The 49130-nt window shown below is 69.3% G+C and carries 49 protein-coding genes; 16 read left to right on the forward strand and 33 right to left on the reverse strand.

Features of this window, described 5'->3' with window-relative positions; genetic code table 11:
* The 3 genes from M1M07_RS22545 to M1M07_RS22555 form a co-directional block, all read right to left on the reverse strand.
* A partial coding sequence (locus tag M1M07_RS22545; protein ID WP_248675578.1) for an SDR family oxidoreductase occupies nt 1-1165 on the reverse strand: 1165 nt, incomplete at its 3' end.
* The gene (locus tag M1M07_RS22550) at nt 1162-2526 is read right to left on the reverse strand and encodes a TIGR01777 family oxidoreductase (RefSeq protein ID WP_248675579.1); all 1365 of its coding nucleotides are present in this window, start codon (nt 2524-2526) and stop codon (nt 1162-1164) included. The genes M1M07_RS22545 and M1M07_RS22550, both read right to left, overlap by 4 nt.
* 67 nt (nt 2527-2593) lie before the next feature.
* Complete coding sequence (locus M1M07_RS22555; protein ID WP_197254747.1) at nt 2594-3964, reverse strand: deoxyribodipyrimidine photo-lyase; 1371 nt, start codon at nt 3962-3964, stop codon at nt 2594-2596.
* Between the two features lie 178 nt (nt 3965-4142).
* Here M1M07_RS22555 and M1M07_RS22560 point away from each other — a divergent pair, with 178 nt between their 5' ends.
* Nucleotides 4143-4367, forward strand: coding sequence for an RNA-binding S4 domain-containing protein (locus M1M07_RS22560; RefSeq protein WP_248675580.1), 225 nt, complete (start codon nt 4143-4145; stop codon nt 4365-4367).
* Here M1M07_RS22560 and M1M07_RS22565 read toward each other — a convergent pair whose 3' ends face one another.
* Entirely contained in the window at nt 4368-6632 is a 2265-nt protein-coding gene (locus M1M07_RS22565; RefSeq protein ID WP_248675605.1) for a LuxR C-terminal-related transcriptional regulator, read from the reverse strand.
* Between the two features lie 219 nt (nt 6633-6851).
* Between M1M07_RS22565 and M1M07_RS22570 the strand changes: the two genes are divergently transcribed.
* Together M1M07_RS22570 and M1M07_RS22575 are read left to right on the forward strand one after the other, a co-directional pair.
* Complete coding sequence (locus M1M07_RS22570; protein WP_248675581.1) at nt 6852-8498, forward strand: NAD(P)/FAD-dependent oxidoreductase; 1647 nt, start codon at nt 6852-6854, stop codon at nt 8496-8498.
* 50 nt (nt 8499-8548) lie between these two features.
* Nucleotides 8549-9523, forward strand: coding sequence for an alpha/beta hydrolase (locus tag M1M07_RS22575; RefSeq protein WP_248675582.1), 975 nt, complete (start codon nt 8549-8551; stop codon nt 9521-9523).
* On the opposite strand, the gene rraA is transcribed toward M1M07_RS22575, so the two are convergent.
* Entirely contained in the window at nt 9481-9975 is a 495-nt protein-coding gene (gene rraA / locus M1M07_RS22580) for a ribonuclease E activity regulator RraA (RefSeq protein ID WP_248675583.1), read from the reverse strand. The genes M1M07_RS22575 and rraA overlap by 43 nt on opposite strands.
* Nucleotides 9976-10100: 125 nt before the next feature.
* On the opposite strand from rraA, the gene M1M07_RS22585 reads away from it, so the two are divergent.
* Complete coding sequence (locus M1M07_RS22585; protein WP_197254739.1) at nt 10101-10853, forward strand: FadR/GntR family transcriptional regulator; 753 nt, start codon at nt 10101-10103, stop codon at nt 10851-10853.
* 18 nt (nt 10854-10871) lie between these two features.
* Here M1M07_RS22585 and M1M07_RS22590 read toward each other — a convergent pair whose 3' ends face one another.
* The 5 genes from M1M07_RS22590 to M1M07_RS22610 all read right to left on the reverse strand — a co-directional run bounded on the left by M1M07_RS22590 (nt 10872) and on the right by M1M07_RS22610 (nt 16337).
* Nucleotides 10872-12101, reverse strand: coding sequence for an Nramp family divalent metal transporter (locus M1M07_RS22590; RefSeq protein WP_248675584.1), 1230 nt, complete (start codon nt 12099-12101; stop codon nt 10872-10874).
* A complete protein-coding gene (locus tag M1M07_RS22595) occupies nt 12098-12472 on the reverse strand; it encodes a DUF5313 family protein (protein WP_197254737.1) in 375 nt (124 codons plus the stop codon). The genes M1M07_RS22590 and M1M07_RS22595 overlap by 4 nt, the downstream gene beginning before the upstream one ends.
* 18 nt (nt 12473-12490) lie before the next feature.
* Nucleotides 12491-14332, reverse strand: a complete 1842-nt coding sequence (locus M1M07_RS22600; RefSeq protein ID WP_248675585.1) for a long-chain fatty acid--CoA ligase — start codon at nt 14330-14332, stop codon at nt 12491-12493.
* 88 nt (nt 14333-14420) lie between these two features.
* Nucleotides 14421-15743: an MFS transporter gene (locus tag M1M07_RS22605; protein WP_248675586.1), complete on the reverse strand. Its 1323-nt coding sequence runs from the start codon at nt 15741-15743 to the stop codon at nt 14421-14423.
* Between the two features lie 123 nt (nt 15744-15866).
* Nucleotides 15867-16337 carry a MaoC family dehydratase gene (locus tag M1M07_RS22610; protein ID WP_248675587.1) on the reverse strand — a complete coding sequence of 157 codons (471 nt, stop codon included), beginning with the start codon at nt 16335-16337 and terminating at the stop codon, nt 15867-15869.
* Nucleotides 16338-16591: 254 nt separating this feature from the next.
* Between M1M07_RS22610 and M1M07_RS22615 the strand changes: the two genes are divergently transcribed.
* Nucleotides 16592-17086 (forward strand): hypothetical protein, encoded by a 495-nt coding sequence (locus M1M07_RS22615; RefSeq protein WP_197254731.1) that lies wholly within the window; start codon nt 16592-16594, stop codon nt 17084-17086.
* Nucleotides 17087-17120: 34 nt separating this feature from the next.
* Here the strand turns inward: M1M07_RS22615 and M1M07_RS22620 are convergent, their stop codons facing one another.
* From M1M07_RS22620 to M1M07_RS22640, 5 genes are all read right to left on the reverse strand, one after another.
* Entirely contained in the window at nt 17121-17996 is an 876-nt protein-coding gene (locus M1M07_RS22620) for a hypothetical protein (RefSeq protein ID WP_248675588.1), read from the reverse strand.
* An 85-nt stretch (nt 17997-18081) separates the two neighbouring features.
* Complete coding sequence (locus tag M1M07_RS22625; RefSeq protein WP_248675589.1) at nt 18082-18804, reverse strand: ABC transporter ATP-binding protein; 723 nt, start codon at nt 18802-18804, stop codon at nt 18082-18084.
* Nucleotides 18780-19670: an ABC transporter permease gene (locus M1M07_RS22630; RefSeq protein WP_248675590.1), complete on the reverse strand. Its 891-nt coding sequence runs from the start codon at nt 19668-19670 to the stop codon at nt 18780-18782. Before M1M07_RS22630 ends, M1M07_RS22625 begins: the two co-directional genes overlap by 25 nt.
* 31 nt (nt 19671-19701) lie before the next feature.
* Nucleotides 19702-21051 (reverse strand): LLM class flavin-dependent oxidoreductase, encoded by a 1350-nt coding sequence (locus M1M07_RS22635; protein WP_248675591.1) that lies wholly within the window; start codon nt 21049-21051, stop codon nt 19702-19704.
* 21 nt (nt 21052-21072) lie between these two features.
* Nucleotides 21073-22080, reverse strand: a complete 1008-nt coding sequence (locus tag M1M07_RS22640) for an ABC transporter substrate-binding protein (protein ID WP_231611203.1) — start codon at nt 22078-22080, stop codon at nt 21073-21075.
* Between the two features lie 395 nt (nt 22081-22475).
* Here M1M07_RS22640 and M1M07_RS22645 point away from each other — a divergent pair, with 395 nt between their 5' ends.
* On the forward strand, nt 22476-24029 hold the full coding sequence (locus M1M07_RS22645) for a succinic semialdehyde dehydrogenase (RefSeq protein ID WP_248675592.1): 1554 nt from the start codon (nt 22476-22478) through the stop codon (nt 24027-24029).
* Nucleotides 24030-24054: 25 nt separating this feature from the next.
* Here M1M07_RS22645 and M1M07_RS22650 read toward each other — a convergent pair whose 3' ends face one another.
* Complete coding sequence (locus tag M1M07_RS22650) at nt 24055-25602, reverse strand: MDR family MFS transporter (protein ID WP_248675593.1); 1548 nt, start codon at nt 25600-25602, stop codon at nt 24055-24057.
* Between the two features lie 100 nt (nt 25603-25702).
* Here M1M07_RS22650 and M1M07_RS22655 point away from each other — a divergent pair, with 100 nt between their 5' ends.
* Nucleotides 25703-26455, forward strand: coding sequence for an ABC transporter permease (locus M1M07_RS22655; protein WP_248675594.1), 753 nt, complete (start codon nt 25703-25705; stop codon nt 26453-26455).
* A gap of 6 nt (nt 26456-26461) precedes the next feature.
* Here M1M07_RS22655 and M1M07_RS22660 read toward each other — a convergent pair whose 3' ends face one another.
* A complete protein-coding gene (locus M1M07_RS22660; protein WP_197250645.1) occupies nt 26462-27106 on the reverse strand; it encodes a TetR family transcriptional regulator in 645 nt (214 codons plus the stop codon).
* Nucleotides 27107-27172: 66 nt separating this feature from the next.
* Entirely contained in the window at nt 27173-28234 is a 1062-nt protein-coding gene (locus tag M1M07_RS22665; protein WP_197250646.1) for a YbhN family protein, read from the reverse strand.
* Nucleotides 28235-28362: 128 nt separating this feature from the next.
* Between M1M07_RS22665 and M1M07_RS22670 the strand changes: the two genes are divergently transcribed.
* Nucleotides 28363-29007, forward strand: a complete 645-nt coding sequence (locus M1M07_RS22670; protein WP_248675595.1) for a UdgX family uracil-DNA binding protein — start codon at nt 28363-28365, stop codon at nt 29005-29007.
* Between the two features lie 11 nt (nt 29008-29018).
* On the opposite strand, the gene M1M07_RS22675 is transcribed toward M1M07_RS22670, so the two are convergent.
* From M1M07_RS22675 to M1M07_RS22695, 5 genes are read right to left on the reverse strand one after another with little or no spacing between them, the layout of a single operon-like run.
* Complete coding sequence (locus M1M07_RS22675) at nt 29019-29948, reverse strand: CopD family protein (protein WP_248675606.1); 930 nt, start codon at nt 29946-29948, stop codon at nt 29019-29021.
* A gap of 5 nt (nt 29949-29953) precedes the next feature.
* The gene (locus M1M07_RS22680; RefSeq protein ID WP_248675596.1) at nt 29954-30493 is read right to left on the reverse strand and encodes a copper resistance CopC family protein; all 540 of its coding nucleotides are present in this window, start codon (nt 30491-30493) and stop codon (nt 29954-29956) included.
* Nucleotides 30490-31149 carry a YcnI family protein gene (locus tag M1M07_RS22685; RefSeq protein WP_248675597.1) on the reverse strand — a complete coding sequence of 220 codons (660 nt, stop codon included), beginning with the start codon at nt 31147-31149 and terminating at the stop codon, nt 30490-30492. The genes M1M07_RS22680 and M1M07_RS22685 overlap by 4 nt, the downstream gene beginning before the upstream one ends.
* 39 nt (nt 31150-31188) lie before the next feature.
* Entirely contained in the window at nt 31189-31677 is a 489-nt protein-coding gene (locus M1M07_RS22690) for a hypothetical protein (protein WP_197252972.1), read from the reverse strand.
* 7 nt (nt 31678-31684) lie between these two features.
* Nucleotides 31685-32338, reverse strand: coding sequence for a DUF6474 family protein (locus tag M1M07_RS22695; protein WP_248675598.1), 654 nt, complete (start codon nt 32336-32338; stop codon nt 31685-31687).
* Nucleotides 32339-32461: 123 nt separating this feature from the next.
* Here M1M07_RS22695 and M1M07_RS22700 point away from each other — a divergent pair, with 123 nt between their 5' ends.
* On the forward strand, nt 32462-34033 hold the full coding sequence (locus M1M07_RS22700) for a TM0106 family RecB-like putative nuclease (RefSeq protein ID WP_248675607.1): 1572 nt from the start codon (nt 32462-32464) through the stop codon (nt 34031-34033).
* Nucleotides 34034-34036: 3 nt separating this feature from the next.
* On the opposite strand, the gene M1M07_RS22705 is transcribed toward M1M07_RS22700, so the two are convergent.
* The 7 genes from M1M07_RS22705 to M1M07_RS22735 all read right to left on the reverse strand — a co-directional run bounded on the left by M1M07_RS22705 (nt 34037) and on the right by M1M07_RS22735 (nt 40081).
* On the reverse strand, nt 34037-34870 hold the full coding sequence (locus M1M07_RS22705; RefSeq protein ID WP_248675599.1) for an alpha/beta hydrolase: 834 nt from the start codon (nt 34868-34870) through the stop codon (nt 34037-34039).
* A 206-nt stretch (nt 34871-35076) separates the two neighbouring features.
* On the reverse strand, nt 35077-35844 hold the full coding sequence (locus M1M07_RS22710) for an SDR family NAD(P)-dependent oxidoreductase (RefSeq protein WP_197252970.1): 768 nt from the start codon (nt 35842-35844) through the stop codon (nt 35077-35079).
* Nucleotides 35845-35951: 107 nt separating this feature from the next.
* Complete coding sequence (locus M1M07_RS22715; protein ID WP_248675600.1) at nt 35952-37214, reverse strand: MFS transporter; 1263 nt, start codon at nt 37212-37214, stop codon at nt 35952-35954.
* Nucleotides 37211-37678, reverse strand: coding sequence for a MarR family transcriptional regulator (locus M1M07_RS22720; protein ID WP_248675601.1), 468 nt, complete (start codon nt 37676-37678; stop codon nt 37211-37213). The genes M1M07_RS22715 and M1M07_RS22720 overlap by 4 nt, the downstream gene beginning before the upstream one ends.
* Nucleotides 37679-37779: 101 nt before the next feature.
* Complete coding sequence (locus tag M1M07_RS22725) at nt 37780-38472, reverse strand: TMEM165/GDT1 family protein (RefSeq protein ID WP_197252967.1); 693 nt, start codon at nt 38470-38472, stop codon at nt 37780-37782.
* Between the two features lie 266 nt (nt 38473-38738).
* Nucleotides 38739-39266 (reverse strand): peptidase, encoded by a 528-nt coding sequence (locus M1M07_RS22730; RefSeq protein WP_197252966.1) that lies wholly within the window; start codon nt 39264-39266, stop codon nt 38739-38741.
* A 191-nt stretch (nt 39267-39457) separates the two neighbouring features.
* Nucleotides 39458-40081 carry a superoxide dismutase gene (locus tag M1M07_RS22735; protein WP_068164327.1) on the reverse strand — a complete coding sequence of 208 codons (624 nt, stop codon included), beginning with the start codon at nt 40079-40081 and terminating at the stop codon, nt 39458-39460.
* Between the two features lie 234 nt (nt 40082-40315).
* Here M1M07_RS22735 and M1M07_RS22740 point away from each other — a divergent pair, with 234 nt between their 5' ends.
* The 3 genes from M1M07_RS22740 (at nt 40316) to M1M07_RS22750 (ending at nt 42880) form a co-directional block, all read left to right on the forward strand.
* Entirely contained in the window at nt 40316-41470 is a 1155-nt protein-coding gene (locus M1M07_RS22740) for an acyltransferase (protein ID WP_197252964.1), read from the forward strand.
* Nucleotides 41471-41480: 10 nt separating this feature from the next.
* The gene (gene msrA / locus M1M07_RS22745; protein ID WP_197252963.1) at nt 41481-42149 is read left to right on the forward strand and encodes a peptide-methionine (S)-S-oxide reductase MsrA; all 669 of its coding nucleotides are present in this window, start codon (nt 41481-41483) and stop codon (nt 42147-42149) included.
* Nucleotides 42150-42349: 200 nt separating this feature from the next.
* The gene (locus M1M07_RS22750) at nt 42350-42880 is read left to right on the forward strand and encodes a hypothetical protein (RefSeq protein ID WP_248675602.1); all 531 of its coding nucleotides are present in this window, start codon (nt 42350-42352) and stop codon (nt 42878-42880) included.
* Between the two features lie 75 nt (nt 42881-42955).
* Here the strand turns inward: M1M07_RS22750 and M1M07_RS22755 are convergent, their stop codons facing one another.
* Entirely contained in the window at nt 42956-43885 is a 930-nt protein-coding gene (locus M1M07_RS22755; RefSeq protein ID WP_197252961.1) for an LLM class F420-dependent oxidoreductase, read from the reverse strand.
* A 355-nt stretch (nt 43886-44240) separates the two neighbouring features.
* On the opposite strand from M1M07_RS22755, the gene M1M07_RS22760 reads away from it, so the two are divergent.
* From M1M07_RS22760 to M1M07_RS22775, 4 genes are read left to right on the forward strand one after another with little or no spacing between them, the layout of a single operon-like run.
* On the forward strand, nt 44241-44582 hold the full coding sequence (locus tag M1M07_RS22760) for a rhodanese-like domain-containing protein (protein ID WP_197252960.1): 342 nt from the start codon (nt 44241-44243) through the stop codon (nt 44580-44582).
* Nucleotides 44582-45658, forward strand: coding sequence for a DUF4328 domain-containing protein (locus M1M07_RS22765; protein ID WP_248675603.1), 1077 nt, complete (start codon nt 44582-44584; stop codon nt 45656-45658). The genes M1M07_RS22760 and M1M07_RS22765 overlap by 1 nt, the downstream gene beginning before the upstream one ends.
* A complete protein-coding gene (locus M1M07_RS22770) occupies nt 45655-46428 on the forward strand; it encodes a glycerophosphodiester phosphodiesterase family protein (RefSeq protein ID WP_197250022.1) in 774 nt (257 codons plus the stop codon). The genes M1M07_RS22765 and M1M07_RS22770 overlap by 4 nt, the downstream gene beginning before the upstream one ends.
* Before the next feature lie 9 nt (nt 46429-46437).
* Nucleotides 46438-47358, forward strand: a complete 921-nt coding sequence (locus M1M07_RS22775) for a DUF5926 family protein (RefSeq protein ID WP_197250021.1) — start codon at nt 46438-46440, stop codon at nt 47356-47358.
* Nucleotides 47359-47471: 113 nt separating this feature from the next.
* Here the strand turns inward: M1M07_RS22775 and M1M07_RS22780 are convergent, their stop codons facing one another.
* Both M1M07_RS22780 and M1M07_RS22785 read right to left on the reverse strand, forming a co-directional pair.
* Nucleotides 47472-48026 carry a ferritin gene (locus M1M07_RS22780; RefSeq protein ID WP_197250020.1) on the reverse strand — a complete coding sequence of 185 codons (555 nt, stop codon included), beginning with the start codon at nt 48024-48026 and terminating at the stop codon, nt 47472-47474.
* A 121-nt stretch (nt 48027-48147) separates the two neighbouring features.
* A partial coding sequence (locus M1M07_RS22785) for an LCP family protein (protein WP_248675604.1) occupies nt 48148-49130 on the reverse strand: 983 nt, incomplete at its 5' end.

A 49130-nucleotide genomic window follows, 5' to 3' on the forward strand; every position in this document is an offset into this window, starting at 1 on the left:
GGCCCACCCCACCCGCGAACCGATCCAGCCAGCCCCGGATCGTCCACGCCAACGGGAAGGAATACCAGCCGTTCTCGCCGCCGATGCTCTCGACGACCGGCCACACTTCCCGCGCGGGGCAGTCGCAGTCCAGACTGCGTTCGTCGGTGAACACCACTTCCCCGGCCCAGTCGGGATCGGACGGCAGCGGGTCGGCGGGTGCGCCGACCGGTGAGGCGTTCGCCCACGTGGTTTCCACCTCGCCGCGATCGATGCGGCGCAACGCCAGCGCGACCGCGTCCCGGTATCCGGTCGTGCCGCCCGGTGGGGGAGGGATCACCGCGTCGATGTCGTGCTCCGAGACGACCGCATCGGTGCTCAACGATTCGATCAGTGCACGCCCCAGCGACGGGGGTATGGGGGTGACCAGGCCGATCCACAGGCCGGCCAGTCTCGGGGTGAGGACCGGGAGCACCACGATGTGGCGCCGCCGCAGTCCCGCGACCTCCGCGTAGACCTGCAGCATCTCTCCGTAGCGCAGCACGTCGGGGCCACCGATGTCGAAGGTGCGACTGCGCGGCAGCGGTGCGTCGGCGGCCGCGACGAGATAGTGCAGCACGTCGCGCACCGCGATCGGCTGGATCCGGTTGTTCACCCAGCGCGGTGTGGTCATCACCGGCAGACGGTTGCCGAGGTGGCGGATCATCTCGAACGACGCCGAACCCGACCCGATGACGACGCCCGCCTGCAGCACCAGCGTAGGTACCCCGGAGTCGAGGAGGATCCGGCCGACCTGTTCCCGCGACCGCAGGTGCGGCGAGAGCCGGTCGGAATTCGGATGCAGGCCACCGAGATACACGATCCGGCCGACACCGGTATGCTGCGCCGCCGCGGCGACGTGCTCGGCGGATCGCTGTTCGGCCTCCTCGAATTCGCCTCGCCCGCCCATGGAGTGGACGAGGTAGTAGACGACGTCGATGTCGCGGCACGCGGTCTCCACCGAGTCCGGATCGTCGAGATCGCCCTGCATCACGTCGACGTCACCGGCCCACGGGACGTCACGCAACTTGTCGGGGGTGCGGGCCAGCACCCGCACCCGATGCCCGGCGGCGACGAGGCGAGGGGCGAGCCGTCCGCCGATGTATCCGGTGGCGCCGGTGACCAGGATGCGCAGCGGGGCAGTCATGCCTGTTCGAGGATGTGCCCGAGTTGATGCCGCAGGCTGTCCTCGATGTGGGGACGCCGGAAGGTGTGCCCGGCCTCGAGCAACCGGCGCGGCACGACGTGCTGGTCGGCGAGGGCGAGTTCACGGGCACCCTGGTCGCCGAGAAGCAGTTTCGGACCGAACGACGGCACCGGCAGCAGCGCCGGCCGGTGCAGCACGCTCGCCAGGATCCGCGTGTAGTCCTCGTTGCGGACCGGTTCCGGTGCAACGGCATTCACGGGTCCGGACAGCGACGGGTCCGCGAGCGCCCGGTGGTAGACGTCGTTCAGATCGTCGATGTCGATCCACGACAGCCACTGCCGACCGTCGCCGAGCCGGCCGCCGAGCCCGGCCGCGAACAGCGGACGCAGGATCTGCAGGGTGCCGCCGCGTGGAGTCTGCACGATGCCGGTGCGCACGTGGACCACACGCAGGCCACCGGCTTCGGCGGGTTTCGTCGCGGCCTCCCAGTCGGCGACCAGGTCGGCGAGGAATCCCGAACCGCGGGAAGCGTTCTCGTCGAGCATCTCGTCGCCGCGGTAGTAGCCGTACAGGCCGATCGCGGACGCGCACACGAACGAGGCCGGTCCGTTCGCGGTGTTCGCCGCGCATTCGGCGAGCAGCCGGGTGGGTTCGATCCGGCTGTCGCGGGCCGCGGCCTTGTGCTCGTCGGTGAATCGTCCACCGATGGACGCACCCGCCAGGTGCACGACGGCGTCCACGCCTTCGAGCAGATCCTCGGCCGGTTCCTGCGGATTCCATTGCCGCTCGTGGTGGTCCCGGGGTGCTCGGCGCACGAGCCGGATCACCCGGTATCCGCCGCTGGTCAGAAACGCGGTCAGTGCGGTGCCGACCAGCCCGGAGGTCCCGGTGACCGCGACCGTCACCGGTCGCACACCCTGCGACTGGGCCCAGCGGTGTGCGTCCAGGTCGTCGGCGATCTGCCGGTGCCGGTAGCGGAAGGTCTGCAGCAGAAGCTTTTCCGGGATCGGGGTGTCCACCCGGTCGACGATGCGGGTGCGGCCGCGGCCGACCGCCTCGAAGATGTGCTCGTGCCGCCACGATGCGACGAGACCGGCGGGCAGCGAGGTGAGACCGTCGCGGCCCAGTTCGTCGACGAAGCGCGCGGGCGGATCGTAGTCTTCGGGCCGGTGGTCGGCGATCCACCGCAGGCCTCCGGGAAGGCCCAGCACCGCGCGGCCGTCGGCGAGCGAATCCGCCTCCGCGATCACCCGCATCGGCTGCCACGGCGGCATCAGCCGCTGGATCGCACCCGGCCGGGCGTGCCAGGCGAAGACCTCGTCGCGCGGCACGTCGACGATGCTCGAATACTCGATGCCCATGGTCCCCTCCGTATCAGCTTCGTCGTATCCGGTGGTTCGGGGCGGCGGTGTCCCCGGATGGGTGGATCTACCGTCTCGCGATCTCGCCGTACCGGGCCAGCGCGACCTGCCGTTCGTGTGTGTGGTCGACGATCGGGTCCGGATAGCCCGGGGACGATCCGTTCGGTGACGTGCCGGTCGGCGGCCGGTGCACCCCCTTGCCGGGAATGCCGCGCAGTTCGGGTACCCAACGGCGTACGTAGTCACCCGTCGGGTCGAACTTCTCGCCCTGGGTGGTCGGGTTGAACACCCGGAAGTAGGGTGCCGCGTCGGTGCCGCACCCGGCCGTCCACTGCCATCCGTGCTGGTTGGAGGCCAGATCGCCGTCGACGAGGTGATCCATGAAGTGCCGGGCGCCCCACCACCACGGCAGGTGCAGATCCTTCGTGAGGAACGAGGCGACGATCATCCGCACCCGGTTGTGCATCCAGCCCTCCGCGAGCAGCTGGCGCATGCCGGCGTCCACGATCGGGAATCCGGTGCGACCCTGCTTCCACGCGGTGAACGCGCGGTCCGCTTCCGGGCCGGTGTCGTAGCGGATGTTGTCGAACCGGTCGTTGTAGTTGCGGCGGGCGGTGTCCGGGCGGTGGTGCAGCACGTCGGCGTAGAAGTCGCGCCAGCACAGTTCGCTGCGCAGTGTCGTCGCGCCGGGATCGGAACGGTCGCGCAGGTCGTGCAGCAGGGTGCGCGGATGCACGCACCCGAACTTCAGGTACGGAGACAGCCGGCTGGTGCCGTCCAGGTCCGGGCGGTCCCGGTCGCTGTCGTACCGGTCCAGCGCGTCGTCGCGGAACTGCTGCCAGCGTTTCCGTGCCGCTGCCTCTCCGGCGGGCGGCAACGCGACCCCGAGGCTGTCGTCGTCGGCCGGTATCGACGTTCTGCCGTCGACGCCGTCCGGGTCGATCCACGCCACCGTCGACGCGCCGGTACGGGCCGGTGCCCGCCACCCGTGCTCGAGCCATGCCTTCCGGAACGGCGTGAAGACCCGGTACGGGCTGCCGTCGCCCTTGAGGATCCTGCCCGGTGAGACCGCGTAGGGCGATCCCGTCCGCACGAGCGGCACGTCGCCGAGGGCATCCTCGACGGCCCGGTCCCGGCGCGACCCGTACGGGGCGTAATCGGCGCTGAGGTGGACCGATGCCGCGTCGAGGTCGCGGGCGAGCCGAGGGATCACCGTCACCGGATCCCCGCGGACGACGAGCAGGCGTCCGTCGAGGTCGTCGTCGAAAGCGCGCAGGCACCGCAGCAGGAAGGCGGTGCGCGGGCAGGGCCGCAGCAGCCGGTCGTCGAGCACGAACACCGCGGCCGCGCTGTCTGCCGTGTCGGCGGCAGACAGCAGGGTGGGCAGGTCCTGCAGCCGCAGGTCGCGGCGGAACCAGACCAGTGCGGGGCTACTCACCCGTCCAGTGTGCCCGGATCGCATCGTGACGACACACGACTTCGGCGGCCCCGTAGATCCCGCAGACGAGGTAGACAGCCGCGCGCTGGCGGCAGCGCGCCGCTGTCTTTCCGATCTGCGGCTACTCCGCGGGGCCCGCGAATCGTCGAAGCCTCCCGCCTCGGAGAGAATGGGAGTCATGTCCGACGCCTACGAAGTACCCATCCGCGACGAGTCGATCCGGCTCGGCCAATTCCTGAAGCTCGCGAACCTCATCGAATCCGGGGCCGAGGCGAAGGAGGTCATCGCGGACGGACTGGTCTCCGTCAACGGCGAGGCGGAGTTCCGGCGCGGGCGGCAGCTGCACGTCGGCGACATCGTGGAGATCGCAGGGGCCAGCGCACGCGTCACCCGCGAGGCGTAGCTACGCCGCGCGCGCCGCGACCCACGCGGCGATCTGCGTGCGCGACCCGAAACCGAGTTTCGCGAGGATCCGTTCGACGTGACCGTCGACCGTCCGCGGTGAGATCACCAGATGCTCGGCGACCGCGCGGTTGCTCAGGCCCTCCGCAATGAGCGCGGCGATCTCGAGTTCCCGTTTCGTCAGGGGCGAAACACTCGTCGGTGCGGTGGCCTCGGCGGCGGCTTCCCCGAGCGCGAAGACCACCGCTTCGTCGATCGTGGTCCCCGCATACGCGGAGGCGAGCTTGCCGAATTCGGCTTCGCCGAGCGCGTCGACGGCGCGCTGCCGCGCGGTACGCGAATCGTCGGTGACATGGGGGCCGAACGCCGAGATGTCGGTGCCCAGCCGTGTCCACACCGCGTCGGCCGCGCCGAACAGGCGCGCCGACATCCGGGGATCGGATCCCGCACATGTCCACGCCAGCACCTCGATCGACAGCGCGGTGCAGATCTTGTCCTTGTAGGACCGCTGGATACGCAGGGCGGCCCGGGCCGCGTCCACCCCCGCGCCGGGTGCCCCCTGATGCAGATGCACCAGGCTCGAAACCCACAGCGAATAGGCACGATTCCAGTTCTCGCCGTGGCGCTCGGACAGGTCGAGGACCGTCTTGCAGGTGGCGAGCGCGTCGTCGGCATGCCCGTCGTAGATCTGCGCCATGGCGAGCTGGAACGACGCGGTCAGCACCGCGGCGGTGTCCTCGTGGGAGCGGAGCACCGCGATCGCCGACTCGTACAGGCCGATCGCCTCGGTGGTGCGGCCGCGGAAGAGCAGGTGCAGGGCCGCCCAGTGGTCGGCGTGTGCACCCAGGTGATCGTCACCGAGAGTTCCCGCGAGAGAACGGCATTCGGTCAGGTGCCGCTCGGCCGCATCGTGATCTCCCTGGATCAGTGCGATCCAGGCGGCCACCCACAGGGCATCGCCGCGGGCGCGGACCGGATCGGTGACGTGCTGCAGGATGCGCTCGAGGCGGGTGCGGCCGTCGGCGAGGTTGCCGCCTGCGATCCAGTGATAACGCAACGCCACCGCGAACTCGGCGGTGGTCGGCGACGACGATTCCTCGCGCAGCGACCAGTCCAGCGCCGCAATGTGATTCGGATGGTCGATACGCAGGTTCGTGAGGATGTCCCGCTGTGTCGATCCGCACCAGTCCTGCGCGGCGCGTGCGGCCCGCGCGGCATAGTGGTCGCGATGCCGGCGATACAGTTCCGCAGTCTCGCCGCACCTCTCGGCAAGCTCGGCTCCGTATTCGCGCACGGTCATGAGCTGGGTGTACCGGAGCTCTTCGGCGGCGCGCTCGGTGCCGACGAGGGACTTGGCGACGAGCCGGTCGAGCAGGTCGACGATCCCGTCCACGGGAAGCGCACCGAACCCGCACACCGCCTCTGCCGCTTCGAGATCGAACGAACCGGGGAAGACGGAAAGGCGTGCCCACAGCAGCCGCTCGTCCTCCGAGCACAGGTCGTAGCTCCAGTCGATCAGAGCGCGGAGGGTCTGCTGCCGCGGCAGGGCGCTGCGGTTACCGCCGGTGAGCAGCGCGAACCGGCGGTCGATCCGCTCGACGAGTTGTGAGGGCGACAGCGACCGCAGCCGGGTCGCGGCGAGTTCGACGGCCAGCGGGATGCCGTCGAGGGACCGGCACAGCTGGGCGATCGCGTCGGCGTTCGCGTCGGTGAGCTCGAAGTCGGAGACGGTGTTGTGGGCGCGTTCGACGAGCAGCGTCACCGCCTCGAACGGCGCGATGTCCACCGCCCGGTATCCGGTGCCCGGCGGGGGAGTGCCCAGCGGCGGCAGCAGGTAGGTCTGTTCCCCGGCGATGCCGAGCGGTTCGCGGCTGGTGGTGACCACCCGGATCTCCGGTGCTGCGGCCAGCAACGACGTGACCAGCGTGATCACCGCGGAGAGCAGGTGCTCGCAGTTGTCGACGACGATCAGCATGTGCCGGTTGCGGGTGTGCTCGGCGAGCTTGTCGAGCACGGGACGATTGGACTGGTCGGTCACGCCGAGGGCCGCGGCGGCCGCGGACGGCACCGTGTCCGGGTCCCGGACGGCCGCCAGATCGATCCACCGGACCGAATCGCGGAACGCGCGCGCCGAGCGCACCGCCAGCTCCTCCGCGAGCCGGGTCTTGCCCACCCCGCCGGGTCCGACCAGCGACACCAGACGGGCCTGCTGCAGGCACGCGCGGGCCGCGTCGAGTTCACGGCGACGCCCGATGAAGCTGGTCAGAGACCTGTGCGGGGCGGTGGTGGCGGACAGCGCCGGACTCCCTTCCGAGATGCCGAAGGATCGAGGCCGAAGATACCCGATCGGGCTGTGACCCCCAACACAGGTAGCTACGGGGGTGTTCTCCCCCATGTGGGGTGGGTGTGATCCACGTCATGGTGGTCGTGTCCGGATCGGCACCCCCCGAGTGCCTTCCCCCGTGATCCACGAGGAGTCAGCATCATGTCCTTCGATCCTTCTTCCGCCTCTCCCGACGTCGACGCGGTCGTGGTAGGAGCCGGGTTCACCGGCCTGTACGCGCTGTACAAGATGCGCGACGAAATGGGCCTGACGGTCCGGGTTTTCGACGCCGCCGACGATGTGGGCGGCACCTGGTACTGGAACCGGTATCCCGGCGCGCGTGTCGACATCGAGTCGGTCCACTACTCGTACTCGTTCTCGAAGGAACTGCAGCAGGAGTGGCAGTGGAGCGAGCGGTTCGCCGCGCAACCGGAGATCCTCGACTACCTGCGGCACGTCGCCGACCGCTTCGACCTGCGCAAGGACATCACGTTCGGTACCCGCATCACCTCCGCGGTGTGGGACGAGGACCGCCGCGTGTGGACGGTGGGCACCGAGTCCGGCGACTCGGTCACCGCGACCTACCTGATCTCCGGTGCGGGCAACCTGTCGGTGCCGAAGAAGCCCGAGTTCCCGGGCATCGAGAACTTCGCCGGCGAGGTGTACCTGACCGGCAACTGGCCGCACGAACCGGTCGATTTCACCGGCAAACGCGTCGGGATCATCGGCACCGGGTCCAGCGGCATCCAGGCGATCACCGAGATCGCGAAGCAGGCCGGGCACCTGTCGGTGTTCCAGCGCACCCCGAACTATGCGACGCCGATCGGCAACACCCCGGTCACCGACGAGGAGATCGCGCACGTCAAGGCGCACTACGACGAGATTCGCGCTGCCTCCCGCAACCACTTCCTCGGCGTCCCGTACGACCAGGTGCAGGACTCCGCGCTCGCGGTCTCCGCCGAGGAACGCCGACGTGTGTTCGACGAGCGTTGGGACGCAGGCGGATTCCGATTGTTCATCGACAGCTTCCGGGACATCCTGTTCGACAGGGAAGCCAACGACACGGTCGCCGAATACATCCGCGAGCGCATCTACGAGCGGGTGAACGATCCCGAGGTCGCGAAGCTGCTCGCGCCGACGAACTACCCCTACGCGACCAAGCGTCCGCCGCTCGAGACGAACTACTACGAAACCTACAACCGCGACAACGTCACCCTCGTCGACGTCGCGAGCGCGCCGATCCGGGAGATCACCGCGACCGGTGTCCGTACCACGGCCGCCGACCACGAACTCGACGTGATCGTCCTGGCCACCGGATTCGACGCGATGACCGGGCCGCTGCTGGCGATGGGCATCGTCGGCCGCGACGGCGAGCGGCTCGAGGACAAGTTCGCGGGCGGACCGCGCACCTATCTGGGGCTGATGATGCACAAGTTCCCGAATCTGTTCCTGGTCACCGGCCCGCAGTCCCCGTCGGTGCTCTACAATATGCCGCTCGCGATCGAGGACCACGTCGACTTCGCCACCGACGCCATCGCCCATCTGCGAGAGCGCGGTCTCGACACGATCGAGCCGACCCTCGAGGCAGAGGACGCGTGGGTCGAGCACTGCGCCGAACTGGCTGCGGCAACGCTGATGCCGAACACCGACTCGTGGTACATGGGCGCGAACATCCCGGGCAAGCCGCGGGTCTGCATGGTCTACCTCGGCGGAGCGCCCGCGTACCGGGCCAAGTGCGCCGAGGTCGTCGAACGCGGCTACGAAGGCTTCGAGCTCGGCGGTGGCGAGCAACTCGCCCGCGCCTCCTGACGACGCTCCGATCACTCAGCAGCACAACACTTTCGAAAGAAGGCAGACAGATGGCACTGGACGAGCACGTCGCGCAGTTGATCGCGGGACTGCAGGCACAGGGACTGAAGTCGTTCGAGCAGATGTCGGTGGACGAAGCGCGCGCAGTCGTCGCGACGTTCACCGGGCTGCAGGCGCCGGCCGAACCGGTCGCGCGGGTTCACGAGGCGCGGTACAGCAGCGCCGGCCGGGAGCAGGACCTGCGGATCCATGTCCCGGAGGGCGAGGGGCCGCATCCGGTGGTGCTGTACTTCCACGGCGGCGGATTCGTGGCGGGGAGCCTGGACGTCGTCGAGGAGCCGGCTCGCGGAATCGCCAACGCCACGGGCGCCATCGTGGTGACCGCCGCGTACCGGCTCGCGCCCGAGCACCGGTTCCCGGCTGCGCCGGACGACGCGTGGGCCGCACTGAAGTGGGTCGCCGCCCACATCGCGGACTACGACGGCGACCCTGACAACATCGTGATCATGGGCGACAGCGCCGGCGGCAACCTGGCGGCCGTCACGGCGCTGCGGGCCCGTGACCAGGGCGGACCCCGGCTGCGCGGGCAGGTGCTCGTGTACCCGGTCGTCGATCCGGAGGCGCAACTGCCGTCGCGGAGAGAATTCGCCGAGGGGTACGTGATCACCGCGGCGGGGCTGGACTGGTTCTGGGGGCAGTACCTGTCCGAGCCCGGCGATGCGCAGAATCCCTATGCGGTGCCCACCCGCGCGGACAGCCTGGCGGGTCTGCCGCCGACGCTGATCCTCACGACGGAGAACGAGGTGGCGCGCGACGAGGCCGAGGAATACGGCGCCCGCCTCCACCGGGACGGTGTCGACGTGACCACCGTGCGATTCGACGGCCTCGTGCACGGGGTGTTCTGGATGTCCGGTGCGGTGCCGCGCAGTCGTGAACTACGCAGTGCGGTAGCCGAATTCGTCGGCACCGTCACCGCATCCGATCAGGCCTCGGCGCGGACGACGACGCCGTCGCTGTCGCTGTAGACGATCTCACCCGGGTTGAACGTGACCCCGCCGATCTCGACGGGCGCGTTCTTCTCCCCGGAGCCGGTCTGGGTGCTCTTGCGCGGGTTCGTGCCCAGCGCCTTGATGCCGATCTCGAGCGTGCGCAGGATCGCCGAGTCGCGGACCGCGCCGTTGACGATGACCCCGGCCCAGCCGTTGTCGACGCCGCGGCCGGCGATGATGTCGCCGACGAGCGCGGTGTGGATGCTGCCGCCACCGTCGACCACGAGGACACCGCCGTTGCCCGGCTCGCTCAGGGTCTGCTTGACGAGCAGGTTGTCCTGGAAGCAACGGATCGTGGTGATCGGCCCGCAGAACTCGGTGTGCTTGCCGAACTGGATGAACTGCGTGTCGCAGCTGCGGATGTCCGGGCCGATCTCGTCGGCCAGGTCGGCGGTGGCGGTGAACTCGGGCTTGGTTGCTTCGCTCATGTAGCAGAGGATAAGTCCCAGCTCATACGGTCAGATGATCGTACTCATAACCGGTCAAAGCGGTAGATTCTTGTATTCTTACCGGACAGCGCTTGGGCTGTGCGACGGGACTACAGGACGGTGAAATGCCACTCGACGGACGCTCGACGGTTGTTCGCGTGCCGAAGGCCGGCGAACTGATCGCGGCGAGCCTGCGCAGGCAGATCATCACCGGTGAGCTCGAGCCCGGCGAGCCGCTGCCGAACGAAGCGGCCCTGATGGAACGGTTCGGGGTGTCCCGGCCGACGCTGCGCGAGGCGTTCCGCATCCTCGAATCCGAAGGCATCATCACCGTACTGCGCGGCGCCCACGGCGGCGCCCGCGTGCAGGCGCCGGACCGCTCCACCGCGGCCCGCTCGACCGGTCTGCTGCTGCAGTACCGGGGCGTGCCCCTCGCCGATGTCTACCGGGCCCGCACCGAACTCGAGGTCGCGGCGGTCGGTCTGATCGCCGCGAACCCGGAAGATCGCGTCGACACCCTCGCCGAACTGGTCGAACGCGGCGCGGAACTGACCGGTGACCCGATCGGGTTCGCGCGGTACGACACCGAGGTGCACCGCATGGTGATGGAACTCGGCGGCAACCAGACGATGGCGGTACTCGCGGGCATGCTGCTCGACATCATGGACGCCCACAACGCCCTCTACATCTCGACGCGCAGCGACGTCTCCGACCGCCCCGGCGCGTCGGTCGCGCTGCGCGCGAACCGCAAGCTCGTCGAATTGTTGCGCAACGGGGAACCCGGTGCCGCCGAAGCCTTTTGGCGCAAGCATCTCGACAGTGTCGAACGGGTCATGACCGGGGATTCGGCGACGACGCTCGTCGAGGTGCTGTCCTAGCGGGCGACGCGGCAGCGGTCAGGCGGTGAAGGTCAGCCACAGCAGCGTCGCATTCAACGCGACGATCAGACCCACCGTCAGCCAGGCCGCCGCACTCGTCGCCGGAAGATTGCGCTGCGCGCCCATCAACACCGGATCGGAACTGATCCGCACGAGCGGCACCAGCGCGAACGGAATGCACATGCTCAGCACGACCTGACTGAGCACCAGGGCGAACGTCGGATCGACACCCGCCGCGAGCAGGATCAGCGCGGGCACCATCACGATCACGCGTCGCACGATCGGCCGGAGCCGGATGTGCAGCAGACCCGCCATGATCTCGGCGCCGGCCGCGGATCCCACCGCCGTCGACGCGAGGCCGGACGCGAGCAGGCCGACCGCGAAGACCACGCCGATCGTCGGGCCGAGGGAATCGGTGATCGCGGCGTGCGCACCCTCGATGCTGTCGGTGCCCTCCCGTCCGCGCAGCGCCGACGCGGCGAGCAGCAACATGCCGATGTTCACGCTGCCCGCCACGACCAGGCCACCGGCGACGTCCCAGCGGGTCGCCCGCATCACCCGGTCCAGGCGGGGGCCGGGTTCGACCCGGCCGTGCCGGGCGCGGGCGAGCGCCGAATGCAGGTAGATCGCGTGGGGCATCACCGTCGCGCCGAGCATCGACGCCGCCAGCAGGACCGTGTCGGTTCCCTCGAAGCGGGGCACCAGCCCGGCCGCGGCGTCGGTGAACGACACATCTGTGAACGCCAGGCCGGTCAGGAACCCGACGGTGATGATCGCCAGCAGCGCGACCACCACGAACTCGAAGGAACGCTGTCCGCGACGGTCCTGCACCGACAGGATCGCGACGGACACGGCACCGGTGATCAGCCCACCGACGAACAGGGGCAACCCGAACAGCAGGTGCAGGGCGAGGGCACCGCCGATCACCTCCGCGACGTCGGTGGCGATCGCCATCACCTCGGCCTGGAGCCAGAAAGCGCGGCGCGACGGGGTGCGCAGGCGCATACCCAGCAGCTCCGGCAGGGAACGCCCCGTCACCACACCGATCTTCGCGGACAGGTACTGCACGAGGATCGCCATGATGTTGGCGACCACCAGCACCCACAGCAACAGATATCCGTAGCGGGCACCGGCGGTCAGATTGGCGGCGACGTTACCGGGATCGACGTACGCGACGGCCGCCACGAAGGCGGGCCCGAGCAGGAGGAAGAGACGCGACTGGTGCGTCCGAGTGTCGATAGAGGTCACCGACCGAATCGGCGTTCGTACTCCGCGCGCTCGCGGTCCGCCCGCTCCCGCTCCTTCGCGCCGAGCAGGGCCGGGTCCAGGCCGTGCTGCTGCAGCCGGTGCCGCTGCCAGATCGGCCGCAGCGCGACCGAGAAGTAGATCCAGGGAAGCAGCAACAGCAGCATCATCGCGATCGGAATCCACACCGGGCCCGGAATCAGCAGGAACAGCAGAAGGAACGGGATGATCGGGGTGATCCAGCGCACCAGGTAGCGTCGCGTGCTGCCGGGGCCGAGAACGTCGTTGCGCACCCAGTCCTGCATTTCTGTCGGCAGCCGACGACCGAAGACGTAGCCGATGAGCTGGATTGGATTCGGTCGTGCACTACTCATATGGACCAGGATAGTGGCCTACCCGTAGAGGCCGGAGATGCTGTCGGCGAATCGGTCGACCACCACCTTGCGCCGAAGCTTCATGCTCGGGGTCAGATCACCGGCCTCGATGCTGAGTTCCCGGTCCAGGATCGTGAACTTCTTGACCTGCTCCCACCGGTTGAGCTGGGCGTTGAGCTCGTCGATGTAGGCGGCGATCAGCGACTCGGTCTTCTCGTGCCGCGCGATCTCCGCGAACGACAGCCCCTCCAGTCCGTTCTTCTTGGCCCACTCACCGATGGCCTCGGCGTCGAGCGCGACCAGCGCCACGCAGTACGGCTTGCCCTCGCCGTGCACGACGATCTCGGCGGCGTACGGGCAGATGCCCTTGAACGTCGCCGCGACCGCGGACGGTGCGACGTACTTGCCCTGCGACGTCTTGAACATGTCCTTCTTGCGGTCGGTGATGCGCAGGAAGCCCTCGTCGTCGATCGAACCGATGTCGCCGGTGTGGAACCAGCCGTCGGCGTCGAACGCCTCGGCGTCCGCATCGGGACGGTCGTGGTAGCCGCTCATCACGCCGGGGCCCTTGATCAGGATTTCCCCGTCCTCGGCGATCTCGACGTCGGTGCCGGGGAACGGCCAGCCGACGGTGCCGAACCGGTACGCGCTCGGGCGGTTGAGGAACGACGCGGCGGACGTCTCCGACAGGCCGTACCCTTCGAGCACCTTGATGCCGACCGCGTCGAACCACTGCGCGACCTCGGCGTCGAGCGGGGCGGAACCGGAAACGAAGAAGCGGAGCCGGCCACCGAAGCGTTCCCGGATGGTCGAGAAGACGAGCTTGTCGGCGATCTTGTACTGCACCGTGTCCAGTGCGGACGGGGATCGTCCCTCCTGGCGGGCCTTCGACGTGCGCAACCCGACCCCGATCGCCCAGTCGAAGATCTTCTTCTTGACGCCGCCTTCCTCCTCCATCATTCCTTCGATGCGGGCGTGCGCCTTCTCGAAGATGCGGGGAGCGGCACCCATGAACGTCGGGCGAACCACCGCGAGATTTTCGACGATCTTGTCGACGCGACCGTCCACGACCGTCGGGAAACCTATCTGGATCGGCACGCTCAGCAGCACCTTGCCGAACACATGGGACAGGGGCAGCCATAGATACTGCAGGTCGTCGGGGTGCAGGATGCCCAGCGAATCGACCGCGGCCGCGGTGTACGTCCACGCCGAATGCGGCAGCCGCACACCCTTCGGCTTGCCGGTGGTCCCGGACGTGTAGATCAGCGTCGCCAGATGCTCGGGCTTGATGCCGTGGATGCGATCGAGCACGACGCTGTGCTGCTCCGCGAGCAGCTTGCGGCCGAGGTCCTCGAGTTCGGACAGGCCGATCACCCAGTCGCCGTCGCCGGTGCCGTCGATGACCACGACCTTGCGCACGTCGGGCAGTTCGCTGCGGTGGGCGGCGAGTTTGCCGACCTGTTCCTGATCCTCCGCGATGACCACGCGGCTGCCGGAGTTCGAGACGATGAACGCGACGTCGGCGGCGTTCGTCGTCGGGTACACGGTGGTGGTGGCGCCGCCGGCGCACATCGTGCCGAAGTCGGCGAGGATCCATTCGTACCGGGTCGACGACGCGAGTGCGACACGATCCTCCGGTTCGATCCCCAGGGCGATCAGGCCGCCGGCGATGAGACGCACGCGGTCGACGGTCTGCTCCCACGTGACACTCGCCCAACCGCCCTGGCCGTCCGGGAAGCGGAACGCCTCGTCGTCCGGGTTGCTGGTGACGCGGTCGATGAGCATTCGCGCGAGCGACGGCGACCGCTGTTCGATCTTCGAGAAGTCGACGGGCTCGTCGGATTTGCGAAGGACGGTCATGCGCCCAAGTCTAGGAAGCCTGGTCGGCTCCGTCTCCGCTTCCGACAACCTCGATGCGCACAGTGGGGAGGCACGCCCGCGCGGCGGGTTACGCGCGGGTGTCTTGTGGGGCGGCGGATGGTGGTGAGGCGGCTGTGGCCGGTTCCCGGCCGATGGCGAGTGCCATGAGCGCGGCGATCGCGCACAGGGCCCCGGCGACATAGAACGCGGCGTCGTACCCGCCGAGACGGTCGCGGACCAGACCCGCCAGGAACGCGACCAGTCCCGCACCGACCTGGTGCGACGCGAGCACCCAGCCGAACACGATCGGGGCGTCCGGACCGAAGTGCCGGCGGCACAGCGCGACCGTGGGCGGGACGGTCGCGACCCAGTCGAGGCCGTAGAAGACGACGAACGCGATCATCGGCGGGTGCACGGTGTTCGCGAACAGCAACGGCAGCACGAGCAGCGAGATGCCGCGCAGCAGGTAGTAGATGCCGAGCAGGCGGCGTGCGTCGAACCGGTCGGTGAACCAGCCGGAGGCGATGGTCCCGACGACGTCGAAGATCCCGATCACCGCGAGCAGGCTCGCCGCGGCCGTCAGGGGCATGCCGTGGTCGTGGGCCGCGGGCACGAAGTGCGTGCCGACGAGGCCGTTGGTGCTGGCACCACAGATCGCGAATGTGCCTGCGAGAAGCCAGAAGACGCGGGTGCGCGCGGCGGTCGCCAGGACCTGCAGGGCGCGCAGCCCGGCGTTGCCGGTGCTCGGCTCGACACGCACGTAGTCGGGGCCGGCGCCGTAGGGGACGGTGCCCACGTCCTCGGGCCGCTCGCGCAGGAACAGCACGACGAGCGGCACGACGGCGAGCGCCGCGAACGCCACCGTCAGCGCGACCGCCTGCCAGTTGTACTTCTCGGCGAGCAGCGCCAGGACCGGAAGGAACACGAGCTGACCCGCCGCGCTCGCGGCGGTGAGGATGCCGGTGACCAGACCGCGGCGCGCGACGAACCAGCGATCGGTGACGGTCGCGACGAATGCCAGCGCCATCGACCCGGTGCCGAGCCCGACCAGCACGCCCCACAGCAGGATCAGCTGCCAGGTGGCGGTCATGAAGACCGTCAGTCCGCTGCCGGCGGCGACGAGCCCGAGGGCGGCGGTGACGACCGCGCGCATCCCGAAGCGTTCCATCAGGGCCGCGGCGAACGGCGCGGTGAGGCCGTAGAGGACCAGATTGATCGATACGGCCGCCGAGATGCTCGCCCGGGACCAGCCGAAATCCGCGTGCAGCGGTTCGATGAGCACGGACGGCGCCGCACGGAACGCGGCGGCGCCGACCAGTGCCAGGAACGCAACGGTCGCGACCACCCAGGCGAAATGGATCCGGTGGGTGGTCGGGGGAGGAGCGGCGGTCTCGATCGTCACGGCGATCATTGTCTCCGGTAACGACCGCTCGGTGCCAGTGGCAGAAATGCCAGACGTCGTCCGAATTCTGCCACCGGCCGACCCGAGTTGCGACGGGCGGCGTGATTCCGCCGCTCGCTCACGCCTGCTCGATCACTCCTCGAAGTAGCGGAGGATCACCTCGACGACGACAGCGGGACGCTCGCTGCCTTCCAGTTCGATCCGTCCGTCGACGGTGAGCTGCACGCCGCCCTTGGGAAGTTTCTCGAAATCCTTCAGGCTTGCGTCGAGGCGGACCTTGCTTCCCGCCGGCACAGGGTTGGTGAAGCGCACCTTGTTCAGGCCGTAGTTCACGGCCATGGTGGCGCTGTCCACCTTCAGGATCTGCTCCCACATGGGGATGAGAAGCGAGAGGGTGAGGAAGCCGTGCGCGATCGGGCCGCCGAAGGGGCTCTCGGCCTTAGCGCGCTCGAGATCGATGTGGATCCACTGGTGGTCGTCGGTGGCGTCGGCGAAGGTGTTGATCCGGTCCTGTTCGACTGCCATCCAGTCGCTGGTGCCGAGGGATTTGCCGACGAGGGGCTCGAGGTCGGCGAGGGTGGCGACGTGCGTGCCGTTTGCCATGTGTTTCCTCCTGCTCGTCCTGCTCGTCGAGTCCGAGGACTCGGAAGGCCTCCGAGTCCGATGACTCGGAAAGCATTCTGTGCGAAGACTTGCTTCGCCCACACAACTTTCGAGCGGTCGAAGGGTCACAGATGGGGCACGGTGGGGAGGGGCGGACGGCGGTGCTGGACAGACGCCACCGATGCGACCGTCCGCCGCCGAAAAGTTATGGAAGAAGGCAGGTGTGAATTGCTCGGTGCGGGGCATTCTCCGGTATGGAACCGAATCGACGACGCGCGGGCCCCGAGGCGATCCTCGGGGGCCGATTGCTTGCCTTCGCCGGTGACGGCGACATCGTAGGTCTGTCCCAGTACGTGACCGCGCTCGTGTACGGGGCGGCACCGGGTGACGCCTCGTACGACGATGTGCTCGAGTGGGTGGTCACCACGATCGCCGACGTGATCACCGACAAGATCGGGCCGATCGTCGACAGCGAGGTGGACGGGGTCACCGGCTTCGCGGTCACCTTGCGGACTCCGGACGGAATCCAGCTGGCGATCGACGACCTGCCCGCCCCCGAACGACATGTGTGGAAGGCGATCGCCGAGGTCCTCGACGGAGACCTCCCGCGGGCCCACGGCACTCTCGCGCCCGTCGAACACGGAAGTGAGCCCGGGGAGCAGGCCCATGCGTTGATCGAGGCCGTCAGCTGGCTCGATCGGCTGCTCGACCTTCCCGCACTGAACGGGCCGTACACGGTTCCCGAATAGGGAACACCTCGACGTCGTTCACACGGGCTCGTGATCAAAGACGTTCTGCGCGTGGAGCGGTGGCCGACCTCGGAATCTCGACAACCGACCGCTCGGTCGAATCCTGCGTCCGCACCGGCTTCACGCCGATCAACGTTCGGCAGTCCGGTGTGACGAGCCAGATCCGGCCCGCGTGCTCGACCTCGAACAGTCCGTCCGCACGTCGGCTGAGGATGCCGGCCGGAAGCTGCGCAGCGCAGGAGCGTACAGCTGCGTGAAGTTCCTCGTCGGGGGCCTCCAGTAGGCCCTCGATCTTGGCGAAGGACCGCTGAACGCGCGCGGTCAGATACACCTCGGAGGCATCGAAGACGTCCGCGAACCGCTCCGGCGGCACCGGTTCTCCCGGCTCCCGGCGCGGGGCGGTCGACGGCCGCCGCGGAATGTGGCGCCGGAAGCGTGAGGGAACATTGCTCTTGACCTGTTCCCAGGTACGCTCCCGGTGGACGGTGGAGTAGGCCGTGATGGCCGTCCGGTCGGGGGAGAGCACCAGGTCGTAACCCTGACGGGACAACCGCACGAAACCGTTCGCGGAAGTCTGGGAAGCGGACTTGACGAGGAAGTCCTCGAGCATGGAGCGCAGCTGCACCTCGGCGCTGCGCGCACTCCCGCCGTGATGGAACCGGAAGCTGTCCACGGCTCGTGTCGTGACATGGACACCGGGAATCTCGTCGAGAGTCACATCGGTGATCTCAACCGGCGAGGCGCGGATGTGGGTGTCGGTCCCGCGCGGGGACCCGTGGGTTTCCGGAGCCGCCGACGTGTTCGGGCGGACGAAGCCGGCGCAGTCGTCCTGACGGCACCAGCCGTCGAGGTACTCGGTGACGTTGGTGCAGGCGGTGCCGTCCCGGTGAAAACGCGTGCAGCGGGTCATGAAGTGAATTGTGCCGAGAACCACCGACATTCGGAAGCGTGGTTCTCGGCACGATTCGGCTGGGGCCGGGTGGCCGGGGACGGCCTCAGGCCGCGACCTCGACCCCCAGCGCCTCGAGCAGGATGCGACGGTACTCGGCGGTCTCCACGACCCGCGAGGCGCGCGGATGCGGGAGATCGACGGTCAGTTCCACCGCGAGTCGGCCGTGGTCGAGCACGATGATCCGGTCGGCGAGGGCGATGGCCTCGTCGACGTCGTGGGTCACCAGCAGCACCGCCGGCTGATGCTTGGCGCACAGCTCCTGGAGCAGCCCGTGCATCTTGATCTTCGTGAGCGCGTCGAGCGCACCGAACGGCTCGTCGGCCAGCAGCAGCTCGGGTTCCCGCACGAGCGACCGGGCGAGCGAAACTCGTTGCTGCTCACCGCCGGACAGCTCGTTCGGCCACGCCTTCTCCCGGCCCGCGAGACCCACCTCGGCGAGGGCCTTGCGGCCGCGCTCGGCGGCGTCGGACCCGTCGAGGCCGAGGATCACGTTGTCGAGCACCCGCGCCCACGGCAGCAGCCGCGAATCCTGGAACACGACCGCGCGCTTCTTCGGCACCTCGATGGTGCCGGAACCGGGGACGCCGTGGTCGAGTTCCGCCAGCGCCCGCAGCAGCGTGCTCTTGCCGGATCCGGAGCGCCCGAGCAGGGCGACGAATTCGCCGGCGCGGATCTCGAGGTCGATGCCCTGCAGGACCGCGCGGCCGTCGAAGCCACGGGCCAGGCCCGAGGTGCGGACGGTCAGCTTCCGATCGTCTTGCGCCATGCCAGCGCCTTCCTTTCTGCCGAACGGACCAGCAGGTCGCTGCCGAATCCGAGGATCGCGTAGACGACGAGGCCGACGATGATGACGTCGGTCATGCCGTAGTTGCGGGCCTGGTACATCAGGTACCCGATGCCGCTCGAGGCGTTGACCTGCTCGACGACCACCAGTGCCAGCCACGCGATGGTCACCGCCAGGCGCAGGCCGGTGAAGAAGCCGGGCAGTGCCCCCGGCAGGGCGATCCGCCGGATGAACTGGGCCCGCGACAGATCCAGTGTTTCGGCCAGTTCGACGAAGCGGGAGTCGATTCCACGCAGCGCCGAGTAGGTGTTGATGTAGACCGGGACGAACACCGACAGCGCGATGAGGAGGATCTTCATCTCCTCGCCGATGCCGAACCACAGGATCGCGAGCGGCATCAGGGCGAGGGTCGGGATCGACCGCTTGATCTGCACCGGGCCGTCGATCAGCGCCTCGCCGATGCGGGACAGACCTGCGATCAGTGCCAGGGTCAGACCGAGGGCGACGCCGATGACGCCGCCGATCAGGGCGCGCTGGACGGACGTCCACAGATTGGACTGCAGGCGTCCGTCGGCGATCAGATCGCCCGCGGTGGTGACGACCGTCCACGGTTCGGACAGGGTCTTCGGGTCGAGCACCCCCGTCGCCGACGCGATGATCCAGATCACCAGCAGCAGAACCGGTCCGATCGCGAGACCGAACTTGATGGGCTTGCCCGGAGCGAGACGACTGCGGGTGTTGCGCGGCTGCAGATCGGGCCCGCCGGTGCGTTCGGGCTTCTGGTCGGTGTCGGCATCGCCGGCCAGACCACTACCGAAACGCCGGGGTTCGACGACGGAGGTGCTCATCGACCTTGTCCTTTCGACTCGTCGGGTCCGGTCAGACGCCGGCCGACGCGAGTTCGCGCGCGTACTGGCTCGCCGGACGGGGCAGACCGTAGTGGTCGCGCAGGGTGGTGCCCGAGTACTCGGTGCGGAACAGGCCCCGCTCCTGCAGGATCGGCACGACCGTCGAGATGAACGCCTCGAGGCCCTGCGGGTACTGCGGCGGCATGATGTTGAAGCCGTCCGCGGCGCCGCCCCGGAACCACTGCTCGATGGTGTCGGCGATCTGAACCGGAGTGCCGGCGACCACGTTGTGGCCGCGCGCCCCGGCGAGCTTGTGCAGCAGCTGGCGCAGCGTGGGCTGCTCCCGCTCGACGATCTTCGCGAAGACCAGCCGGCGGCTGTTGTTGTTGTCGGTGATATCGCCGGAGCCGGCGAACAATTCGACCGGCACCTTCTCGTCGAGCCCGAGACCCGAGATGTCGATGCGACCCATCTTCTGCAACTGGCCGACACCGTATTCGACGATGGTGAGTTCGTTGAACTCGCGGTGCAGATCCTTGGCCTCGGCCTCGGTGGCGCCGATGAACGGGCTCAGACCCGGAAGGATCTTCACGTGATCGGGGTTGCGGCCGAAACCGGCTGCGCGCGTCTTGATGTCGTTGTAGAAGGCCTGCGCGTCCTCGATGCGCTGATGGGCGGTGAAGATCGCCTCGGCATAGGTGGACGCGAAATCGCGTCCGTCGTTGGAGGATCCGGCCTGCACGAGCACCGGACGACCCTGCGGGGAACGCGCGGAGCCGAACGGGCCGCGCACCTTGACGTACTCGCCGTCGACGTCGATGCGGTGGATCTTGTCGGTGTCGGCGTAGACGCCGGCTTCCTTGTCGATGACGAGGGCGTCGTCCTCCCACGAATCCCACAGCTTGATCGCGGCGTCGACGAATTCCCGTGCGCGGGCGTAACGCTGGTGGACATCGGGGTGGTCGGTGAGGCCGAAGTTCGCTGCCGCCGCATCGGTCGCGGTGGTCACGATGTTCCAGGCGGCGCGACCGTTGGAGATGTGGTCGAGCGAGGAGAACAGGCGGGCGAGGTTGTAGGGCTCGTAGTAGGTGGTCGACGCGGTCGCGATCAGGCCGAGGTGCGAGGTGACCGTCGCCATCGCGACGAGCGTGGTGATCGGCTCGAGACCGTAGTCGGGGCGGTACTTCACCTCGGTGCGCAGGGCGGGGCCGTCGGCGAAGAACACGGCGTCGAGCTTCGCGCTCTCGGCGAGGCGGGCGAGCTCCTGGAAGTAGGTCACGTCGTAGAGACGCTCGGGCACGCTGCCGGAGTGGCGCCACGAGGCCTCGTGGTGGCCGGTCGGGTAGATGAAGGCGTTGAGGTTGAGCTGGCGGTTCGTCATGTCGAATTCCCCTCGGAAAGATCAGCTGCGGGTGTGGGCGGCGCCGGACTCGGCGACTGCGGCGGTGACGACCTCGTCGAAGCGCAGGTCGAAGGCGTCGGCGGCCTCGACCGGCTTGGGCAGTTCGCCGGCGGCATCGATCACGTCGATGGTGTGCTGCTGGATCGCGATGAGATCCTCGTCGAGATGCGGGAAGGTGGTGATCCCGGCGGTGTCGAGGATGCGCTGTCCGTCCTCGACCGTCAGGCCCTGGCTCTTCACGAAGTAGGTGTCGATGTACGCGTCGCGGTTGTCGTTGGCCCATGCGACGGACTTGATGTACGCGGTGACGTAGGCGCGGATCGCCGCGGCGGTCGCCGGGTCGGACAGGGCCTTCTTGCTCGAGTAGAGGTACGAGATGCCCTCGCTGAGGTCCTCGATCTCGGGACGCGGCAGCGACGTCGCACCCGGGGTCTGCATGTACCGGGAGAAGACCGGCTCGCTCATCGGAGCGGCGTCGATCTGGTTGGAGCGCAGTGCATCCGGGAAGTCCGGCAGCGACATCGGAACGAGCTCGACGTCGTCGACCGAGAGGCCGGCCTTGTCGAGGCCACGGAGCACGAAGGCCTGCTGCGAGGTGCCCTCGGCGTAGCCGATCCGCTTGCCCTTCAGATCCGCGAGGGACTTGATGTCCGAAGCATTCGGGGCGATGCCCATGTTGAGGCCGTTGTTCGTCTGCATGGCCGTGACGACCTGCACGTCGTCACCGGCGACCAGGGACTGGACGGTCATGATCTCGCCGGCCCACGCGACGTCGACCGCGTCGGCGCGGAACGCCTCGAGGATCGAGGGCGCACCCTGGAAGGTCGCGAACTCGTACTCGAACGGCAGCGTGTCGAGCTGTCCGGAGCCGGTGAGGAGGGACAGCTGCCGTTCACCCTGGTCCGCGATGACGAGCTTGGTGCCCGCGGGGATCTCGGTGGGCAGCGGTCCCTCGGCGGCCGGTGAATCGCCGGAGGAACCGGATCCACAGGCGGCAACCGCCGTCATGACGAGGGCGACAGCGGCTGTGAATCCAGCACGACGTAGGCGAGACATACGAAGCCTTCTCTTTCCAGCGATGAACAGGGACGGGCGACCGGGAGGACCGGGCCCGATGACCATCCTGGGGAAGAGATCGTTACCGGAACAGAATTATCGTCAGCGTGATCTAAAGGCGTGCTTCCCCCACGGCGGGGGTGTGAACGGCCTCGCTTCCCCGTCGGACGGCCGCGCGCGGCCGGCAGCAGGCCGCTGTCGTATCGCTCGGCGGATCCCGGATCCCGGATCCCGGATCTCGGATCCCGGCTCGCGTCGAGCTGCGGGTGGCGGAATTGTGACAGCGGCCACCCCCGCGCGCTAAGTTTGGTGTTACTTGGAAAACTACTCACCGGTAGGGGTGCGATATGCCTGCTCCCAGCGCTGCGACCTTCACGCGGCTCGCGGACCTCATTGCCATCGACGACGTCGCGCAGCGGACCACGCGTCCGGTCGTGGAGGCCTTCAGTGGCAGGGAGATCGCTTCGATCCCGGTCGGCACCGCAGACGATGCGAAGACCGCGATCGAGCGTGCCCGCATCGCGCAGGCGGCGTGGGCGGCCCGGCCGGTCGCCGACCGCGCACGCATCTTCCACCGCTACCGCGACCTCGTGTTGCGCCGGCGCGAGGAACTGATGGACATGGCGCAGGCCGAGACCGGCAAGTCTCGCGCGTCCGCGCAGGAGGAGGTCGTCGACATCGCGATCACCGCCCGCTACTACGCGCGCACCGCCGAGAAGCTGCTGCGCCCGCACCGCGCCACCGGCATGCTGCCCGGACTGACCAAGACCGTCGTGCGGCATCATCCGAAGGGTGTCGTCGGTGTCATCGCGCCGTGGAACTATCCGATGACCCTTGCGGTGTCCGACGCGATCCCCGCGCTGCTCGCCGGCAACGCCATCGTGCTCAAGCCGGACAGCCAGACCCCGTACTGCGCGCTCGCGTGCGTCGAACTGCTCTACGAGGCCGGACTGCCGCGCGATCTGTTCGCGGTCGTGCCCGGGCCCGGCTCCGTCGTCGGGACCGCCCTCGTCGAGAACACCGACTATCTGATGTTCACCGGGTCGTCGCAGACCGGCCGGATCCTCGCCGAGCAGGCAGGGCGCCGTCTCATCGGCTTCTCCGCCGAACTCGGCGGCAAGAACCCCATGATCGTCACCGCCGGCGCGAACCTCCGCGAGGTCACCGACGCCGCTGTGCGCGCCTGCTTCTCGAACTCCGGTCAGCTGTGCATCTCCATCGAGCGCATCTACGTCGAGAAGTCCATCGCCCCCGAGTTCACGCGCATGCTCGGCGACCGCGTCCGCAAGATGACGCTCGGCCCCGGCTACGAGTTCGGGATCGAGATGGGCTGCCTGATCAACGAAACGCAGGTCAAGGCGGTGTCGTCGCACGTCGACGACGCGGTGGTCAAGGGTGCGACCGTCGTCGCCGGTGGCAAGGCGCGTCCCGATCTGGGTCCGCTGTTCTACGAACCGACCGTGCTCACCGACGTCCCCGAGGACGCCGAGTGCTACCGGGAGGAGACGTTCGGTCCGCTCGTGTCGGTGTACCCGGTGGAGAACGTCGAGGAGGCGATCCGTCGCGCCAACGACACCGAGTACGGCCTCAACGCCTCGGTGTGGGCGGCGACCAAGGCACAGGGCGAGGCCATCGCGGCCCGTGTCCGCGCCGGCACGGTCAACGTCGACGAGGGCTACGCGCCGGCGTGGGCGAGCACCTCCGCGCCGATGGGTGGCATGGGCATCTCGGGTGTCGGCCGACGGCACGGAGCGGACGGGTTGCTCAAGTACACCGAATCGCAGACGATCGCGACCACGCGGATCCTCAACCTCGGCGGGCCGCGCGGACTGCCGCCGAAGCTGTGGAACAAGATCATTCCGCCGTTCATCCGGTCGCTGCAGTGGTTGCCGGGTAGGTAGCCGGAGGCCCGAGTGCCGCGACCGTTCAGGAACCGGTGGTCGCGGCCTCCACCGGAAGCTCCTTCCGGCGCTCGATCGTGGTGGCCAGCGGCGTCTCCACGACGAAGCACAGCAGCAGCATCGAGAGCAGGGCGAGCGGGCTGATCCACAGGAAGATCGGGGTGAGTGCCTCGTTGTAGGCCTCGACGACCGGTAGCCGCGCGGCGTCGGGAAGTTGCCGGACGGCCTGGGGCGTCAGGGAATCCGCGACGACGCCGACCGGGGCGCGTTCGGCGATGAGCGTGGCCACCCGGCTCGCGAAGACACTGCCGACGACCGCGGAGCCCAGCGTCGCGCCGATCTGCCGGAAATAGTTGTTGCCCGCGGTCGCGGTGCCGACCTCCTCGATGGGGAACGAGTTCTGGACGACGAGCACCATGAGCTGCCCGGTCATGCCCAAGCCCACCCCGACGACGGCGAGGAAACAGCACAGCACCCACAGCGCGGTGTCGACGGTGAGCAGCGACAGCAATGTCAGTCCGGCCGCGATCAGCACCGAACCGATGATCGGGATGATCTTGTAGCGGCCGGTGTTGCTCACCACGCGGCCGGCGATGGTGGAGGTGAGGAACAGCGACCCCATCATCGGGAGCATGAGCAGGCCGGCTTCGGTGGCGCTGACCCCGGCGACCATCTGCAGGTAGGTCGGCATATATCCGGCGACACCGAACAGCGCGACACTCACGAGTAGACCGGACACGGTGATGAGGTCGAAGTTGCGGTCGCGGAACAGGTGCAGCGGCAGCACGGGTTCGGCGGCGCGGGACTCGACGAACACGAACAGCGCCGCGGCGGCGACGGTGCCGGCGATCAGGACGAGGATCGTCGGGGACGTCCACACGTACGTCGTGCCGCCCCACGTGCCGATCAGCACGATGCCGGTGGTGGTGACGGACAGGACCGCCATGCCGGCGACGTCGATCGACGGGCGGGGGCCGGTTCTCGCAGGCAGTCGCAGGAACACGATCGCCGCGGTCGCGGCGAGCAGGCCGAGCGGCACCGTGATCCAGAAGACCCACCGCCAGCCCGGGCCCTCGGTGAACCAGCCGCCGAGCAGCGGGCCGGCCACCGACGACAGCGCGAACACGCCGCTCATGATGCCCATGTACCGGCCGCGTTCACGGGCCGGGATGACGTCGGCGATCGCGGCCTGCGACAGGACCATCAGACCACCGCCGCCGACACCCTGGATCGTGCGGCCGACGATGAGCCAGGTGATGTCGCCGGCGGTCGCGCTCACGACCGAGCCGACGAGGAAGACGCCGATTGCGCCGAGCAACAACGGCTTTCGGCCGAACAGATCGCCGAGCTTGCCGTACGCGGGCATCATGATCGTCGACGCGAGGATGTAGACGGTGATGACCCACAGCATGAGGTCGGCGCCGTGCAGTTCGCCGACGATCGTCGGCAGCGCGGGGTTGAGCACGGTCTGGTTCAGCGAGGCCAGCAGCATGGTGAGCATGAGCCCGGCGAACAGGAACACCAGCCCGCGGGGTGACTGGGAAGCGGGGGCGTCACCCGAGTTTTCGGCCATGGAAATTTACATTACTGCAAAAATAGACCCGGCTGAATCGTTCTGTGCACCCTGAGCAGATGTCCACCGTCGACGCGCTCGCGGTCGCTAGCCTTCACAGGTGACCGCCGACCTGCACGTCCTCACCCAGTCACTGGTCGGTGTGCTCGTCCTTGTCGTCGTGGCCACCGCGGTGCTGTGGGCGTACGGGGTTCCGCACCGGTTCGCGCCCGCACTCGCGATCGCGCGCGGGGCCGTCCAGCTCGCTCTCATCAGTCTCGTGCTCAGCGGCGTCATCACCGACGGTCGCTGGGTGGCGGGCGTCCTCGGGGTGATGTTCGCGGTGGCCACGTGGACCGCGACGCGCCGGATCGGCCGCGGTACCGCCACACTCGGGATCGTCGCGGTCGCGATCCTGGCCGGTGCGGGGGTGGCCCTGGCGATCGTGTTCGCGACCGGTGCCATCGAACTGTCGCCGCGCTACGCACTCGCCATCGGCGGCATCGTCATCGGCAACGCCATGACCGTCGCGGCCCTGGCCGGGCGGCGTTTCCTCGAGATCGTCGACAGCCGCTGGGAGGAGGTCGAGGGATGGCTCGCGCTCGGCGCAACCCCGCGCCAGTCGACGGCCGAACTCACCCGGGTCGCGGTGCACGCCGCGCTGATCCCGGCGACCGATCAGACCAAGACCACCGGCCTGGTGACGCTCCCCGGCGCGTTCGTCGGCGCGATTTTCGGGGGCTTGTCGCCGCTCGAGGCCGGACGGTTCCAGATCATGGTGCTCGCGTCGATCATGGCCGCCGCGGCGATCACCGCGGTCCTCGTCGCGCGCGGTCTCGGTCCGGTCCGCTCGCGGCCGACCGTCCCGGCCTGACCGCGTTCAGCGGGACGCCGTCGCCCGGAACCCGGTCACTTCCCGGAACACCGTGAGCGCCCGGTCGACGAGCGTCTCGACGTCGGCCTCCGGTTCCGCGATCGACGAGCGCATCGCGAACCGGATGATCGCGCCCGCCGACAGAACGAGCATCTGCGCGGCCTCGCGGGTGCCGACACCGCCGGTGACGGGGCGATCGGACTCGGCGAGTTTCTCCGCAACCAGATCCGACACCAGCGACTGCGCGGTGTCGACGTGCGCCATGCGGCGGCGCGCCAGCTCCGGATGACGGCAGGTGAGCTCGGCGTTCCGTTCGCGCTGCTCGGGACCGGGTCCGGAACTCTGCAGCACGTCGAACAGCAGGCGGGTGACCTTCTCCACGGCGTCCTCGTCGGCGCCGAGGGTGAACTCGGCCGCGGTGCGCTCGTCGATCGCCGGGGCGCGCAACCCGAGGACGGCGTCCTCCTTCGACGCGAAATAGTTGAAGAACGTGCGTGCGGAGACATCGGCCTCCGCGACGATCGACTCGATCGTCACGTCGGCGAGCCGGTCGTGGGCGAGCGCGGCGGCTGCCGCCGCCGAATGGATCGCGGTCCACGTCCGAGCCCGCTTGCGCGAACGCAGCGAGGGCTTCGGCCCGGTATCGGTCACGAGAGTCCTCCAGCCATCGGTATCACCGTAGTGCAGTGCCGCGGCGCTGTGGCCACGGTGCAGCGGCTATGCCGCTGCGGGTGCGCGCCGGTCCTCGGGCAGTCGAACGGACTCGCGGCGCGCGACGTGCCGCAGCAGCGGAATGCTCCCGGCTCCGGCGACCAGCGGGAACCAGTAGGTGCACAGGCGGTAGATCGCGACGGCGGCGGCGGCCGGTCCGGCGTCGAATCCCAGCGCGACGAGACCGGCGACCAGGCCGGCCTCGACAATGCCGATACCGCCCGGGGTCAACGGGATCTGCCGGGCCACCTGCGTCGCCACGTGCAGCGTGGCGAGGGAGGCGACCCCCGCCTCGATACCGACGGCTAGGCACGCCGCGATCAGGCACAACAGGTCGAACATCCATTTCGCGGTGGTCAGTGCGAACACCCGGTGCCACACCCTCCGCGGGAGCCGGGCGACCTCGGCGAGCGTGTTCGCGAGTTTCGCCTTCCAACCGGCATCCGGGGGGATTTCGACGGTCGGGGCGGGCGCGCGTCGCCGGGCCACCTCGGCGGCGGCCACGACCACGGCGATCCCGGCGGCGACGCATGCCGCGAGGACGACGTGGAGCACGTCGTCGACCATCCACTCGGCCAGCCGCGGACTGACGGTCGCCGAATAGACCACGCCCAGGGCCAGCATCGACACCCCGGCGGACAAGGTCAGCGCGACCACCGCGTGACCGGGCGTCAGGCCCGCGAACGTGAGCCAGCGGTAGTTGTAGCCCGCCGCGAACGCGCCACCGGCGGGCAGTCCCTGCGTCACGGCGGTGGACGCGTAGGTCACCAGCTCCGAGCGGCGCCGCGACATCTCACCCCCGAACGCCGAGACCACGACGTTCTGCAGGCGGGCCAGCATGTGCATCGCGACCATCTGGACGGCAAGCGCTCCGATCACCCACTGCACCTGAGCGTCGAGCACGGCGTCGCGGATCGTGGACAGGGCGGGAAGCTGGGCGCGGAGGATCCAGGCGGCCGCGGCGACGACCGCGAGCCCGACGAATACACGTGTCGCGGGGTGCCGGGCCACGGTGCGCAGCCTCGAGCGGCGGCGAGTCTGCGCTGCCGTCGTCGCGGTTCTCGGCATCGGGTCGTCTCCTGGATCGGTCGGCCGATCGTAACTCTGCAGCGGTGCAATCTTTTATTTCTGTGACATTTCATACGACCGCCGGGGGTCGCACGGTTCCGGTACCGAACACCGGGTATCCAGCAGGTATGGCCAAACATCCCGGCGCCGAGCAGTACCTGCCGGCGAGCACCGACCTCGTCGCCCTCGCGTCCGCGGCCGCCGGATGCCGCGGCTGTGATCTGTACCGATACGCGGGTCCCACCGTCTTCGGGGACGGACCCGCGACCGCGCGGCTGCTGCTCGTCGGCGAACAACCCGGCGACCAGGAGGACCGCGCCGGCGAGCCCTTCGTCGGGCCCGCCGGGCACCTGCTCGACCGTGCCCTCGAGAAGGCCGGGATCGACCGCGGCGACGTCTACGTCACCAACGCCGTCAAACACTTCAAGTTCGCCCGCGAGGCCGGCGGCAAGCGGCGCATCCACAAGAAGCCGTCGCGCGGCGAGGTGATCGCGTGCCGGCCGTGGCTGTTCGCCGAACTCGAAGCGGTCCGCCCCGACGTGCTGGTGTGTCTCGGGGCGACGGCCGCGCAGGCACTGCTCGGCCCGTCCTTCCGGATCACCGAACATCGCGGCCAGGTCCTGCACGCCGACCCCGAACTGAAGCTGCCGTCCGACCCGCAGATCATCGCGACCGTGCATCCGTCGGCGATCCTGCGGATGCGCACCGGCCGCGACGACGCGCTCGAATCCCTGGTCCGCGATCTGCGGCGCGCGGCGAGTCTCGTCGGCTGAAGTCGGTGCGCTCAGGGGGAGGTCGCGAGGGCGGCGGCCAACCCGAACGCGACCGAGGTCGCGCACACCTCGAGCACCGCGTTGCGCAGCGACACTTCCGCGGTCGCGCGGTGCGCGGTCGCGGCGGGCACCCACGTGCGACGCCACCGCGCCCCCAGAGCCACCAGGCCGGCGAGGACCACGGTCTTGGCCAGCACGATGCGGCCGTAACCGGTGTCGACCAGCGCGGACAGCGAGCCCAGCCGCACCGCCGCGTCGATCACTCCGGTCGCGGCCAGCACCGCGACGCACCACGTCGCGAGCGTCGAATAGCGCGGCAGCAGCCTGGCCCACGCGCCCCGCGAGCGCACCGTCAGCGCGAGCGCGACCAGCACACCGACCCACAGACCGGCCGCGAGGACGTGCAGCGCATCGAGCAGCGAACCCAGAGGCTGCTGCGACATGTGCCCGGACACCGGTCGCGCGATCAGCGCCGGCGCCGCCACCGCGAGCACCGGAGCCGTCGGCCACGACGCATCTCGCCGGTACGCGACGACCGCGACGACGGTGCACGCCGCGACACACCCGAACGCCGCGACCCCGATCCGCCCGGAGCCCACGGTCCCCGCGAACTGCGCGAACCGTGCGGTGTCGAGGCGGGTGACCGGCACACCGGCCACCGCCGCCGCCTCGAACACCAGCAGCGCGCCCTCGCACATCAGCCACACGCCGCCGAATGCGGCGATCGCCCGCCACAGATCGGCGGGCGCGACCGGGGGACGACGGTCGCCGCGGACGGCGACCCCGAGTGCGGCCAGGCCCAGCACGGTCACCCCGGCGCACAACGACAGGGCACGCACCCAGCTCGAACCCTGGGGCGCGGCCAGCAGCCAGCCGGCGGCCACACCCGCGGTGGCGCCGACGACGGCACCGAGCAGCCATCGCCGGCGCGCCGGTACCACGGAGGTCAGGCCTTCGGCTTGCGCAGCGCGAACCACAGCCCGCCCGCGATCACCACGACCGCGGCCACGACGAACCACCACACCGCGACCCCGCCGCCGTCACCGTCGGCCGAGGTCGCGGCCGGGGTTTCCGGCGTTGCGGTGGCCGTGCCCGCGGCGGGAGCGCCGGGCGCGCCCGCCCCGTCCTGCGTGAGCGTGAACGTGCGGGTACCGCTGACCGGATGCCCGTCGGCGGAGGTCACCCGGAACGCGATGGTGTACACGCCGGCCGGACCCAGCTCGCCGACCTCGACGCCGACGGTCGCGCCGTCGACGACCGGATCGCCCTTCGACCACAGGTTCCCGTCGGGGCCGACGACGGTGAGCGCCGCGAACTGCTGCTGCATCGCCTCGTTGAACGTCACCGTCACCCGTTCGGGTGCCTGCGCGATCTGCGCGCCGTCCTCCGGGTTGCTGGACAGGACGACGGCGTGCGCCGACGCCGGTCCGGCGGTCATCACCAGGGCCGCGACCAGGGCGGCCAGGATCGTGAACAGGCGATTCATGAGCGCCGTCCCTTCAGTACCGCACCGAGGCCCAGTGCGGCGCCGAGCGCGCCGAGCACCAGGCCGATCCCGCCGAGCCAGCGGGCGGTGTCGTCGGTTGCAACCTCGGAGGTCGCGGTGGTTTCGGACGCCGCGGTGGTTACGACGGCATGGCCGTCGCCGCTGCTCGCGGTGAGGGTCAGGCTCGGCGCCGGCTTCTCCGGCTCCGCGTCGCCGATGGCCTCCTGATCCCACGCGACGACCTGACCGTCGCTGTAGGTCTGCACCGCCGGGAACGACAGCGCGTCCTGCTCGGGCAGCGGCCCTGCGGACAGCAGGAACTGCTGGAACTGGCCGGGTCCGACGGCGACGCCGGGATCGGCGGTCCAGGTCACGGAGGTCGCCAGACCGGACGCCGGGTCCTTCGTGACGGTCGCGGTCCAGCCCGGCATCGGCTCGGTCCGCGCGGACTTCAGCCCGGGCAGCGTCACCGTCAGCGCGGTGGTTCCGGCAGTCTCGGACTCGGTGGGCACCCGGAACGTGAGCACCGTATAGCCGCCCTGGGTGGCGCCGGGTGCGACGACGCTGACGTGCGCGGAGGCGACGCCGGCCCCGGCGAAGAGCATCGCAGCGGTGATGCCCGCGGCCGTGACGGCGCGGGTCGGAAGGGTCTTCATCTTCTGTCTGTGGCTTTCTGATCGGAGAGGACGTGCGGTTCAGGCGACCGCGACGGGTGGTCCCCTCCGACGGATGCTCGGTGGTGGTCGCGCCTCGACGACGCAGCGCACCGCACCGACCGGCACGACGCGTGCCGGAGCCTCCACCGGCACCGGGCCCGCCGACAGCACGGCGTGCACCACGCGGGTGATCGCCGCGTGCAGCCGTTCGGCGACGGTGAGCAGCCGGGCACACCCGGCGACCGCGACCGCGTGCGCGGCCAGCATCAGCCACGACGGGTGGGCGTGCTCGGCCGGCACGGTCGCGAGGACGATGTGCGTGCCGGCCTGGCCGGCCGCGAGGAACACGGCCGTCGGCACCGCCGGCAGATGTGCGCCCGCGACACCGACGGCGGCGGCGACCGCGATGAGCAGCGCCGCACTCGGTCCCGTGGGAAGCCCGCCACCGGCCGCGGCGTGCGCGACGATCGCGAGTGCCGCCGTCAGGGCACCCGCGGTCGCACCGCGCAGAATCGGACCGGCAGCCATGGGACCGTCAGCGCACCCCGAGCCGCGCCAGCAGGTCGGCTTCGATGCCGTCGAGCTCGGCGGAGATCGCCGCGTGCGCCGAGTGGCGACGCGGGGCGGGCATCTGCTCGGCCGCACTGATCGCGGTCGTGAGATCGGTGAGCCGGGCCCGGGTGGCCTCGGCGAACTTGGCGGTTTCGGCGTCCTGAGGATGCTGCTCGACGATCTTGGCGACGGAATGTTCGGCGCCGGCGACGCGGGCGCTCAGTCGCGCGCCGTGCCCGGTGAACTCGCCGAGCTGGTCGATCGCGATGCCCATGCGCTGCGCCCGCCGGGCGTCGAGCTGCCCGCGCAGGGCGGTGACGGCCTGGTAGACCAGCGGCACCAGCACCGGCGCCAGCAGACGTGCGACCCCGAGATAGCGCCGCACCTTCGCGGCGGTGAAGCCCTGGGAGGCGGCGGCCTTCTCCTGCGCCTTGAGCGTGGCGATCTGCTGCTTCTCGATCCGGGTCTGCGACTTGACGAGCTCCCTGTCGACTTTGGCCTGTGCCTTCGCGGCGCGGCGGTCCCGTCGAGACTGGTTCTTTGCTCCGAGCTTCGCTTCGAGCGCGGCCTTGTGCTTCAGGGCCTTCGCTTCGGCCTTGCGGGTGGCGCGACGCTTCCGCCGTTTGAACAACGCCATCGAACAGCACCCTCCATTCGGTGTGACGGCGCAGCGGCGCCTGAAGAATCAGGCTGTCTGTGCCGGTGGTATCGGTTCACCTTAGGACGAATACCCTGGACGGTTGTGGATGCACCCATCGAAATGCGGCGATCGCCCGTTCTCATCGAGGCGAGCGCGCTGACGAGGTGCCGTCACCGGGTGTATCTGGACGCGGCGTTTCCCGAGGACTTGGCGACGGCACCGGAGAACCCCGGAGCGAAACAGCGGCAGGAGGCTGCCGCGGCTCATCGCGAATCGATCCGCAGACAGCTGTTCGACGCCCAGCCCGGCTGGGTGCAGATCGCAGCCGACGGGCCCGCGTCCCGTCGGGCCGAGGACACGATCCGGGCGTGCCGAGCCGGCGTCGACCGGATCTGGGGTGCGGTGCTGCCCGCCGAGCCCGAAACAGGGCGGCGGGGCCGATCCGAGATCCTGCTGCGCGACACCGTGCGCGGCGGCTACATCCCGGTGATCGTCGTCAACCACAAGGTCACCGATCCGGGTCGCGGCGCGACCACGACCGGACTGTTCGCGTGGGAACCCGCGATCGACGAGACCCGCAAGGTGCGCAGCCAGCTGCGCGACCAGATGCGGCTCGCGCAGCTGTACCGGATGCTCGAACGGCACGGACTCGCCAGCCCCGCGCGGGTGGCGGGGGCGATCGGCTACGGCGGGGACTGCATCCTTGTGCACGACCTGTCCGAGGTGCTTGCCGACTACGACGAGCGGTTCGCGGACCGCATCGCGATCGCGCGTGGGGAGGTCGCGACCGAGCCGGCGCAGATCGGGGAGTGTCGGACCTGCCCGTGGTGGTCGCGGTGCCGGGAACAGCTGGTGCAGGCGCACGACGTGTCGCTGGTCGCGCCCGGCCAGCGCGCGACGGTGCTGCGGGAACTCGGTGTGCACACCGTCGACGAGCTGGCCCACTGGGACGGCGAGGAACCCGAGGTGTGGCCGCAGGGGTCGTTCGCGGACACCGTCGTCACGGCGAAGGCGTGGCTGGTGGGTGCGCCCCTGGTGCGGCGGTACGGGCACGTGCACGTGCACCGCGCCGACATCGAGGTCGACGTCGACATGGAGAGCTACCACGAGTTCGGTGCCTACCTGTGGGGGACGCTGCTGAACGTCGACGGCGAGTCGGCGTACCTGCCGTTCGCGACCTGGGATCCGGTGCCCACCGACGACGAGGCCCGCTCCTTCGGAGAGTTCTGGACGTGGCTCTCCGATCAACGCAAGGTCGCCGAGCGTCGTGGGAAAACGTTTGCCGCATACTGCTATTCGAGAACAGCCGAGGACAAGTGGCTGCTGGCGTCGGCGCGCCGGTTCTACGGACGGCCCGGTGTGCCGAGCGAGGCGGAGGTCCGCGCATTCATCGACTCGCCGCAGTGGGTCGACGTGTTCCAGGCCGTGACCGATCAGTTCGTGTGCCCGAACGGCAAGGGACTCAAGAAGATTGCGCCGCTGGCCGGACATCGGTGGCGCGACGAGGAAGCCGGTGGCGAGGCGTCGATGAGCTGGTATCGCGAGGCCGTCGGCTACGAGGGTCCGCCCGATCCGGCCCAGCGGCAGCGGCTGCTCGAGTACAACGAGGACGACGTCATCGCGACGAAGTTTCTGCGCGAGTGGATGACCGACCGTGCAGTGCAGGAGATTCCGCACATCGACGATCTCTGAACGTCACGACCGGACGGCAGCCGCGAGGCGGGTCATGGCGTCGACCACCGGCCGTCCGAACATGGGCGGGTCGTTGTGCCCGACCCCCGGCAGGACGACCCGTTCGACGAGATGCGGCGCCGCGTCGGCGACGCGCTCGCTCTGCGCGGGCGGGACGATCGTGTCCGCGGTGCCGTACACGACGGTGACGGGCACGCCGAGCCGGGCGACGGTCGCGGCGACCGGGAACCGGTCCCACAGCAGAACTGTGGGAAGAAACGGGTAGTGGTGCCGCGCGACCGACGGCAGGTCGACGAACGGCGAGCGCAGCAGCAGACCCGCCGGTGGATACGCGGCGGCGAGTCCGGTGGCGACGCCGGTGCCGAGGCTCTCCCCGAGATACAGCAGCCGGTCGGGCGGGACGTTCTCGATCTCGACGAGATGGTTCCGTGCCGCCCGCGCGTCGAGTGCGAGGCCGTCCTCGGTGGGCCGGCCCGGATTGCCGCCGTAGCCGCGGTAGTCGACCAGCAGCGTCGTGAATCCCGCCAGGGACAGGGCCGCCGCGAGTGGCGCCCGGTCGAGTCGATTGCCGCCGTTCCCGGGGGCGAGCAGCACGGTGAAACCGGCGCCCGGGCCGGTGGGCTCGGCGGCCGGGACGAGCCAGGCGCCCAGTTCGAGACCGTCGTCCGTGGTGAGGCGGACGTCCCGGGCGCCCGGCAGCACCTCGGCTGCCGGGGGAGGCGTGGACGTGTCCGGCAGATAGATCAACCGCCGCTGACCGACCAACAGTGCGACGCCCGCCACCGCGATCACCGCGACGACGACCACGAGCACCCGCGCTGCTGTTCCGAGGGTCACAACAACGAGTGTGCCCCCTCGTCCGAACGAATCGACATTGCTGCCGGATCACATCGGGGGAGGACGTCATATGCTCCGCATGATCAACACTGCCACTGCGCTTTTCGCAGCCGAGACGGTGATCGCGGTCATACCGAGACAGTCCTGCCTCGTGCGTGGTTTCGGTAGCTGGAACTACCGAAACCACGCACGGGCGGCGGAGCCGCCTAGCGCGGGGCCATGCGCAGCGCACCGTCCATGCGGATGGTCTCGCCGTTGAGGTAGTCGTGCTCGACGATCATCTGCACCAGCTGGGCGTACTCGGCGGGCTGGGCCAGGCGCGACGGGAACGGCACACCGGCCTCGAGGCCCTTGCGGTACTCCTCGGTGACGCCGGCGAGCATCGGGGTGTCGACGATGCCGGGGGCGATCGTGTCGACGCGGATGCCGTACTGCGCGAGGTCGCGGGCGGCGGGGACGGTCATGCCGTGCACGCCACCCTTGGATGCGGAGTACGCGATCTGCCCGATCTGGCCCTCGAAGGCGGCGACGGACGCGGTGTTGACGATGACGCCGCGCTGCCCGGCGTCGTCGACCGGATCGGTCTTGGCGATGGCGTCCGCGGCCAGGCGCATCACGTTGAACGTGCCCAGCAGGTTCACGGTGATGACCGTGCGGAACAGCTCGAGATCGTGCGGGCCGTTCTTTGACAGGATACGGCCCGCCCAGCCGACACCCGCACAGTTGACGACGATGCGCAGCGGCACACCCGACTCGACGACCTTGTCGACCGCGGCCTGAACCTCGTCGGCGCTGGTGACGTCCGTGGCAAGCATCGTGACGCCCTCGGGGGCCTTGCTGCCGACCCGCTCGATGGACTGGGCGAGATCGAGACCGAAGACGGTCGCGCCGGCGTCGGTGAGTCGCTTCGCGGTGGCTGCGCCGAGCCCGGACGCCGCACCGGTGACCAGTGCTGCGGTTCCCTGAATTTCCACTGCAGTACTCCTGTTCCGGCGGCCCCGTCGGCGCGCCTCGTCTGTGGTCGAACCCTAGCGCGGTGATCACCGACTCGAGGCGACCACAGACCCGAGAGTTCCTGCAGTTACGCGACGCCCTCGGCGACGGTCGTGTCGACCCGACCGAGCGCGCGACTGCGGCCACGCACCAGCAGCGCCGCACCGAGCCCGGCCGCGACGAGACACGCGACGGCGCCGAGCAACAGTCCGGCGCGGCCGCCGAACTCCTCGCACACCCATCCGGCGAGCGGCCCGCCGATCGCGGTGGAACCGAGGAACGCCACGGACCACAGCGCCATGACCCGGCCACGCATCGTCGGGGCCGACGCGAGCTGCAACGAACTGTTCGTGGTCGCGGTGAACGATGCGCTCAATCCACCGACCAGGACCATCGCGGCGATCATGAGCCCCAGGTTCGGTGCGGCCGCCGCGGCGGCCATGGCGACACCGAACGCGAGTGCGGTCACCACCAGGGGTTTGACGCCGGTGCGTCCCCACGTGGCGATCACGAGCCCGCCGACGACGGAACCGGCGCCCATCGCGGCGGTGAGGAAGCCGTAGCCACCGGCCCCGGCGGTGAGCACGTGTTCCGCGACGACGGGCAGCACGACCTGGAACTCGAACGCGAGGCAGCCGACGAGCGCCATCATGAGCAGCGGCACCGCGAGATCCGGGCTGCGCCGCACGTACGCCAGGCCCTCCCGTAGCTGACCGCGGGCGCGACCGGCCTGCGGGGACAGGTTGAGCTGCGACACGTCGAGCCGCAGCAGCGACGCCACCACCGCGACGAAACTGGCCGCGTTGAGCAGGAAGCAGACGCCGAGGCCGCCGGCGGCGATGACCAGGCCGGCCACTGCCGGTCCGATCATGCGCGAGCACGACGCCAGCACGGACTGCAGGCTCACGGCGTTGCGCAGGTCGTCGGGCCCGACCATCTCGAGCATGAACGACTGGCGGGCCGGGTTCTCGAAACACTGGTTGAGGCCGAGCAGTGTGGCGAGCACCCACACATGCCACAGCTGGACGGTGCCGGTGACGGTGAGCAGGCCCAGAACCAGCGCCTGCAGCCCCATCATCGTCTGGAGCCCGATCATCAGCTTGCGCTTGTCCACCCGGTCTGCGACGACGCCGCCGTACGGGCCGAGCAGCAGCATGGGCACGGTCTGCAGCGCCAGGACGACGCCGATCGCGGTGCCGGAACCGGTCAGCTCCAGCACCAGCCAGGACTGGGCGACGGTCTGCATCCAGGTGCCCACGAGGGAGACGGCCTGGCCGGAGATGTAGCGGCGGAAATTCGCGCCGCGCATTGCTGCGAACGTCTGTCCGCGCAGGTCGGAGAGGGCTGTCACGGGCGGCACCCCGCGGAGTCGGCCATGCTCTCGGCGAGGGCTTCGAGGGCAGGAAGCGCGCGGCGGATCGCGTCGGTGTGCTCGTCCGACAACCCGGCCAGGTTCTCGGCGAACAGAGCGGTCCGCACCTCGCGCAGGTGCAGGAAGCGCTCCCGCCCGGCCTCGGTGATGCCGGCCCTGATCACGCGTTTGTCGCCGGGGTCGGGGGAACGGGTGAGCAGGCCCGCGTCCTCGAGCTTGCCGAGCATCCGCGACAGCATGGTCGGGTTGATGCCCTCGATCTCGGCGAGTTCGCGAACCCCGATCTCACCGTGTCGCGCGACCGTGGACAGCAGCGAGAACTGGCTGCGGGTCAGGCCGTCCTCGCCGGACGACCGGCGGTCGACGCGGCGGGCGATCTTGCCGAACGTGAGGCGCAGCCGTGCGATCTCGTCGTCCTCGAAACGTGTGCTTGCGGAACTCACCGTCGCCTCCCGTATTAATTGCCTATCGGCAAGCATACTCCTGCGGGCAAGCCGGAACCGCCCGTTTCCAGCGGACGGTCCAGGGGAAGGGAGGGGTGCTACTACTTGACGGGCACGCGCGGCGCCTCCACCGCGCGACGGCGGACCGCGACGGCGCGGACGCCGGCGGCAATGACGGCGAGTGCGAGCGTCGCGCCACCGGCGACGAATCCGGCCGGGGTCTCGGGGGCCAGGCCCTCACCGAGCATCCAGGCGCCGAAGGCGAAGAACAACGCCGCGGCACCGAACTTGATCGCGTTCTCCGGCAGGTGCTTGCCGAGCAGCGCGCCGACGACCACGGCGAGTGCGTCGGCCGCGACCATGCCGACGGTCGATCCGATCCACACACCGGCCCAGTTGTTGTCGGCGGCCAGCGTGATGGTGGCCAGCATGGTCTTGTCGCCGAGTTCGGCGAGGAAGAAGGCGGAGGTGACGGCCAGGAACGCGGACCGGGTCACGCGCGCGGCCTTGTTCTGCTCCTCCTCGTCGAGGGAATCGCCGCGCAGGGTCCACAGGCCGAAGAACACGAAGGCGACACCGCCGACGATCGCGAGGGCGGTGGACGGGATCGCGACCCCGAGATAGTGGCCGACGGCGACCGAGACGAGGTGCACGGCGGTGGTGGCGGCGAGGATGCCGGACAGGACGACCCACCAGCGATAGCGCAGCGCGAAGGTCATCGCCATGAGCTGGGACTTGTCGCCGAGTTCGGCGACGAAGATGACTGCGAAACTCAGGGCGATTGCGGTGATCATCGGGTTCGTTTCCTCCTGTCCGAATGGAGGAAACGGGCTTCCTCCGGACGCCGACGCGGGGTGCGTCGACGACCGAAGGTCTCGCCCACCGGAATCGAGGGATCCGGTTCACCCGGCCGGGCCGGAACCCCGAGGTGCCGTGCCAGTGTGTCGACCGAGCGATTGGGGGCTACTCCCCTTCGCTTCGGCAACGATAGCGTGTCGGCAACGAAATCGCAAAGGGCACACTAAGTTTGGCGACCCGAACTCGAGGATGTGGGCGACGGTCACGCCGCGAGCAGCATGGCCAGAATCGCGGTGTCGGGGTCGCTGTTGGGATCCACGCCGACCCTGCTGACCAGCGACGTCACCGTGCCATCGGCCTCGGCCTCCACCCACGCGGCCCGGTGCTCGAGCCCCAGGTGCGGCAGACCCGGCAGCAGGACGCACCCCGACGCGACGCCCACGTTCTCGGGCAGCGACGGTGTCGTCTCCGACGGCGGGTGCAGCATGATCAGTGCCGGCGGTTGATGCTCCGCGAACCGTCCCGGTTCGACGGCCTCCTCGCCGAGCACCGGCCCTTCGGCGACCACCAGCCCGACCGTGCCCGGCGCCGGATCGTCCGGAAGTTCCTCGCGTACCCCGAAGACGGTGGATGTGGGCAGCAGGCCCGGGAGCGAGGCCACCCGTACCGTCATCGCCAGCAGCTGGGTCCACTCGCGGGTGGTCTCGGGCCAGCGTCCCGAGACGACGAAACCGCGCAGGGATCCGGCGGCCTGGAAGGCGGCGAGTTCGATTCTTTCGTGTCCGTTCATCCCGCAACCTCCCCATGTCGAAGTTGTGTCGGCGCGCAGCGCCACCGCTACACCTCGTTGGGTATATGAGAAGAATGACCGGATCCCGGCTGGCACACAAGGGGGACGGAGTGCCAGGACCGCGGCCCGCGGACACGAAAGAGGGACGCCGGATCTCCGGCGTCCCTCTTTGCGCAGCGTGTGCGGGGTGACTAGACGATCAGACCGGCGGTCTGGGTGCGGGCGCGCTCGAAGCGGGCCTGCACGTCCGCCCAGTTGACGATGTTCCAGAAGGCCTTGACGTAGTCGGCCTTGACGTTCTGGTACTGCAGGTAGAAGGCGTGCTCCCACATGTCGAGCATGAGCAGCGGAACCAGGCCGATGGAGATGTTGCCCTGCTGATCGTAGAGCTGCACGATCTGCAGGCGCTGACCGATGGAATCCCAGGCCAGGATGGACCAGCCGGAGCCCTGGATGGAGTTCGCGTTGGCCGAGAAGTGATCGCGGAACTTGTCGAACGAACCGAAAGCGTCGTCGATGGCGGCGGCGAGCTCACCCTCCGGCTTGTCGCCACCCTCGGGCGAGAGGTTCTGCCAGAACACCGAGTGGTTGGTGTGGCCACCGAGGTGGAACGCGAGGTCCTTCTCGAGCTTGGTGGCCTGCGCGGCCATCGTGCCGTTGTCGCGGGCCTCGGCCAGCTTCTCCAGGGCCGTGTTGGCGCCGGCGACGTAGGTCGCGTGGTGCTTGCTGTGGTGCAGCTCCATGATCTTGGCGGAGATGTGCGGTTCGAGGGCCGCGTAGTCGTAGGGCAGTTCCGGAAGCGTGTACTCAGCCACGAAGGGTCCCTTCATCTGCGGGCCTGTTGGGCCCGTTCATGTTTTCGATACTTCTGGGTTTCCACCCAAACTCATAAGTACACCCTGCGCAACACTGGCCTGCACGCGGTTCCGGCATATCCGGCGCGCCGCCGTCGAGGGCTGTTGGGCGGATCGGCACGGGACAAAGGTCTCTACCTGCGCAGATGGGGGCCGGATTCGGCACGACAGTAAACCGGACATTAACATTGCCGGATGTTTCGGCCACTCCCGAGCGACACGGCACGCGGCGGCGAAGCGCCTCGGGTCGAGTTCCCGGGCGTGAATCTGCTGAAGACACTCGCCGTACTCGCCGTCGTGTACTCGCACATCTCGTTCTATCTGATCGACGACCTCGGCACCGGCTGGTGGGGGATCGACCTCGTCTACGACGTGCTCGTCGACGGCGCGAAACTCAACCAGCACCTGTCGTTCCTCGGCGTCGCCGCCTTCATGATGCTGACCGGGATGCTCATCACCCGATCCGCGATCCGGCAGGACGCCCGCCCGTTCCTCATCGCCCGCGGCGCCCGGCTGCTGCCCGGATTCTGGGTCGCGATCCTCGCTGCGATCGTGCTCGTGCGTCTCGGCATCAACGGCATGTTCAGCGGGCAGACCGGCATCACCAACGGCGAGGCGGTGCTCAGCTTCTTCCTGGGCGGGTTCTTCCTGAAACCCGAGGTCGCGGTGCTCGGCGTGACCTGGACCCTCGCGGTGCAGGTGACGTTCTACCTCTACTGCGTGCTCGCGCGACCCCTGCTCCGAGCCGCGCCGATCGCGATGCCGACCCTCGGCGCCGCGGTGTGCATGCTGGTGATCTTCTACAACCTGTACGTCCCGCAGCCGTACGCGGTGCCGTTCCTGTCGAAGATCGCCGCGACCCTCCCGTGCGTCTTCCTCGGGCAGATCATCTACCTGGGGTGGGCGCGGCTGACGGGCGCCCGCGGACTCATCCTCGCGATGCTCGCGCAGGTGATGGTCGTCTGGATCGCCACCGACTACCAGGTGTACTGGGCCGGTTCCCGCTACCTGTGGACGATCGTCGTGGTCACCGCGACCGTCGTGTTGCTCGCCCGCTACGACGGCCGGATCGCCCGCTCCCGGATCGTGTACTGGACCGCGACCCGCAGCTTCGCGATCTACCTCCTGCACACGCTGGTGCTGTACCGCGTGTACGAGAACACCGTCGGGCACCTCGGCCGTACCGGGGCCGTCCTCGCGTTCGTTGTGGTGTGCGCGCTCGTCTCCGAGGCGCTCTACCGCTGCGTGGAGGTGCCGGCCGGACGCTGGATCACCGATCGGTGGATCCGCCGCGTCCCGGCGGCCGACGGCGTGAGCGCGACCCCCGCCCACAGCGAATCCCACGCGTAGCATCGGGACCATGTCCTGGTTCGACGAGATCCTCTCCCAAAAGGCCGCCAAATCCGTGATGGTCACCCGCGAGCAGGCACTGCCCGGACGACCCGACCCCATGCCCGTGCCCGACGCCCACTACGTCAACGGCCACCGCCTCACCCCGCCGTTCCCGGACGGTATGCAGACCGCCGTCGTCGGCATGGGGTGTTTCTGGGGAGCCGAGAAGGAATTCTGGGAACTCGACGGCGTGTACTCGACCGCCGCCGGCTATGCGGGCGGCTACACCCCCAACCCCACCTACGAGGAGGTCTGCTCGGGCCGCACCGGGCACACCGAGGTGGTTCTCGTCGTGTTCGACCCGGAAGTGATCGGATACGCGCAGATCCTGCAACAGTTCTGGGAGAACCACGACCCGACGCAGGGCATGCGGCAGGGCAACGACCACGGCACCCAGTACCGGTCCGCGATCTACACGTTCGACGAATCGCAGATCGAGATCGCCGAGGCCACCGCGGAATCGTTCGGCAAGCGTCTGGCCGCTGCCGGATACGGCGCGATCACCACCGAGATCGCCCCGTTGACCCAGTTCTACTACGCCGAGGACTACCACCAGCAGTACCTGGCGAAGAACCCGAACGGCTACTGCCCGGTCCACGCGACCGGCGTCAGCTGCCCCGTCGGTCTCGGACTCTGACGATCCCCTCGGGACCTCGGGAGTCGGCCCTCGCACAGTCGCCTCGCGTGTGATATAAGGCCCATCCCCTTGCTCTTACCGGTCCGGCGGATCAATCTGGAATGAGCGAACTAGGGGGAAGGACCGGACTCGACATGGTGAACAGCACGGCGGCCTATCTACGAACGGCACGCCGATCCTCTCGACGCCGTAATCCTCTCGTGCGCCGCACCGATCGCATCGAGGCGCGGTTGACGGCCCTGCTCGCATTCCTCGTGGTCGCGATGATCCCGTTGGCGATATGGGCCGGGGCCGCAACCTGGGACACACAACTCGCGGTGTCAGCGCAGCAGACCGCGGAACGCACCCTGGTGACAGCAACGACCGCGGGTACTCCGACGACCGTCGCCGCCACCTACGGAGACTACGGAGTGTCCGACTCCGCGACGGTCCAGGCGTCGTGGCCGTGGGGCCGGGAGACACGGAACGGCACCATCCAGGTCGACTCCACCACCGCACCCGGCAGCCAGGTGCCGGTCTGGGTCGACGCCGACGGCAACCAGTCGCTGCCGCCGATGAGTGCCACGAGTGCCAAGGTATCCGCGGTGCTGGTGGGCGTGTCCGCGTGGGTCGGGACGGCGCTCGTCGCCGGTGGACTGTTCGCCGTCGCCCGCTGGCGCCTCGATCTCGCACGGACCCGCCAGTGGAGCCGGGACATCGAAATCTTCCTCGGCTCCACCAGCAGCCACTGACCTACCGGTGCCTCCCGTGAGCGGAGCTCCGGTGTTACCCGTGAGCGAAGCTCCGGTGCCTCCCGTGAGCGAAGCTCAGCGCACCGCCGGGAGCACTTCCTGCGCGACCAGCTCGAGGTGGTCGAGATCCGCGAGGTCGAGAACCTGCAGGTAGATCCGCTGCGTACCGATCTCGGCGTAGCGTCCGATCTTCTCGACGACCTCGGCCGGGGTGCCGGCCAGCCCGTTCTCACGCAGCTCGTCGACCTCACGCCCGATGCGCGCGGCGCGGCGCGCGATCTCGTTCTCGTCGCGACCGCAGCACAGCACCAGCGCGTTCGACCACACCATCTCCGCGGGGTCGCGGTTCACGGCTCGGCACGCGTTCCGCACCCGCTCGAACAGCCGCGCGGACTCCTCCGCCGACTCGAACGGGACGTTGAACTCGTCGGCGAAGCGGGCCGCGAGTGCAGGGGTGCGGCGCTTGCCCTTGCCGCCGATGATGATCGGCGGACCCGGACGCTGCGCGGGTTTCGCCAGAGCAGGCGATTCGAGGATCCGGTGGTGGGCGCCCTCGTACGAGAACGTCTTGCCGACCGGGGTCTCCCACAGGCCGGTGATCACGGAGAGGGATTCCTCGAGCTTGTCGAAACGCTCCTGCAGGGGCGGGAACGGGATGCCGTACGCGAGGTGCTCCTCCTCGTACCACCCGGCGCCGAGCCCGAAGTCGACGCGCCCGCCGCTCATGGCGTCGACCTGCGCGACGGTGATCGCGAGGGGTCCCGGATGCCGGAACGTCGCGGACGTGACGAGGGTGCCGAGCCGGATCGTCGAGGTTTCCCTGGCCAGCCCGGCCAGCGTGATCCACGCGTCGGTGGGGCCGGGCAGGCCCTTGCTGTTCATTGCGAGATAGTGGTCGGATCGGAAGAACGCGGCGTAGCCGAGCCGTTCGGCCGTCTGCGCGACGGCGAGGAGATCGGCGTAGGTGGCGCCCTGCTGGGGTTCGGTGAAGATCCGTAGTTCCATGGCCACGATCCTTTCAGTTCCGCGTGTACGTACGCGCGGCAGTTTCGAGTGCGCGCACCGCGCGGCGGGCGCGCGCTCGCGGGTGATGGGAGGTGCCGGTGCGGCGCACGATGATTCGGACATGTCGAGGGACGGAGTGCGAAATGTGCTCGGCCCGAGCGAGGTAGGAGCTGTGAGTTACTCCGAAAACTGGGGATGAACCTGTGGAAACTGTGGATAACTCCGTCGCCGTGGGGATTTCGTCATCGGTTCTGGTCGGGAATGTGGCCGGCCTGTAACAACTGTGTGACGCAACGGTGATGTCGCGCCGATCCGACGGCTGCGTCCCCGGAAGACGCGTGCCACTATTGACGATGTGAGCTTCTCCGATGTTCCCACCGTGTCGGTCGACGACGTCCCGGAGATCGGGGACGGCGTGGTGCTGTTGGATGTGCGCGAAGCCGACGAATGGGATCTCGGTCATGCCCCGGGCGCGCTCCACATCCCGGTCGCCGATGTACCCGCCAGGATCGAGGACATCGACATCGACGCCGAGGTCTACGTCGTGTGCCGTCAGGGCGGCCGATCCGTGGGCGTCGTCGCGTACCTCAACAACATCGGGTTCGATGCGTTCCAGGTGAACGGCGGCATGGTGGCCTGGCAGCGCACCGGACGACCCCTGACCGCCGACGGCGACACTCCGGCGAAGATCTATTGATGCCCGCCTTCCAGATCTGCGTCCGTTGCGAACACCGCTGGCCGGTGGTGGGGCAGCCGCGCCAATGGTGCCCCGGCTGCCGCGGGCTGCTGCTCTCGCCCGTGGACCCGCAGCGTCCGGTGCCGCCGGCGCGCCGCAACTTCCGTTGGGTCGCCATCCCCTCCGCAGCCGGCACGCCGCCCGAGGCGCAGCCTCGCACGGGTGGGGCCGCGGCGCTTGGTCCCACGCCCCGCTACGACGACGTGCCGCGATGGGGTCTGCGTGACCGTCGCGCGGTCACCACCGTCGACGAACCGACCCGCGCCGAGAAGCTCGCCGAGATCGCCCCGACGCTCCTCGTCGCGACCGCGGTGCTGTTCGCGCTCGCGGCCCTCGCCGAAGCCGTCCGCTACGGGCTGCTGCTGTTCAACCGCACCCGCTTGGTCGATCCCGTCGCGCTGGCGCTGTCCGACGCCGCCGTCGGCTCCACCCAGGTGGTCGCGCCGCTGGTCGCGCTCGCGGCCGTCGTCGCAGCCGGGCTGCGGCTGGTCCGGGTGCGCGAGCGCGTGTACGCGGCACGCGGGTCGTCGGATCCGCGACCGCCCGCGCTGATCGTGCTGGGCTGCGTGATCCCGCTGGTCAACCTCGCGCTGCCGGGGGTGTACCTCACCGAGATCGCCGACGACGCCGGCCCGCGGCTGCGTCGCGCCGTCCGCACCTGGTGGATCCTGTGGGTCCTCGGCGGGGTGCTGGTCGTCGTGACTCTGCTGTGGCGGCAGCGCGACGCCCTGCAGGCCCGCGCCGACGGCGTCGTCCTGTCCGCGGTGACCGCCGCGGTCGCCGCGCTTGTCGCGGTCGCTGCACTGCACGTGCTGCGGTTGTTCGACGGCACCGACCTGCGCGGACGGCCGCTGAAGTACCGGCAGCTCACGGTCGCGACCGGTCCGGCGCACTCGCCGATCGCCCCGATCGAACCGGCCGGGCGGCGGTTCGATCCCCAGGAACCGGTTCTCGAGGAACCGGTCGAGGCCCCCGAGACCACCGAGACCACGGAGTCGGCAGAGCAGCGGGAACACGCGAAGGTGGTGACGTCGTGAGCGAGAGCGAAAGGCCCCGCGTCGTCGCGCACCGGGGCGCGTCCGCAGCCAAACCCGAACACACCCTCGCCGCCTACGAGCTGGCGTTGCATGAGGGCGCCGACGGACTCGAATGCGACGTGCGGCTCACCCGCGACGGGCACCTGGTGTGCATCCACGACCGCACCATCGACCGCACGTCGTCGGGCACCGGCGTGGTCAGCGAGATGACGCTCGCCGAGCTGTCGGCCTTCGACTACGGCAAGCCCGGCGAACCGGCGTCGCTGCTGACCCTGCGGCAGCTCCTCGAACTCGTCCTGGACTGGACGAGCGTGCCGGTCAAGCTCTTCGTCGAGACGAAACACCCCGTGCGCTACGGCGGACTCGTCGAAGCGAAACTGCTGGCCGAGCTCGCGCGGTTCGGCCTCGCCACCCCGGCCTCCGCGGATTTCTCGCGGGTGGTGGTGATGTCGTTCGCGGCGAGCGCGGTGTGGCGGATCCGCCGGTCCGCGCCGCTGCTGCCCACCGTGCTGCTCGGCGACACCTCGCACTACCTGGGGGGCGGCGCCGCGACCACGGTCGGGGCGACCGCGATCGGGCCGTCGATCGCGACGCTGCGCGAGCACCGGGACCTCGTGGACCGGGCTGCGGCGGCAGGTCGCGCGACCTACTGCTGGACGGTCGACGATCCGGCGGATGTGGAACTGTGCCGCGCGCTCGGCGTCGGCTGGGTCGCCACCAACCATCCGGGGCGCACCAAGCAGCTACTGGCGGTGCAGGACGGCGTGTAGGTTGGCGCGGTGGCCAAGAAGAGCAAGAGAAACAGTGGACCCAAGCCCGGCAGCAACCGCGCCGCCAAGCTCGAGCAGCGTCGCCTCGAACGTGAGGCGGCGTCGTCCTCGGTGATCCGTCCCTTCGAGGGTCTGGCCGCCGAATGCGACCTCGTCGCGCTGCGCGAGTTCGTGCCGTCGGCGCTCGTCGAACTGCCGCTGGTAACGCCCGTCGAGGGTCGCAGCCTCACCCTCGCGACGGTGCTGCCCGGCGCGGTCGCCGCGCTGGTCCGCAACGAGGGCGACGACGTCGCCGCCTACGTCGGTCTGCAGCTGGCCGCACCCGGACCGGACCCGGCCGCCGACCTCGGTGCCGCGATCGAGTGGGCACGGACCGCCGAGCCCGGCACCTCGCTGCAGGCCGCCGGGGCCGACGCCGACACCCCGCGCCTGCAGGATCTCGTCGTCGCCGACGCGGTTCCGACGATCACCGTCCACCAGGACTTCAACTGGTGGATCCCGGAGGGCGTCGAGGTCGCGGCGGACGTCGCGCACACCGTCTCGCACGCCAACGACGCGATCATGCCGTCGGCGCGGCTGTCCGGTGACGGACTCGTCGCTGCCTGGTGGGTCGACGCCGGCGAGAAGGCGCACCTGCGGTGGGTGCGGCCCGAGGACGAGGACGCACTGATGGCGGCGCTGTCGCGGGTGCACGCCGCGGGCGGTCTGAACCTGGGTGAGGGATCGCGGTTCGCGGGATCGTTCCGCACGCACGGCCTGCTGGTTCCGGTGTTCGACCTGGATCCGGAGAAGCACCCCGACGAGTGGGTCGCGGCGACCGTCGAGTTGGGTGCCCGCCTCGACGAGGCGCTGGCCGTCGACGCACCGCTCACCGCGGCGGAGCGTCGTTCGCGGGACGGCCTGCGCGGCCGCCAGGTCACCCTGCGCTGATACTGGGGTCGGGCTGATACTGCAGTCGGGCTGATACTGCTCCGAAACGACGCCGTCCGGCAGACCCGAATCGGTCTGCCGGACGGTGGCGTTTCCGCGTGAACCCGGCGAATTCAGAGGTTGCCGCCGGCCGCAGCCGGAGCGTTCACCGGCGGGGCCGCGACCTTGCTGTGGATCTCGCGGGCCACGAAGTCCTCGATGTGGAACAGGTTGTCCCCGGCGCGGTCGGCGACGGTGAGCAGCGTGTTCATGGTCGCGACCTCTTCGACCTGCTCCTTGAGGAACCACTGCATGAACTGCTCGCCGAGGTAGTCGCCGTCGTCGCGCGCGGTGCGGGCGAGCTCGACGATCTGCTCGGTGACCTTCTGCTCCTGCGACAGCGCGAGGGCGATGGCCTCGCGGGCGCTGTCGAACATCGACTGCACGGCGTCGACACCCGTCAGGTCGACCGCCATGTCCCGGTCCAGGAAGTACTGGACGATCATCATCGCGTGATTGCGCTCTTCGACGGACTGGGCGTAGAAGAGCTTGGCCAGCTGCGGCAGATCGGCATTGTCGAAGAAAACCGCGATCGCGATGTACTGATGCGAGGCGGTGAATTCGTTGCGGATCTGGTCATGAAGCAGCGAATGGAACTTGCTCTTGTTCATCGCACCCATGGTCGTCATGACAACGACGTTAGTGCAGGTCAGAGGCTCGCGCATCCAATGGGAGCCTACGCTTATCAAGATCAGTATTGCCTTTGCTAGGTAATATGAGGCAAGCCTGAGTTGATTCCGAACCCATTTGTCAAGGGGTCGGCGAAAGCAATTCTGGAGGTATGGACCGGTCTTCCGCAAGGTATTCGAAGAATGGAATTGCCCGCTCACGGTCCCACAACAGGACGTTGCCGGAACCGTCGACATCCTCGAAACCGCCGACCGGCACCGTCGCGGTCACCGTCTCCCCGCGCATCGCCCACGCCAGGCGCGCCAGGTTCCACAGATGTGTGCCGTCGTCGACCTCGAGGGTCGCGGTCGCCCCCGAGGCGAGCGACCACAACCGGAACGGATTGAGCATCGTGCCGAGCCCCGTTGCCTTGCTCAGCAGGGCCGACATGAACAGGCGCTGATTGTTCATGCGATCCAGGTCGGCGAGGGGCGTCGCGCGGGTGCGGACGAACCCGAGCGCCTCGGGGCCGGACAGTTCCTGGCAGCCGGGTTGCAGGTTGATCCCGGCCAGCGGGTCGTCGATCGGGTACGGCACGCAGATGTCGACGCCGCCGAGCGCGTCGACGATCGATGCGAACCCGCCGAACCCGATCTCGACGTAGTGGTCGATGTGCACACCGGTCGCACCCTCGACGGTCTGCGTCAGCAGTGTCGGGCCGCCGACCGCGAACGACGCGTTCAGCTTGTCCTGCCCGTATCCGGGGATCGACACGTACGAGTCGCGGGGCAGGCTCACCATCGTCGTGGCGCCTCCGCCCTCCGGCACGTGCACGAGGATGATCGTGTCGGTGCGCTCGGGCCCGACGTCACCACCGGTGGCCAGTTCCTGTTCCTGTTCGGCGGTCAGCCCGGTGCGGCTGTCCGATCCGACGAGCAGCCAGTTCGTGCCGGGTGTATCCGCGACCCGGTCCGGATAGGCCGCGAGCGCGTCGATGCGGGTGAGCTTGCCGTCGAGGTGGACCACCCCCGCGATCGTCAGGACGAGCAGCGCGACCACCGCGAGGGCGATGCGTCGCGTCCACCGGCGGAAGGCTCCGGGCCGGCGCCTGCGCGGGGCGGGTT

It is taken from the genome of Rhodococcus sp. HM1 (genome assembly GCF_023218075.1).
In the GTDB taxonomy this organism is placed as follows: Bacteria; Actinomycetota; Actinomycetes; order Mycobacteriales; family Mycobacteriaceae; genus Rhodococcus.

Excerpts from the sequence above, each read along its gene's own strand:
- M1M07_RS22640 (WP_231611203.1), bottom strand. The coding sequence starts at position 22,080 with ATGACGGCGGTTGCCGCCTGTGGATCCGGTTCCTCCGGCGATTCACCG.
- M1M07_RS22585 (WP_197254739.1), top strand. The coding sequence starts at position 10,101 with ATGCCACTCGACGGACGCTCGACGGTTGTTCGCGTGCCGAAGGCCGGC.
- M1M07_RS22570 (WP_248675581.1), top strand. The coding sequence starts at position 6,852 with ATGTCCTTCGATCCTTCTTCCGCCTCTCCCGACGTCGACGCGGTCGTG.
- M1M07_RS22780 (WP_197250020.1), bottom strand. The coding sequence starts at position 48,026 with ATGACGACCATGGGTGCGATGAACAAGAGCAAGTTCCATTCGCTGCTT.
- M1M07_RS22630 (WP_248675590.1), bottom strand. The coding sequence starts at position 19,670 with ATGAGCACCTCCGTCGTCGAACCCCGGCGTTTCGGTAGTGGTCTGGCC.
- M1M07_RS22665 (WP_197250646.1), bottom strand. The coding sequence starts at position 28,234 with ATGCCGAGAACCGCGACGACGGCAGCGCAGACTCGCCGCCGCTCGAGG.
- M1M07_RS22625 (WP_248675589.1), bottom strand. The coding sequence starts at position 18,804 with ATGGCGCAAGACGATCGGAAGCTGACCGTCCGCACCTCGGGCCTGGCC.
- M1M07_RS22685 (WP_248675597.1), bottom strand. The coding sequence starts at position 31,149 with ATGAAGACCCTTCCGACCCGCGCCGTCACGGCCGCGGGCATCACCGCT.
- M1M07_RS22695 (WP_248675598.1), bottom strand. The coding sequence starts at position 32,338 with ATGGCGTTGTTCAAACGGCGGAAGCGTCGCGCCACCCGCAAGGCCGAA.
- M1M07_RS22600 (WP_248675585.1), bottom strand. The coding sequence starts at position 14,332 with ATGACCGTCCTTCGCAAATCCGACGAGCCCGTCGACTTCTCGAAGATC.
- M1M07_RS22620 (WP_248675588.1), bottom strand. The coding sequence starts at position 17,996 with ATGACCCGCTGCACGCGTTTTCACCGGGACGGCACCGCCTGCACCAAC.
- M1M07_RS22595 (WP_197254737.1), bottom strand. The coding sequence starts at position 12,472 with ATGAGTAGTGCACGACCGAATCCAATCCAGCTCATCGGCTACGTCTTC.
- M1M07_RS22670 (WP_248675595.1), top strand. The coding sequence starts at position 28,363 with ATGGCCAAACATCCCGGCGCCGAGCAGTACCTGCCGGCGAGCACCGAC.
- msrA (WP_197252963.1), top strand. The coding sequence starts at position 41,481 with ATGTCCTGGTTCGACGAGATCCTCTCCCAAAAGGCCGCCAAATCCGTG.
- M1M07_RS22635 (WP_248675591.1), bottom strand. The coding sequence starts at position 21,051 with ATGACGAACCGCCAGCTCAACCTCAACGCCTTCATCTACCCGACCGGC.
- M1M07_RS22680 (WP_248675596.1), bottom strand. The coding sequence starts at position 30,493 with ATGAATCGCCTGTTCACGATCCTGGCCGCCCTGGTCGCGGCCCTGGTG.
- M1M07_RS22645 (WP_248675592.1), top strand. The coding sequence starts at position 22,476 with ATGCCTGCTCCCAGCGCTGCGACCTTCACGCGGCTCGCGGACCTCATT.
- M1M07_RS22755 (WP_197252961.1), bottom strand. The coding sequence starts at position 43,885 with ATGGAACTACGGATCTTCACCGAACCCCAGCAGGGCGCCACCTACGCC.
- M1M07_RS22605 (WP_248675586.1), bottom strand. The coding sequence starts at position 15,743 with ATGATCGCCGTGACGATCGAGACCGCCGCTCCTCCCCCGACCACCCAC.
- M1M07_RS22690 (WP_197252972.1), bottom strand. The coding sequence starts at position 31,677 with ATGGCTGCCGGTCCGATTCTGCGCGGTGCGACCGCGGGTGCCCTGACG.
- M1M07_RS22615 (WP_197254731.1), top strand. The coding sequence starts at position 16,592 with ATGGAACCGAATCGACGACGCGCGGGCCCCGAGGCGATCCTCGGGGGC.
- M1M07_RS22730 (WP_197252966.1), bottom strand. The coding sequence starts at position 39,266 with ATGAACGGACACGAAAGAATCGAACTCGCCGCCTTCCAGGCCGCCGGA.
- M1M07_RS22560 (WP_248675580.1), top strand. The coding sequence starts at position 4,143 with ATGTCCGACGCCTACGAAGTACCCATCCGCGACGAGTCGATCCGGCTC.
- M1M07_RS22740 (WP_197252964.1), top strand. The coding sequence starts at position 40,316 with ATGTTTCGGCCACTCCCGAGCGACACGGCACGCGGCGGCGAAGCGCCT.
- M1M07_RS22700 (WP_248675607.1), top strand. The coding sequence starts at position 32,462 with ATGCGGCGATCGCCCGTTCTCATCGAGGCGAGCGCGCTGACGAGGTGC.
- M1M07_RS22725 (WP_197252967.1), bottom strand. The coding sequence starts at position 38,472 with ATGATCACCGCAATCGCCCTGAGTTTCGCAGTCATCTTCGTCGCCGAA.
- M1M07_RS22550 (WP_248675579.1), bottom strand. The coding sequence starts at position 2,526 with ATGGGCATCGAGTATTCGAGCATCGTCGACGTGCCGCGCGACGAGGTC.
- M1M07_RS22650 (WP_248675593.1), bottom strand. The coding sequence starts at position 25,602 with ATGGCCGAAAACTCGGGTGACGCCCCCGCTTCCCAGTCACCCCGCGGG.
- M1M07_RS22610 (WP_248675587.1), bottom strand. The coding sequence starts at position 16,337 with ATGGCAAACGGCACGCACGTCGCCACCCTCGCCGACCTCGAGCCCCTC.
- M1M07_RS22575 (WP_248675582.1), top strand. The coding sequence starts at position 8,549 with ATGGCACTGGACGAGCACGTCGCGCAGTTGATCGCGGGACTGCAGGCA.
- M1M07_RS22765 (WP_248675603.1), top strand. The coding sequence starts at position 44,582 with ATGCCCGCCTTCCAGATCTGCGTCCGTTGCGAACACCGCTGGCCGGTG.
- rraA (WP_248675583.1), bottom strand. The coding sequence starts at position 9,975 with ATGAGCGAAGCAACCAAGCCCGAGTTCACCGCCACCGCCGACCTGGCC.